Annotated in this window: 41 protein-coding genes and 1 riboswitch (1 of these 42 only partly in view); of the genes, 21 read left to right on the top strand and 20 right to left on the bottom strand. The window is 67.0% G+C overall.

Features of this window, described 5'->3' with window-relative positions; translation table 11 throughout:
- Positions 1 to 197 carry the 5' end (the start) of a TetR family transcriptional regulator gene (locus ACFXKN_RS05560; RefSeq protein ID WP_378950115.1) on the bottom strand. 424 nt of this gene lie to the left of the window's left edge, so only the first 197 of its 621 coding nucleotides appear in the window; it begins with the start codon at positions 195 to 197; its stop codon lies off the left edge, out of view.
- 101 nt (positions 198 to 298) lie between these two features.
- Here ACFXKN_RS05560 and ACFXKN_RS05555 point away from each other — a divergent pair, with 101 nt between their 5' ends.
- Positions 299 to 2,230, top strand: coding sequence for an acyl-CoA dehydrogenase (locus ACFXKN_RS05555; protein ID WP_378950113.1), 1,932 nt, complete (start codon positions 299 to 301; stop codon positions 2,228 to 2,230).
- A gap of 34 nt (positions 2,231 to 2,264) precedes the next feature.
- Here ACFXKN_RS05555 and ACFXKN_RS05550 read toward each other — a convergent pair whose 3' ends face one another.
- The 3 genes from ACFXKN_RS05550 to ACFXKN_RS05540 all read right to left on the bottom strand — a co-directional run bounded on the left by ACFXKN_RS05550 (position 2,265) and on the right by ACFXKN_RS05540 (position 5,262).
- Positions 2,265 to 2,825 carry a phosphatase PAP2 family protein gene (locus tag ACFXKN_RS05550; RefSeq protein ID WP_378950111.1) on the bottom strand — a complete coding sequence of 187 codons (561 nt, stop codon included), beginning with the start codon at positions 2,823 to 2,825 and terminating at the stop codon, positions 2,265 to 2,267.
- 64 nt (positions 2,826 to 2,889) lie between these two features.
- Complete coding sequence (locus ACFXKN_RS05545) at positions 2,890 to 3,768, bottom strand: nuclease-related domain-containing protein (protein WP_378950109.1); 879 nt, start codon at positions 3,766 to 3,768, stop codon at positions 2,890 to 2,892.
- A gap of 96 nt (positions 3,769 to 3,864) precedes the next feature.
- Complete coding sequence (locus tag ACFXKN_RS05540; protein ID WP_378950107.1) at positions 3,865 to 5,262, bottom strand: DUF2252 domain-containing protein; 1,398 nt, start codon at positions 5,260 to 5,262, stop codon at positions 3,865 to 3,867.
- Between the two features lie 121 nt (positions 5,263 to 5,383).
- On the opposite strand from ACFXKN_RS05540, the gene ACFXKN_RS05535 reads away from it, so the two are divergent.
- The 8 genes from ACFXKN_RS05535 (at position 5,384) to gcvP (ending at position 13,397) form a co-directional block, all read left to right on the top strand.
- Complete coding sequence (locus tag ACFXKN_RS05535; protein WP_378950105.1) at positions 5,384 to 6,019, top strand: CDP-alcohol phosphatidyltransferase family protein; 636 nt, start codon at positions 5,384 to 5,386, stop codon at positions 6,017 to 6,019.
- 42 nt (positions 6,020 to 6,061) lie between these two features.
- Complete coding sequence (gene gcvH, locus ACFXKN_RS05530) at positions 6,062 to 6,460, top strand: glycine cleavage system protein GcvH (protein ID WP_378950103.1); 399 nt, start codon at positions 6,062 to 6,064, stop codon at positions 6,458 to 6,460.
- 176 nt (positions 6,461 to 6,636) lie between these two features.
- Positions 6,637 to 7,122 (top strand): FHA domain-containing protein, encoded by a 486-nt coding sequence (locus ACFXKN_RS05525; RefSeq protein WP_056817657.1) that lies wholly within the window; start codon positions 6,637 to 6,639, stop codon positions 7,120 to 7,122.
- 70 nt (positions 7,123 to 7,192) lie between these two features.
- On the top strand, positions 7,193 to 7,981 hold the full coding sequence (locus ACFXKN_RS05520; protein ID WP_378950100.1) for a MerR family transcriptional regulator: 789 nt from the start codon (positions 7,193 to 7,195) through the stop codon (positions 7,979 to 7,981).
- A 159-nt stretch (positions 7,982 to 8,140) separates the two neighbouring features.
- A complete protein-coding gene (locus ACFXKN_RS05515; RefSeq protein WP_067446263.1) occupies positions 8,141 to 8,614 on the top strand; it encodes a bifunctional nuclease family protein in 474 nt (157 codons plus the stop codon).
- Between the two features lie 158 nt (positions 8,615 to 8,772).
- Complete coding sequence (locus tag ACFXKN_RS05510; protein WP_378950098.1) at positions 8,773 to 9,330, top strand: MerR family transcriptional regulator; 558 nt, start codon at positions 8,773 to 8,775, stop codon at positions 9,328 to 9,330.
- A gap of 158 nt (positions 9,331 to 9,488) precedes the next feature.
- Positions 9,489 to 10,235, top strand: a complete 747-nt coding sequence (locus ACFXKN_RS05505; RefSeq protein ID WP_378950096.1) for an MspA family porin — start codon at positions 9,489 to 9,491, stop codon at positions 10,233 to 10,235.
- A gap of 84 nt (positions 10,236 to 10,319) precedes the next feature.
- Positions 10,320 to 10,419: riboswitch (glycine riboswitch) on the top strand.
- 167 nt (positions 10,420 to 10,586) lie between these two features.
- The gene (gene gcvP / locus ACFXKN_RS05500) at positions 10,587 to 13,397 is read left to right on the top strand and encodes an aminomethyl-transferring glycine dehydrogenase (protein ID WP_378950094.1); all 2,811 of its coding nucleotides are present in this window, start codon (positions 10,587 to 10,589) and stop codon (positions 13,395 to 13,397) included.
- An 83-nt stretch (positions 13,398 to 13,480) separates the two neighbouring features.
- Here gcvP and ACFXKN_RS05495 read toward each other — a convergent pair whose 3' ends face one another.
- The 4 genes from ACFXKN_RS05495 to ACFXKN_RS05480 form a co-directional block, all read right to left on the bottom strand.
- Complete coding sequence (locus ACFXKN_RS05495; protein WP_378950091.1) at positions 13,481 to 14,341, bottom strand: ABC transporter permease; 861 nt, start codon at positions 14,339 to 14,341, stop codon at positions 13,481 to 13,483.
- On the bottom strand, positions 14,341 to 15,141 hold the full coding sequence (locus ACFXKN_RS05490; protein WP_378950088.1) for an ABC transporter permease: 801 nt from the start codon (positions 15,139 to 15,141) through the stop codon (positions 14,341 to 14,343). The genes ACFXKN_RS05495 and ACFXKN_RS05490 overlap by 1 nt, the downstream gene beginning before the upstream one ends.
- Positions 15,138 to 28,286: an amino acid adenylation domain-containing protein gene (locus ACFXKN_RS05485; protein WP_379432503.1), complete on the bottom strand. Its 13,149-nt coding sequence runs from the start codon at positions 28,284 to 28,286 to the stop codon at positions 15,138 to 15,140. The genes ACFXKN_RS05490 and ACFXKN_RS05485 overlap by 4 nt, the downstream gene beginning before the upstream one ends.
- An 864-nt stretch (positions 28,287 to 29,150) precedes the next feature.
- Complete coding sequence (locus ACFXKN_RS05480) at positions 29,151 to 29,741, bottom strand: TetR/AcrR family transcriptional regulator (RefSeq protein WP_379432502.1); 591 nt, start codon at positions 29,739 to 29,741, stop codon at positions 29,151 to 29,153.
- Positions 29,742 to 29,814: 73 nt separating this feature from the next.
- On the opposite strand from ACFXKN_RS05480, the gene ACFXKN_RS05475 reads away from it, so the two are divergent.
- The gene (locus ACFXKN_RS05475) at positions 29,815 to 30,729 is read left to right on the top strand and encodes an ATP-binding cassette domain-containing protein (protein WP_379432501.1); all 915 of its coding nucleotides are present in this window, start codon (positions 29,815 to 29,817) and stop codon (positions 30,727 to 30,729) included.
- Positions 30,713 to 31,570, top strand: a complete 858-nt coding sequence (locus tag ACFXKN_RS05470) for a virginiamycin B lyase (protein WP_379432500.1) — start codon at positions 30,713 to 30,715, stop codon at positions 31,568 to 31,570. The genes ACFXKN_RS05475 and ACFXKN_RS05470 overlap by 17 nt, the downstream gene beginning before the upstream one ends.
- Before the next feature lie 30 nt (positions 31,571 to 31,600).
- On the opposite strand, the gene ACFXKN_RS05465 is transcribed toward ACFXKN_RS05470, so the two are convergent.
- The 4 genes from ACFXKN_RS05465 to ACFXKN_RS05450 form a co-directional block, all read right to left on the bottom strand.
- Positions 31,601 to 33,268 (bottom strand): substrate-binding domain-containing protein, encoded by a 1,668-nt coding sequence (locus tag ACFXKN_RS05465; protein ID WP_379432499.1) that lies wholly within the window; start codon positions 33,266 to 33,268, stop codon positions 31,601 to 31,603.
- A 130-nt stretch (positions 33,269 to 33,398) separates the two neighbouring features.
- The gene (locus ACFXKN_RS05460; RefSeq protein ID WP_379432498.1) at positions 33,399 to 33,653 is read right to left on the bottom strand and encodes a WhiB family transcriptional regulator; all 255 of its coding nucleotides are present in this window, start codon (positions 33,651 to 33,653) and stop codon (positions 33,399 to 33,401) included.
- Positions 33,650 to 34,192, bottom strand: coding sequence for an HNH endonuclease (locus ACFXKN_RS05455; RefSeq protein WP_379432497.1), 543 nt, complete (start codon positions 34,190 to 34,192; stop codon positions 33,650 to 33,652). The genes ACFXKN_RS05460 and ACFXKN_RS05455 overlap by 4 nt, the downstream gene beginning before the upstream one ends.
- Positions 34,193 to 34,415: 223 nt before the next feature.
- Complete coding sequence (locus ACFXKN_RS05450; protein ID WP_379432496.1) at positions 34,416 to 35,648, bottom strand: MFS transporter; 1,233 nt, start codon at positions 35,646 to 35,648, stop codon at positions 34,416 to 34,418.
- An 84-nt stretch (positions 35,649 to 35,732) separates the two neighbouring features.
- On the opposite strand from ACFXKN_RS05450, the gene ACFXKN_RS05445 reads away from it, so the two are divergent.
- The gene (locus ACFXKN_RS05445) at positions 35,733 to 36,185 is read left to right on the top strand and encodes a winged helix-turn-helix transcriptional regulator (RefSeq protein WP_379432495.1); all 453 of its coding nucleotides are present in this window, start codon (positions 35,733 to 35,735) and stop codon (positions 36,183 to 36,185) included.
- A 58-nt stretch (positions 36,186 to 36,243) separates the two neighbouring features.
- Here the strand turns inward: ACFXKN_RS05445 and ACFXKN_RS05440 are convergent, their stop codons facing one another.
- From ACFXKN_RS05440 to ACFXKN_RS05420, 5 genes are read right to left on the bottom strand one after another with little or no spacing between them, the layout of a single operon-like run.
- Positions 36,244 to 37,797, bottom strand: a complete 1,554-nt coding sequence (locus ACFXKN_RS05440; protein ID WP_379432494.1) for a GMC family oxidoreductase — start codon at positions 37,795 to 37,797, stop codon at positions 36,244 to 36,246.
- Positions 37,794 to 39,308: an aldehyde dehydrogenase family protein gene (locus ACFXKN_RS05435; protein ID WP_379432493.1), complete on the bottom strand. Its 1,515-nt coding sequence runs from the start codon at positions 39,306 to 39,308 to the stop codon at positions 37,794 to 37,796. Before ACFXKN_RS05435 ends, ACFXKN_RS05440 begins: the two co-directional genes overlap by 4 nt.
- An 11-nt stretch (positions 39,309 to 39,319) precedes the next feature.
- Positions 39,320 to 41,464, bottom strand: a complete 2,145-nt coding sequence (betT, locus tag ACFXKN_RS05430) for a choline BCCT transporter BetT (protein WP_379432492.1) — start codon at positions 41,462 to 41,464, stop codon at positions 39,320 to 39,322.
- 42 nt (positions 41,465 to 41,506) lie between these two features.
- A complete protein-coding gene (locus ACFXKN_RS05425) occupies positions 41,507 to 42,796 on the bottom strand; it encodes an acyl-CoA dehydrogenase family protein (RefSeq protein ID WP_378950061.1) in 1,290 nt (429 codons plus the stop codon).
- A gap of 2 nt (positions 42,797 to 42,798) precedes the next feature.
- Positions 42,799 to 43,440 (bottom strand): TetR/AcrR family transcriptional regulator, encoded by a 642-nt coding sequence (locus ACFXKN_RS05420; protein WP_379432491.1) that lies wholly within the window; start codon positions 43,438 to 43,440, stop codon positions 42,799 to 42,801.
- A 234-nt stretch (positions 43,441 to 43,674) separates the two neighbouring features.
- Here ACFXKN_RS05420 and ACFXKN_RS05415 point away from each other — a divergent pair, with 234 nt between their 5' ends.
- Complete coding sequence (locus tag ACFXKN_RS05415) at positions 43,675 to 45,852, top strand: malate synthase G (protein WP_379432490.1); 2,178 nt, start codon at positions 43,675 to 43,677, stop codon at positions 45,850 to 45,852.
- A 167-nt stretch (positions 45,853 to 46,019) separates the two neighbouring features.
- Here ACFXKN_RS05415 and ACFXKN_RS05410 read toward each other — a convergent pair whose 3' ends face one another.
- The 3 genes from ACFXKN_RS05410 to ACFXKN_RS05400 all read right to left on the bottom strand — a co-directional run bounded on the left by ACFXKN_RS05410 (position 46,020) and on the right by ACFXKN_RS05400 (position 48,305).
- The gene (locus ACFXKN_RS05410) at positions 46,020 to 46,604 is read right to left on the bottom strand and encodes a TetR family transcriptional regulator (RefSeq protein ID WP_378950054.1); all 585 of its coding nucleotides are present in this window, start codon (positions 46,602 to 46,604) and stop codon (positions 46,020 to 46,022) included.
- A complete protein-coding gene (locus tag ACFXKN_RS05405; RefSeq protein ID WP_378950052.1) occupies positions 46,601 to 47,344 on the bottom strand; it encodes a nuclear transport factor 2 family protein in 744 nt (247 codons plus the stop codon). Before ACFXKN_RS05405 ends, ACFXKN_RS05410 begins: the two co-directional genes overlap by 4 nt.
- A 340-nt stretch (positions 47,345 to 47,684) precedes the next feature.
- Positions 47,685 to 48,305 (bottom strand): TetR/AcrR family transcriptional regulator, encoded by a 621-nt coding sequence (locus tag ACFXKN_RS05400; protein WP_378950050.1) that lies wholly within the window; start codon positions 48,303 to 48,305, stop codon positions 47,685 to 47,687.
- A gap of 97 nt (positions 48,306 to 48,402) precedes the next feature.
- Between ACFXKN_RS05400 and ACFXKN_RS05395 the strand changes: the two genes are divergently transcribed.
- The 8 genes from ACFXKN_RS05395 to fadD11 are packed head-to-tail and all read left to right on the top strand — an operon-like array spanning position 48,403 to position 57,508.
- A complete protein-coding gene (locus tag ACFXKN_RS05395; RefSeq protein WP_378950907.1) occupies positions 48,403 to 49,296 on the top strand; it encodes a metal-dependent hydrolase in 894 nt (297 codons plus the stop codon).
- A 38-nt stretch (positions 49,297 to 49,334) separates the two neighbouring features.
- Positions 49,335 to 50,369 (top strand): PDR/VanB family oxidoreductase, encoded by a 1,035-nt coding sequence (locus ACFXKN_RS05390; RefSeq protein ID WP_378950904.1) that lies wholly within the window; start codon positions 49,335 to 49,337, stop codon positions 50,367 to 50,369.
- 33 nt (positions 50,370 to 50,402) lie between these two features.
- Positions 50,403 to 50,912, top strand: coding sequence for an SRPBCC family protein (locus ACFXKN_RS05385; RefSeq protein WP_378950048.1), 510 nt, complete (start codon positions 50,403 to 50,405; stop codon positions 50,910 to 50,912).
- Positions 50,912 to 52,411 carry an aldehyde dehydrogenase family protein gene (locus ACFXKN_RS05380; protein ID WP_378950046.1) on the top strand — a complete coding sequence of 500 codons (1,500 nt, stop codon included), beginning with the start codon at positions 50,912 to 50,914 and terminating at the stop codon, positions 52,409 to 52,411. Before ACFXKN_RS05385 ends, ACFXKN_RS05380 begins: the two co-directional genes overlap by 1 nt.
- 5 nt (positions 52,412 to 52,416) lie before the next feature.
- Positions 52,417 to 53,877, top strand: a complete 1,461-nt coding sequence (locus ACFXKN_RS05375) for a flavin-containing monooxygenase (protein WP_378950044.1) — start codon at positions 52,417 to 52,419, stop codon at positions 53,875 to 53,877.
- Positions 53,877 to 54,761 carry a short-chain dehydrogenase/reductase gene (locus ACFXKN_RS05370; RefSeq protein WP_378950042.1) on the top strand — a complete coding sequence of 295 codons (885 nt, stop codon included), beginning with the start codon at positions 53,877 to 53,879 and terminating at the stop codon, positions 54,759 to 54,761. The genes ACFXKN_RS05375 and ACFXKN_RS05370 overlap by 1 nt, the downstream gene beginning before the upstream one ends.
- A gap of 20 nt (positions 54,762 to 54,781) precedes the next feature.
- A complete protein-coding gene (locus ACFXKN_RS05365) occupies positions 54,782 to 55,690 on the top strand; it encodes an alpha/beta hydrolase (RefSeq protein ID WP_378950040.1) in 909 nt (302 codons plus the stop codon).
- 18 nt (positions 55,691 to 55,708) lie between these two features.
- Complete coding sequence (gene fadD11 / locus ACFXKN_RS05360; protein WP_378950037.1) at positions 55,709 to 57,508, top strand: fatty acid--CoA ligase FadD11; 1,800 nt, start codon at positions 55,709 to 55,711, stop codon at positions 57,506 to 57,508.
- Positions 57,509 to 57,671: the final 163 nt, after the last annotated feature.

The raw sequence follows: 57,671 nt of genomic DNA, 5'->3' as shown, positions 1-57,671 counted from the left end.
CGGATGATCTCGAGCACACGATCGTCGCAGACCGCGCGCAGGCCGTCCTTGGAACCGAAGTGATGGTTCACCAGGCCGGGCGAGACGCCGGCTGCGGCGGCGATCGCCCGAACTCCGACACCGAAGCCCTGCTCACCGAACAATTCGATCGCGGCATCGCGAATCCTGGCTGCGGTAGTGAGATCGACTGAACGCATGTTCAATATATTAAACGCGCGTTCAATCGGTTGGCAAGACTTTGGCCCGAACCGAGTTTCGGGCCTGGGTGACTGTTCGTCGGCGGGCTAGTGTCGAAGCCATGGCTACCGGCACATCGACGACGGCAGAACATCTGCGCGCAGCGCTGGACGGACCGTGGCGCACGGTCAGGGAGCAGGCGCGCACGCAGCTCGCCGGCGAGGAATTCACCGACGACCCCGAACTCGACATCCACGCGGCCAGGGCTCGCGTGCTCGACCAGATGCGCGTCATCGCGACCATGGGCTATCCCGAGCGCGGCTTCCGGTCCGAGAACGGCGGCACCGGCGACCCAGGCGGTGCGGTCACCGGGCTCGAGATGCTGGCCTACACCGACCTGTCGCTCTGGGTGAAATCCGGTGTGCAGTGGGGGTTGTTCGGTGGCGCGGTGGAGAACCTGGGCACCGAACGACACCGCGACTTCATCAAGCGCCTGATCTCGCTCGATCTGCTCGGCTGCTTCGCGATGACCGAGTCGGGGCACGGCAGCGATGTCGCCGATCTGGAGACCACGGCCACCTACGATCCGGCCACCCAGGAATTCGTCATCAACACCCCGACGCCGTCGGCGCGCAAGGACTACATCGGTGGCGCCGCGGTTCATGCCCGGATGGCCGCGGTGTTCGCCCAGCTGATCGTCGGCGGCGAGAGTCAGGGCGTGCACTGTCTGCTGGTGCCGATCCGCGACGACCGCGGCGCGGACCTGCCCGGCGTGACCACCTACGACGACGGCCTCAAGGGCGGGCTGCCGGGGGTCGACAACGGCCGGATCGTCTTCGACCAGGTGCGGATCCCGCGCGAGAACCTGCTCAACCGCTACGCCGACGTCTCCCCGGAGGGCGCCTACAGCTCCGAGATCGAGAACCCGAGCCGCCGCTTCTTCACGACCCTCGGCACGCTGGTGCGTGGCCGGGTCAGCGTCGGTGGCGCGGGCGCCGCGGGCGCGCGGGTGGCACTGAGTATCGCCGTGCGGTACGCGCTGGCGCGCCGCCAGTTCGCCGACCCCGACACCGGCGAGGAAACCCTGCTGCTGGACTACCGCAGCCATCAGCGCAGGCTGCTGCCATTGGTGGCGAAGTCGTTCGCGCTGGCCTTCGCCCAGAACGACCTCGTTCGCCGGATGGATCTGATCCAGCGCGGGCAAGACACCGAACCGAGCTCACAGCGAGCGCTGGAGAAACGTGCCGCAGGTCTGAAGGTCGCCCAGACCCGCCACGCCACCCGGGCTATTCAGGAATGCCGCGAAGCCTGCGGCGGCGCGGGCTATCTCACCGAGAACCGCCTGGTCACGCTGAAGGCAGACACCGACGTGTTCACCACCTTCGAAGGCGACAATGTCGTCTTGACCCAGCTCGTGGCGAAGGAACTGCTCACGGCGTACTCCGACGAGGTCCGCGACCTCGACGCGCTCGGCTGGGTGCGTTTTGCCGCCACCATGGCCGGTGACGTGGTGCGGAAACGCTCCGGTGTGCGTCAGCTGATCCAGACCCTGCGCGACCGCAACGACGAGACCGTCGACGAGGGCGACCTGTCCAAACGCGATGTCCAGCTGCAGTTGTTCGCCGACCGCGAGGACTACCTGCTGCGCACCGCCGCGCACCGGCTGCGCGCCCGCGCCGCCGACACCGGCCCGTTCGAGGCATTCAACAACGCCCAGGACCACATCCTGGCCGCCGGCGCCGCGCACATCGACCGCCTCGTGCTCGAGGAGTTCGTCGACGGCATCGCCGCCATCGAGGACCCGGACGCGAAAGCCCTCGCTGAAACAGTCTGCGACCTCTATGTCTACGCCTCGCTGGAGGAGAACCTGGCCTGGTACATCATGCACCGGTTCATGTCGGTGGAGCGGGCCAAGGGTGTGCGGCGCGGGGTCAACGAACTGGTCGACCGCCTGCGTCCCGACGCGCTGACCCTGGTGGAGGCGATGGGCGTGCCCGAGACGATGCTGCGCGCCGAGATGCTGCACGACGCCAGCGTTTTCGACCGCCGATAGCGTGCGCGCCGCGCCTTGCCCGTCCAGCGGCGGGCTAGGCGCGGTTTCGGGTACGTAGCGCATCGGAGATCCAGCACAGGCCGATCGCCATCGCGGCCGCCGCCGCTGCCCCGCCGAGGACATCGGTGGGATGGTGGTATCCCAATTCGGCCATGCCGGGAGTGATCGCGATCAGTGCGAGCACGGTCAGCGTCGCCACTACGATCCGTGCCCGGAGGTCGGTCACCAGGCACGCGAAAGTTGTTGCGACAGCGACCATATGGACGGTGTGTCCGCTCGGATAGGCAAGATGGTCGTCCAGCCGGCGATCCCACAGCGGTTTCAGCAACCAGGTGTTGACCGCCAACGCGATCTCGGGAACCACCAGCATGGTCACGGCCCGCCACCACTGCCGCCGTAGCGCGAACCAGGCACACGCGGCCAAGAGCAGCGTCACAACCACCGGCGCGTTGCTCGGCGCGACGAGCACCTGCGCGAGGCCGGGGGAGACGGTGTCCTCGGACACCACGGAGTCCAGCTCGCTCGCTCCGCCGTGCGCGGGGAACGTCAACGGAATCGCCGCGGTGAGTGCGGCACCGGCGCCGATCGCCGTCACCCGGACAACGGTGGCAGTGCGACGTCGTTCGATCACGGACGCGACGACTGCCGCCCGGCCCCGCTCAAGCCGGACCGTAGGTGAGCACCGCCGTGACCAGGAACCACAGCACCCACACGATGGCCACGATCATGCCGAGGGCGAGGGTGATCCGCAGGAACGCCCGGCCGAAATCGAGATCGCCGCCGACCCGCGGATACAGCTTCCACGGGCTGTACCACGGCGCGACCATGCCCCGGGACTGCGCTTGGCGTTCGAGCTCGGCCTGCTCCTCGGCGTAGGCCTCCGCGGCCGCCTGGGTGGGCCCGCCGTGCCACAGCGTCACATCGATGGGGCCGAGGAAGCCCTCGTTGAGCAGGTCCTGTGGTGCGGGCAGGAACGGCAGGATGCCGAGGCCGCGGAACGCGATGGCGATGTCGTTGGCCGTCCAGAGATTGTGTTCCTTCTCGGCCAGCAATTCGAAGTACATCTCGAGGCGGTGCGGGTCGTCGGTGACGATCACATCGAAGCTCGGGTCGCTCCAACCCTGGTGCACGTCGATCTGGGCGCCGGGCATCGGCACGATCAGGCCGAGGCCGTGCACCGCGCGCTGGCCGAGCCCGCGGGCGGCGAGATAGTCCTGCAGGGCGAAGGTGTGCTCACGTGACCGCTCCAGCGGCGTCGACTTCTCCGAACCCGCGAACTGGGCGAGCTCCCCGGAGACCATCCACGGGCCGTTGAGCGGGATCTCCAGCACGCCGTCCTGCGGGGCGGTGAACGTCTCCGCCTCGATGATCACGCAACTGGTGGGGGTCCAGACCACCGCGTCGAACTGGTGTAGCCGATCCTGGTGGAACAGGCTGCAGTTGATCGTGGCGACGCCGTGCGGGCTCGACGGGTCCTTCCATGTTCGCAACCAGTCGATCAGTGCCGCCTCGGCATCGCTGCCTGCCGCATTCTGCACGCGCACGAGCATGGAGACCGCCCTTCGTTGGTCGTTGGCGCGGCACTCGGCACACGCGAACTGTGCCGAGAACCGTTGGCGTACATCGTAGCTGGGTCAATCCTGTTCGGCGTCGAACGTGCCCGCGGCGACGGCGGCGACGAGGTCGGCGTGATCGGCCTCGGTGCGGTCGGCGTAACGCACCGCGAAGCGTGCCACCGATTCCTCGAACCGGTCGTCATCGTCGTCATCGGTTTCCAGATAGCCGGCGAGCGCGCGCGGATCCAGCGAGCGGGCATGCGCGCGCGCCAGCAGCGCACCGGCGAGTCGACCGTAGTCGTCGAGATCGTCGGCCGACAGCGTCGCCGGGTCGATACTGCCCTTGAGATTGCGGAACTGGCGCACGATGAACGGCAGCGATTCGTCGAGCTCGATGGTTGTCCAACCGAGCAGGATGTCGGTCTCGGACTGCACGGTCCGCGCGCCGACCACGATCCGCTCGCCCTCGTGGCGGGGCGCGGTCGATGGCAGGAACGGGCTGAGTGCGGACGGCCGCGCCTGCTTGACCTGCAGTACCACCGCCTCACCGTCGTTACCGTGCAACAGCGCCACATAACTGTGCAGGCCGACGCTGCCGGTGCCGACGATGCGAAACGCCACATCGGAGACCGCGAACCGGGCCAGCAGATTGCGCCGGGACTCCCGGATGGTGCTCGCGTAGCGTTCCAGGCCGTCGATCACCGCTTCCGACACCTGCGCGTCAACGGGAGTCAGCACGGGCGGGTCGCTGACGAAACGATGCTTGCGGATATCGGTCTCGTGATCGTCGAGGTGCTCGGTCCACTTCGCCACCACTTTGGCGCTGGTGTTCTTGCGTGCCTTCTTCGCGGCCTTCTTGAAGTCGTCGAGCAGGTCCTCGGCTTTGGCGCTGGCCAGGATCGACTCGTCGGGCAACGCGGTCCACGACTGCATGAACGGCATATCGGCCAATTCGTCGACGGTGTGCCGGTAGGAACGGGCGGCATCGCGTGCCGCGCGCAGGCAATCGTCGGCGTCGACGCCGCCTTCTCGTCCGGCCAGCACGAGGCTGGCCGCCAGGCGCTCCAGATCCCACTCCCACGGGCCCATGACCGTCTCGTCGAAATCATTGATATCCATCACGATTTCGCCACGTTGAGTGCCGTAGAGGCCGAAGTTGGCGGCATGAGCGTCACCACAGATCTGCGCGGCCAGACCGCTGTCAGGTCCGGCGGCGAGGTCGGCCGCCATCAGGCCCGCGGCGCCGCGGAAGAAGGTGAACGGCGAGGCGATCATCCGGCCGATCCGCAGCGGAATCAGCCGCTCGATCCGGCCACGGTTGCTGGTATCGATGAACTCGCGCACCGTCGGCCGCTCGGAACTCTCCGCGGCACGGTCGCGCTCGCTGACAGGCACCCGTTGCCTGGCAGCCCGGCCACGCTCGCGGGCGTCCTCGGCGGAGACGTAGGAGCGCAGATCAATACCACTGTCGGACACGACTGCCCAGGTTAGCCGGTCGCAGCATGGTGAGCAGTGCCACGCTCGATACGCAGCGGAGTTGACGGCGTTTCGGCGTGGCCGGATGGCGCGAGCAGGGGTCGGTGCGGTAAGCAGGGGCGTGGCAACCGAATCAGGAACGCCGGGCACGCACGACACCGAATCCGGTGGCGTGTTCAGCGACCGCATCCTGACCGTGCCGAACGCGCTGAGCGTTGTGCGGCTGATCGGCATTCCCGTCTTCCTGTGGCTGCTGCTGGTCCGCCACGCCGACGGCTGGGCGTTCGCGCTGCTGATCGCCAGTGGCTTCACCGATTTCCTCGACGGCAAGCTCGCCAGGCTGCTCGATCAGTCCTCGCGGCTGGGCGCGATACTCGACCCGCTCGTCGACCGGCTGTACCTGGTGACCACCCTGGTGGCCTTCGTCGCGCGCGGTCTGCTGCCCTGGTGGCTCGCGGTGATCTTGATCGCACGCGATCTGGTACTCACCGCGACCCTTTCGGTGTACAAGCGGCGAGAGCTGCCCGCACCGGAGGTGATCTACCTGGGGAAAGCGGCGACCTTCGCGCTGATGGCGGCGCTGCCGTGGATGCTGACCGGGGAGATGGACTGGGCGGGGGCGAGTTTCGGGTGGGCCTTCGGCTGGGCGCTTCTGATCTGGGGTACCGCACTCTACGTCTGGACCGGGGTGCTCTACGCCGGGCTGGCGGTCGCGGTCGCGCGATCGATACCGCCTGTGCCGCACCGCGGGAGCTAGTCGATACTGTTGCGTGCAACGTCGACGATGAAAGGACGTCCTGTGACCCGGACCCCTGAGGAACTGCGCTACACCGAAGAGCACGAATGGGTGCGGCGGACCAGCCCCACGGCGGTCCGTGTCGGCATCACCGATTACGCCCAGTCACAGCTGGGTGACGTCGTGTTCGTCCAACTGCCCGACGTCGACAAGGATGTGACCATCGGCGAGAGCATCGCCGAGGTCGAGTCGACCAAGAGCGTGTCCGACATCTACGCTCCGCTCAGCGGCAAAGTCGTTGCGGTGAACGAGGATCTGGTGCAGTCACCGGAGACGCTCAACACCGATCCCTACGACGCGGGCTGGTTGTTCGAGCTCGCGTTCGACGACGAGGCAACCCTGGATTCCGCCCTCGGTGAACTGCTGGATGCAGCGGGTTACCAAGGAGTTATCGGGGGCTGACGCAGCCTTCACAGTTCTCCCTGCACGGGCACGCCCCGGCAGGGTACGGTCAAAGCCAAGCGGATACGTCGGGGAATCGACGCCGGGAACTTTCCTGGCGATGTGATCGCGCCGGTCGTGTCGCCGAATACAGCACCTGCTTGCATGGATAATCAGGTTCGAGGAGGAGAGAAACGGTGAGCGAGAACAGGGACCCGGGTTACGGGGAAACCGCGGCCGAGACGACGTCGGTCTTCCGCGCGGACTTCCTCAACGAGGTCGACGCGTCGCGCTCCGCAGAGCCGACCGGCGAACAGCCGGTTCAGGGCGTCGAGGGCCTGCCGGCCGGCGCGGCCCTCCTGGTGGTCAAGCGTGGCCCGAACGCGGGCTCGCGTTTCCTGCTGGATCAGCCGACCACTTCGGCCGGCCGCCATCCCGACAGTGACATCTTTCTCGACGACGTCACCGTCAGCCGTCGGCATGCCGAGTTCCGTCAGGACGACGACTCGTTCCAGGTCGTCGATGTGGGCAGCCTCAACGGCACCTACGTCAACCGGGAGCCGGTGGACTCCTCGGAGCTGCAGAACGGCGACGAGGTCCAGATCGGCAAGTTCCGGCTGGTCTTCCTGACCGGTCCGCGCGCGCAGGCGAACGAATCGGCGTCGGGCGCGGGGTCGCGGTGACCCCAACGGTACTGGTGCCCGCGAAGGGCACAGTGCTGTGACAGGGGCGGCGCAGTGGGCGCGCGGAGGAATGTCGATCGGCTCCGTACTCGACCTGCTGCGACCAGATTTTCCTGACATCACCATCTCCAAGATCCGGTTCCTCGAATCCGAGGGCCTGATCCGGCCGGAACGGACGCCGTCGGGATACCGGCGGTTCTCGGTTTCCGACTACGAACGGCTGCGTTTCGTACTGACCGCCCAACGCGATCAGTACCTGCCGTTGAAGGTGATCAAGGAGCAGTTGGAAGCGATCGACAGTGGTGCGGCGACGATGGGCGTGCGTGAAGCGCGCGCCCGCGCGCACTCCCACCACGGGTCCGCGGAAGCCGGGCACGGTGTGTCCGGCTCCGCGGATGCCGACGATGAGCCGGCGAGCCCGGCCGTGCCGCGCCGCCTCGGTATCGTTCCCGGTGAGATCAGGCCCGAGGAACTGCGCGTCGATGTCGGCGTGCGGCTCACCAGGACGGATCTGCTCGCCAAGGCCGATATCGACGATCGTTTCCTCGACGATCTGCTGCGCGCGGGACTCATCGTCCCCGGCGCCGGCGGATTCTTCGAGTCCGATGCGGTGACGCTCGCACACGCCGCGAAAGCGATGGCCGAATTCGGCTTGGAAGCCCGTCATCTGCGTGCCTTCAAACTGGCCGCCGACCGTGAGGCAGCGCTGATCGCACAGATCGCCGCGCCCATCGCGAAGAGTCGCGATGCCGACGCGCGCGCACGCGCGGAAGAGACCGTCCGCGAACTCGCGGCACTATCGCTGAACCTGCACGCCGCACTGGTGAAAGCCGCGGTACGCACGGCCCTCGGCGGCTGACACACCCGGCCGGGTGATCAGGTATCGCCCCGGCTACACACCGATTTCGGCTCGAACGTCTTCCTTCCGCGCCCCAGAATTCGCCTAGACTCGTTGATACGGCGAGCTGTGCAGCTGTCGTGCCGGCCGGCGGCCGAGTATGGGAGGCAGGACTTACTCATGAGCGAGATGCGTGTTATCGGCATCCGTGTGGAGCAGCCACAGAACCAGCCCGTGCTGCTGCTGCGGGAGGCTTCGGGGGAGCGGTATCTGCCGATCTGGATCGGGCAGGCCGAGGCCACCGCGATCGTGCTCGAGCAGGAGGGGGTCACGCCGATCCGTCCGCTCACTCACGATCTGATCAAGATTCTGATCACGGAGCTGGGACACACACTCAAGGAAGTGCGGATCGTGGATCTGCAGGAGGGCACCTTCTACGCCGACCTGGTCTTCGACGGCGACCTGCGGGTCTCGGCGCGACCTTCCGACTCGGTGGCGATCGCCTTGCGCGTGGGGTGCCCGATCTACGCCGAGGAACCGGTCCTCGCCGAGGCGGGACTGGTGATGCCCGACGAGCGGGAGGACGAGGTGGAGAAGTTCAAGGAGTTCCTCGAGTCGGTTTCGCCCGACGACTTCAAGGCGACCGACAGCTGATCACGATCTTCTAAACCTTAAGTAGAGGTCCAGGGAATCGCGGCGTTTGGTGCTTGGTGCGACTGCACCGCAGGTCCGACAATGGCAGGAGTAACCTCGAAAGTCGGGCAACATCCGTCGTGACTCCGACCCGAGAACGTCGGCAGAAGGAGCGATCAGTGGAAGAACAAACGCAGGATGTCGTACAGCCTGGCTTGTTCCCGGACGACTCGGTTCCGGATGATCTGGTCGGCTACCGGGTGCCGAGCGCCTGCCAGGTCGCCGGTATCACCTACCGTCAGCTCGATTATTGGGCCCGTACCGGGCTGGTCGTGCCATCGATTCGTGGTGCGGCGGGGTCGGGCAGTCAGCGGCTGTACTCGTTCAAGGACATCCTTGTCCTCAAGATCGTGAAGCGGCTGCTGGACGCGGGCATCTCTTTACAGAACATCCGGATCGCCGTCGATCACCTGCGCAGTCGTGGCGTCGGCGATCTCGCCGGGATCACCCTGTTCTCCGACGGAACCTCGGTGTACGAGTGCTCCTCGCCCGAGGAAGTGGTCGATTTACTGCAGGGCGGCCAGGGCGTCTTCGGCATCGCCGTGGGTGGCGCGATGCGGGAACTGACCGGCGCGATCGCGGATTTCCCCGCCGAGCGGGCCACCGCGATCACCGACCGTCCCGAGGACGAACTGTCCTTCCGCCGCAAGGTTCGGGAGAACCGCAAGACCGGGTAGTCACGAGCGCTGACCGCATCACCTGCTCGAACCGGTGTGGTGCCGGATGAACGAGGGAACAAGAAGCCGCATCGGTCGGGACACGCGCCCGCGCGACGCAGGGGAAACAGCCGTCGGATTCACTAGTGTCCGGGGTCATGTTGCGAATCATCTGGAGAGTGAGTTTCATCGCCTCAGCGCTGGCCATTCTGTCGCAGCCGACCGCACATGCCGATAGCGTCAATCTGCCACCGCACGAGAAGACTTTCGAGTCGGATATGGGCAGTTTCACCGTCGGCACCCACGATGAGGTCATCAATCGAATCGCGCCGTTGAACAGCGTCCCCACCAGCCGGGAAGCGTTGGTCTCCACCGTCGCGTACGGACGGCTCGACGGGCAGGCCGAGGGCGTGCTCAAGACCGGATACTCCGTCGGCTGTGCGGCCAAAATCGGTGCCGTGACCCCCGGCATCGATCCCACTACCGAATTCGGGCTCGAGGGGCCGCAGCAGAACTACGCGACGGAGCAGGCGCAGCGGCAGGCGACGGAGCAGGCGCAGTCGGAGACCGTCGAGCGGTCGAGTTCCGGCGAGTCGGTGCAGTCCCAGACGCAGGAATCCGGGCAATCACAGGAGTTCGAATCGGCCCAGGTGCAGGAGTTCAACGGCATCCTCCCGTCCATCCTGTTGGACCCGGGTCTGTTCCTGGAATTGGAACTGCAACCCGGCGACATCACCAACGTCGATATCGGGGAGGGCAAGCCGCTCATCCCGGGCGAGACCGTGCGGATCGTGACCCGCGACTTCCACATCAAAGTCGACAACTGCGTGGGCCCGGTCACCATCCGCCAATACACCTACGTGCAAACCAGAACACCCCAAGTCGACGACAGCGGAGCCGTGTTCGGCGACCCCACCAGCCTGTAGTGCGTGTGGGTGACGAGCGCTACACCCTGAGCGGGGTCGCGGTGGTGCTGCGGGGGTTTGTCTGCCATTAGACTGGACGGGCGTCGCCGCCGTGCGGGAGAGTCCTCGGTTCGCGAGAATCGGGGCGCCGAAGGAGCAGCACCTCCCCGTCAATCTCTCAGGCAACAGGGACCGCACGGTGATTCGACGCCTCTGGAAAGCGGTGGCATCCGGCTGCCCGCCCACGGGGAAAGGGACACGGTCTTACCCATTTCGGGGGACCGGGTTTCCGAATCTCTCAGGCGCACAGACAGAGGGGGAGGGCTGGTACCCGTCGACCACGAGGTCGACCCGCCCGACCTGGAGCTGCCCGTGACCCGTTCGTTCGCCGACCGCCACATCGGACCCGATTCCGACGAACTCGCCCGGATCCTCGCGACCATCGGCGTCGAGTCCATCGACGCACTCGCGACCACGGCGCTGCCCGCCACGATCCTCGACGAGTCCGGCCTCGGCGCACTGCCCGCGCCCGCCTCCGAGCACGAGGTGCTCGAGGAACTGGCCGCGCTGGCGCACGCGAACACCGTCGCCACCTCGATGATCGGCCTCGGCTACTACGACACCCTCACCCCGCCGGTGCTGGTGCGCAATCTGCTCGAGAACCCCGCCTGGTACACCGCCTACACCCCGTACCAGCCCGAGATCAGCCAGGGCAGGCTCGAGGCGCTGCTCAACTTCCAGACCATGGTGTCGGATCTGACCGGCATGGACGTCGCGAACGCCTCCATGCTCGACGAGGCCACCGCCGCGGCCGAGGCGATGACGCTGCTGCGCCGCGCGGGCAAGTCGAAGTCGAACCGGCTCCTGATCGACGCCGACCTGTTCCCGCAGACCAAGACCATCATCGGCACCAGGGCCGAGCCGCTCGGCATCGAGATCGTCGAGGCCGACCTGCCCACCAGTGTGCTGCCCGAGGGCGAGTTCTTCGGCGTGATCGTGCAGACGCCGGGCGCGTCGGGCCGCATCGTCGACTGGACCTCGCTGTTCGCCGCCGCCCACGAGCGTGGCGCGCTGGTCGCCGCGGGCGCCGATCTGCTCGCCATGACGCTGGCCACCCCGCCTGGCGACCAGGGCGCCGATGTCTGCTTCGGCACCACCCAGCGCTTCGGTGTGCCGATGGGCTTCGGTGGCCCGCACGCGGGTTACCTCGCCGTGCGTACCGCCTTCGCTCGTCAGCTGCCCGGCCGCCTGGTCGGTGTGTCCGTCGATGCCGACGGCGCGCCCGCGTATCGGCTGGCGCTGCAGACGCGTGAGCAGCACATCCGTCGGGAGAAGGCCACCTCCAATATCTGTACCGCCCAGGTGCTGCTGGCCATCGTCGCCGCGATGTATGCGAGCTACCACGGTGCCAACGGGCTGCGCGCCATCGCACGCCGGGTGCACGAGCACGCCGCCGCTGTCGCGACCGGTCTCGGTGGCGCCCTCGTGCACGGCGCCTTCTTCGACACGGTGCTCGCTCACGTGCCCGGTGGTGCGGAAGCCGTTGTCGCCAAGGCGAAGTCGAAGGGCATCAACCTGCGCCTGGTCGACGCGGACCATGTCGCGATCGCCTGCGACGAGGCCACCACCGACGCGCATGTCGCCGCCGTGGTCGAATCCTTCGGCACCGCACTGACTCCCGACGCGGGCACGGGCACCGAGCTCACCACGGTCGAGACGCGCACCTCGGACTACCTGACCCACCCGGCGTTCACCCGCCACCACACCGAGACCGCCATGCTGCGCTACCTGCGCGCGCTCTCGGACAAGGACATCGCCTTGGACCGCAGCATGATTCCGCTCGGTTCATGCACGATGAAGCTCAACGCCACCGCGGAGATGGAGCCGATCACCTGGCCCGGATTCGCCCGCTTGCACCCCTTCGCGCCCACCGAGGACACCCCGGGTATCCGCAAGCTGATCGGCAACCTCGAGCAGTGGCTGGCCGAGATCACCGGCTACGACGCGGTGAGCCTGCAGCCCAACGCCGGTAGCCAGGGCGAGTACGCGGGCCTGCTCGCGATCCGCCGCTACCACCTCGATCGTGGCGACGACCACCGCGACACCTGCCTGATTCCCTCCAGCGCGCACGGCACCAACGCGGCCTCGGCGGCGATGGTCGGCATGCGCGTCGAGGTGGTGAAGTGCCGCGCGAACGGTGACGTCGACCTCGACGACCTGCGCGCCAAGATCGCCGACCACGCCGACCGGCTGGCCTGCATCATGATCACCTACCCGTCCACCCACGGCGTCTACGAGCACGAGGTCGCCGAGCTGTGCGCGCTCGTGCACGATGCGGGTGGCCAGGTGTACGTCGACGGCGCGAACCTCAATGCCCTTGTCGGCCTTGCCCGTCCGGGCAGGTTCGGCGGCGATGTGAGCCACCTGAATCTGCACAAGACCTTCTGTATCCCGCACGGCGGCGGCGGTCCCGGCGTGGGCCCGGTCGCGGTCGGCGCGCACCTGGCGCAGTACCTGCCCGGTGACCCGCTGGAAGCCGGTTCGCACGCGGTGTCGGCGGCCAACTACGGCTCCGCTTCGATCCTGCCGATCACCTGGGCCTACATTCGCATGATGGGCGCCGAGGGCCTGCGCGCGGCGACCCTGACCGCGATCGCATCGGCCAACTACATCGCCCGCCGCCTCGACGCCTTCTTCCCGGTGCTCTACACCGGCGAGAACGGCATGGTCGCCCACGAGTGCATCCTGGATCTGCGCGAGATCACCAAGCAGACCGGCGTCACCGTCGACGACGTGGCCAAGCGGCTGGCCGACTACGGTTTCCACGCGCCGACGATGAGTTTCCCGGTCGCGGGCACCTTGATGGTGGAACCCACCGAGAGCGAGAACCTCGAGGAGATCGACGAGTTCATCGCCGCCATGATCGCCATCCGTGGCGAGATCGACCAGGTGGCCGCCGGGGTGTGGCCGGTGACCGACAACCCGCTGCGCGGCGCACCGCACACCGCGGCCAGCCTGGTCGCCGAGTGGGAGCACCCCTACAGCCGTGAGACCGCGGTGTATCCGCGCGGGGTCGGCCATGCCCGCCCGAAGGTGTGGCCGTCGGTGCGGCGCATCGACGGTGCGTTCGGTGACCGCAATCTGGTGTGTTCGTGCCCGCCCCTGGATGCCTACGAGGACTGAACCGCATCCCGGTAGAGCGGTCGCCGCAACACACTCGATGGAGAAGTTGCGGCGACCGCGTCGATTTCCGGGGTGATCACCGATCAGCGCCGGGACGCGCGCCGATAGCCACGGACGGCGGGGATGGCGAATACCGCGATCGCGCCCACCGTCCACAGGGCGATTCCGGTCAGCGGCCCCCGCACCTCACCACCGAGGGCCAAACCGCGCATCGTCTCGATCGCATAGGTCATCGGCTGGTGTTCGACCAGCGGTTGAGCCCACTGCGGATACGCGGCCAGCGGTACGAATCCCGTGCAGAAGAACATCAGCAGCGAACTGATCAGGGTCACGCCCTCCACCACCAGGGTGGTTTCGGCGGTGTGTACCGCGATAGCCGTAACGAATGTGGCGTACGCCGCGCCGAACAACACCGGCACGAGCAGCCAAGCCACCGCGGCGGGAATACCCTGCTGGAAACGGAACCCGAGCGCGAGACCCGTGCCCGCGATCACGAGCGTGGTGACCGCGATCCGCACGATTTCCGCGGCGATCCGCGCCGATAGCCCCGATGCGCGATGTACCGGCAGGACCCAGAGTCGAGCCAGCCAGCCGTTGTCACGATCGCGGCCGAGTGAGACAGCACCGGCGGTGGCTCCTGACATCGCCGCGACAAGTGTCACCATCGGCACCGAACCGTAGAGGGCATTGTTTCCCGCGAAGGCCGAGATCTGTCGGCCCAGGACGGTATTGAGAATCACGAGTAGCAAAGCAGGGAAGACCAGCGCCTGTAAGACCATGATCGGATCGCGGGACCAGCGCAGCAACAACTGCCGAGTTTGGACGAGCGTCTGCACGATCAGAGCGTGGATCGAATTCTCCCGCCGCAACCGCGAATGCGACGGTGACGGAAATCGCCGCGCCGATGTCAGTGCGGGTTCGGACTCGATACTCAGTGACGCCATCACGGCCTTCTCGCTATCAGAAACGTCGCCACCGGCACGAAGACCACGATCAATCCGACAGCCCAGGCCAGCGGTGGACCCATCACCGACCACGTGACCGCGGCGACACCGGCGGTGGTATCGCCGGCGAGAACGCGTAGCGCGGACGCGAACTGCGAGATCGGCTGATTTCGCACGAAGGGCTGAATCCACTGCGGGAATTGTTGTGCCGGCGCGAACCCGACGGAGAGCATGCCGAGAATCAATTGCGGGAGCGTGAGCGCCTGTGTGGTTGCCTCCGGACTCTTCGAGATCGTCCCGAGCACATCGGCTCCGAGCGAGAGCGCCGCACCGACGAGCATCGCGAACAGACAGAAACCGATCGCCGGAACAGGACCGCGGTCGAAGCGGAACCCGATCACGTATCCGCACACGATCGCGGCGATCAACGCGACGCCGCAGCGGAGCATATTGGCCGACATTCGTGCTGCCAGCGGCGTCGCGACGCCGATCGGCATGGTGGCGAACCTGCGATTGATCCCCCCTGTCGCGTCGGAGGCCGCCCGGAACGCGGCAGCGATCGAGGTGAACGCGATCGCCTGCAACACGATCATCGGCATGAGAAATTGCGCGTAGCTACTGAGTCCGTGCCCGAAGACCGTCATCACCAAGTTCAGCGGGACATAGAACCCGAGGGTGAACACCACCGGCGTGATGATCGACAACGCGATCTCGCCGTTGCGCAACGAGGGTGCGATCAATCGACGCGTCAGTACCCACCATTGCCCGAGCGTGGACCGTTCGGGATTGGTCGTAGTCACGATTTCTCAGGCACGATCGAGAGATAACTGTCGACCACCGTGGCGATCTCGGGAAGCACTTGCGGGGTGGTCATCGCGTCGTGGTCGGTATCGACCACGACATTGCGCAGGAAGCCGGTGACGAAGGGCCGCCAATTGCCGACGCCCCGGTCGGGGTCGTCGGCATCCCGAAGGGCGGTGAAGTACAGCAGGTTTCCGTCGAAGACCGGCGGCAGATAACCGGCGACCAGCCGAGCCGATCGATTGTAGGAGTCGGCCAGCCGCTCGATATGGATCGGTTCGACGAGCTGTCCACCGATCGAATTGTTGATCAGCGCAGCGGCCTCGGTGGCTGACATCTGTGCCGGGATCGACTCGAAGCCGAGGGTCGCGCCGAACTCGTGGACGAACTCGCCGGGCGTGAGTGGCGCGCCCGGATCGGCATCACGCACCGCGAGATCGGCGTCGAGCACCGCGAGTAGGGCAACGGATTCACCCTGCTGTTGCAGCCGTGCTGCCACGGCATGGGCGATGAAGCCGCCGAATGACCATCCGAGCACGTTGTATGGTCCGTGCGGTTGGCGGGCCCGGATCTCGCGCACATAGCGGTCGGCGTACGCGTCGATCGACTCGGGTGGGTCCCCGTCGCCGGTCAGCTCGGGGGACTGCAGCCCATAGATCGGTCTGCCGGGCGTCATGAGCTGGGACAGACCGGCATAGGACCAGGCCAGCCCCGAGGCCGGGTGAATGCAGAACAGCGGTGGCAGCTCACCCTCGGTGCGGATCGGCAGCTGTACGGCCAGTGGCGTGCCGGCGGAATCGACCGAACCCATGCCGGGCATGGCCGCCGCGGTGACGATCCGCCGCGCCAGCTGTTCGACCGTGCGTTCGGTGAACATCCACAGCACCGCCACGTCGGTGTCGAGTTCGCGTCGAAGCTGGTCCACGACGCGGGTGGCGAGCAGGGAATTACCGCCCAGTTGGTAGAAATCATCGTCCAACCCGACCTTGGGGGTATCCAGGACCTGGGCGAACGCGTCGGCGACACTTCTCTCGATCGGTGTCATCGGCGCCCGGAACGGTGTCGGCAGAAGTATCGGTTCGGGCAGTGCCCTGCGGTCCAGTTTTCCGGTGAGTGTCCGTGGAATCGCGTCGAGCACCGTGATCGACGCGGGCAGCATATGGACGGGCAGCCGGGTGGACAGGAACTTGCGCAGCTCTCCCAGATCGGGAGCGCGATCATCGGCGAGGACGACGTAGGCTGCCAGCACGGTGGTGCCGGGCTGGGCCTCGTGGCCGATGGTCACCGCGAAATCGACCCCGGCATGAGCGGTGAGGGCGGCGTCGACCTCGCCGAGTTCGATCCGGACCCCACGGACCTTCACCTGGAGGTCCGAGCGTCCGACGTACTCGAGTTCGCCGGCCGTCGTCCAGCGGACGAGGTCACCGGTCCGGTACATCCGTGCACCGTTGTCGAACGGATTCGCGACGAACCGCGTGCCGGTCAGGGCCGGTCGCCGGTGGTATCCCCGGGCGAGGCTGGGCCCGGCCAAGTACAGCTCACCTGTCACGCCGAGCGGGACCCGCCGGAGCCAACTGTCGAGAACGTGCACTGTGGTGCCACGCACCTCGGTTCCGATCGATACGGACTCGCCCGCTGCGATCGCATCGGTGCCGGTCGCCCAGATCGTGGACTCGGTCGGCCCGTACAGGTTCAGCATCTCCCGGCCGACAGACCACCTGGTGATGAGTTCCGATCCGACCGCTTCGCCTGCCACTGCGAGGACTCGCACGCATTCCAGGTCGACCGGGTCCATGGTCGCCAAGGCGGTGGGGGTGATCACCATGTGCGAGACCTGATGGCTGCTGATCAGGTTGGCGAGTTCGTCGCCGCCGAACACGGTGGGCGGCGATACCACCAGCTGGGCGCTGGATCCGAATGCCATCAACAGCTCGAATACCGCGGCGTCGAAACTGGGTGAGGCGCAATGCAACACGCGTGCCGAGGAGGTGAGGCCGAGCCGTTCTTGTTGGGCCAGGACCAGGTTCGCCAGACCGCGATGGGTGACGGCGACGCCCTTGGGGAGTCCGGTGGAGCCGGAGGTGTAGATCAGATACGCGGGGTGGTCGACGTGGAGAGGGCGCACTCGCTCCTCGTCGGTGACCGGTGCCGCCGACATCGACGCTGACCCATCGACCGATGCCGGGTCGTCGAGGATCAACCACTTCACCGACTCCGGCAGCGTCTCGTGCGTCGAGCTGACGGTCAGGCCGACGGTGGCCCCCGAGTCGGCCACCATGTGCGCGATCCGATCCGCGGGATAGGTCGGATCGGTCGGCATGAAGGCCGCGCCGGCCTTGGCGATCGCCCATACGGCCAGCACCGATTCCAGCGAACGCCGGATACCCACCGCGACAACGTCTTCCGGACCGATCTGATGGTGAATCAGCAGCCGGGCCAGCCGATTGGACCGCTCGTCGAGATCGCGGTAGGAAAGCTCGATCCCACTCGCGGACAGCGCGATCCCGTCGGGATCGGCCTGCGCGGCGGATGCCAGCAGCGACGCCAATGTTCTCGGTTCGATTCGGTTCGGCTTCGTGGCGGTCATCGCGGCCAGCTCCGGCTCGGACAGCACATCGAGCCGCGCATTCGGTAGGTCGGGAGTTGCGGCGAAGGCTTCCAGAACCCGGACCAGTCGTTGGGAGATCCGTTCGAGCGCAGGGCGATCGAAGGTCGCGGTCAGGCCCTTCACCTCGAGCCGGAGCCGTTCTCCGGGGATCGCCAGCAGGATCAACGGGTAATGCGTGTCGTCGGTGGCGTGCAGGTCGCTCACCCGCATTCCGGCGATGTCGGTGGTGTGCAGCAACTCCCGCTGCTCGATCGGGTAGGACTCGAAGACCGTCATGGTGTCGAAGAGTGTGCCGAGTTCGGCCGCCTGCTGAATATCGGCCAGACCGAGATGCTGGTGATCCAGCACCGCGGCGTGCTGCGCCTGCACGCGGCTGAGCAGTCCGGACAATGATTCAGTGGGATCGAGTCGCACCCGGACCGGCACGGTGTTGATGAACAGTCCGATCATCGATTCGACCCCGGTTACCTCGCCGGGCCTCCCCGACACCGTGGTCCCGAAGACGACATCGCGGCGGCCGGTCGATATCGACAGCAGGATCGCCCAGGCCGATTGCACGATCGTGTTCACCGTGATTCCGCGCTCCCGCGACAGGTCATTGATCGCCGCGGTGGCAGACGCGGGCAACTCGACTGACACAGTGACGGTCGGAGGTGTGGTGAGCGACTGTGTGTGTGCGTCGGCCGCCGGTGCGATCAGGGTCGATTCTTCCAGTCCGGCAAGAGCTTTCGACCATGCTTGCTGGGCCGCTGTGTGGTCGCGGCGGGCGAGCCAGGACAGGAACTCACGATAGGGCGGCGCCGGGGGCAACGCCGAGCCATCCCCATCGATGGCGTAGAGCGTCAGTAACTCCCGAATCAGCAGCGGCATCGACCATCCGTCGAGGACGAAATGGTGGGCGGTGATCACCAAGCGGCAGTGGTCGTCGGCGACCGTGATCAATCGAAAGCGAACCAAGGGTGGCGTGCCCATGTCGAACGGTGTGGTGCGGTCGATCCCGGCCAGTTCGGTCATGCGCTGCGTGGTCGCGCCATCCGATCGGTCGAGGACGTCCTCGGCAAAGGGCAGGGTCGCGTGTTCGAGCACGATCTGGACGGGGTCGTCATCACGTTCGACGACTGCGGTGCGCAGGTTCGGATGCCGATCGATCAGTGCCTGTCCCGCACGCCGGATTCGATCCGCTTGTACGTGTCCGCGCAAGTCGAGAGACATCTGCACGGTGTAGAAATCGATGCCGTGCGCGGCTAGACGGGAATGGAACAGCAGCCCCGTTTGTAGTGGGGTCAGCGACCAGACATCGGTGAGGGTCGGGAACTGGTGCTCCCACGCATCGATGTCTGTCTGGCTGGCCCGAACCAGGTCCAGATCCGACGGTGTCAGTCCACCGGCGGCGGGGCTCTCTGCGTGGGTGGCGAGGGCGATCATCGCCCGTGTCCAGTACCCGGCCAATTCCTGCACCGCCGCCCTGGTGAGCAGGCCGGTCGGATACGACAAGGTCGCGGTCAGTCGCGGCCCGGCCGGGCTGTCCTCGGTGCGTGCGTCGACGGCGAGCACGGCACCGGCGGGCATGTCGTCGTTGTGGGTGGCGCCCAGCGCATCAGGTCCGGCGATCGGAAGCCACGGTCCCTGGGGAACCGCCGCGTCGACGCGGCCCAGATAGTTGAAGCTGATCTGCGGGGCCGGGAACTCACGCAGGCTCGCTGCGGTAGCGGGATCGAGGTATCGCAGGAGCCCGAATCCCATACCGTGGTCGGGTATCGCGCGCAACTGTTCCTTGACTCGTTTGATCGTGATACCAGCGGCCGGACCGGCCGCGAACGCGTCGTCGATGTCGATACCGGACAGGTCGAAACGCACCGGGAAAACACTGGTGAACCAGCCGACGGTCCGCGAAAGGTCCGCGCCGACCACGTCTTCCTCCCGGCCGTGCCCCTCCAGCCCGATCAGTACCGAATCGGCGCGATTGCCGCGCCAACGCTGCACCGCGAGCGCCAACGCGGCCAGCATCGGATCGTGGACGCCGGCGCGATAGGTCGCCGGGATGGCGGACAGGAGCGATTCGGTTATCTGCGCCGATACCTGTACCTGCACCTCCTCGACCGTGGCGGCCACGTCGACGGCGGGATCGAGCGCGCGGGTTCCGAGCAGCGGATCCGGGCCCTCGAGGATGCGGCGCCACAGGTCGAGCTCACCCGTCCGCGTTGCGGCGGCCTCGACCAGACCATGTGTCCAGCGACGCCACGAGGTGCCGACCGGTGGCAGCGACGGACGTTCTCCGGCACTGATCTGTCCCCATGCCGCAACGAGATCCGGTACCAGCGTGCGCCAGGAGACACCGTCCACGACGAGGTGGTGCACGACCAGCAACAGGCGCGGCTCGCCGCCCGCGTCGGCGGTCGGGTCGAACCAGACAGCCTGCATCATCAGCCCGGCTTCCGGGAAGAGCCGATCGGCCGCTGCCGACATTTCTTGTGCGACAACGACATCGAAGTCCGTGTCGGCGCCCACGACGACGCGGTGGATCAGCGCCGATGCGGCGACCGACCCGGGCGGGGCCACGTGCAAGGACCAGCCGGTCGAATCGTGGACCAGTCGCGCCCGAAGCGCGTCGTGATGGTCGAAGATGGCCTGCAGCGTCGCCGCGATCGACTGGTGGTCGATCCCAGCAGGCAGGGTGAGCATCATCGTTTGACCGAACCGGTCGAAATCTCCGTTCGAGGATTCGATCAGCCACCGTGCGATCGGGGGCAATGCGACGGTGCCGATCCCGCCACCGGGAAGCTCGTCGACGAAATCGCGGCTCTGGGCGCCGCCGCGAGCGGAGACGATCTCGGCCAGTGCGGCAGCGGTGGGATTCTCGAAGACATCACGGGGGGACAGATACAGGCCCTCGGCTTTCGCGCGCGAAACCAGCTGGATCGACATGATGCTGTCGCCGCCGAGCCCGAAGAACGAGTCATCCGCGCCCACCGTCTCGACACCGAGGGTCTGGGCGAAGAACCCACACAGCTGTCGCTCTATCTCGGTGGCCGGCTCGCGTGTGTGCGTCCGCGCCCGGTCGAACGACGGCGCGGGCAGCGCCCGGCGATCGAGTTTGCCCACCGGCGTTCGCGGAACAGATGTCAGGAATTCGACGGCGGCCGGCACCATATAGCTGGGCAGTGAGCTGCGCAGGGCCGCTGTCAGATCATCGGCGTTGTGCTCGGCACCCGGTGCGGCCTGCACATAGGAGACCAACACCGTTGCCCCGGTGGGTCCTTCGCAGCCGATCGTCACCGCGAATTCGATCCCAGGGATCGCGATCAGGGCGGCATCGATTTCCCCCAACTCGACACGGAAGCCCCGGATCTTGACCTGGAAATCGGTGCGTCCGACATACTCGAGCTCGCCGACCGTCGTCCAGCGGACGAGGTCGCCGGTCCGGTACATCCGTGCACCGTTGTCGAACGGATTCGCGACGAACCTCGTGCCGGTCAGGGCCGGTCGCCGGTGGTATCCGCGGGCGAGGCTGGGTCCGGCCAGGTACAGCTCACCTGTTACGCCGAGCGGGACCGGCCGGAGCCAGCTGTCGAGAACCTGAATTGTGGTGCCGCGCACCGCGGTTCCGATCGCGACCGAGTCGCCCGCTGAAAGCGGGTCGGTGCCGGTCGCCCAGATGGTGGACTCGGTCGGTCCGTACAGGTTCATCAGCTCCCGGCCGACCGACCATCGGGTGATGAGTTCCGCTCCGGCCTCTTCGCCTGCCACGGCGAGAACTCGGACACTGTCCAGGCCGACCGGGTCCATGGTCGCCAAGGCGGTGGGGGTGATCACCATGTGCGAGACCTCATCGTCGGCGATCAGGTCCGCGAGTTCGTCGCCGCCGAACACGGTGGGCGGCACCACCACCAGCCGGGCGGCTGATCCGAATGCCATCAACAGCTCGAACACCGCGGCATCGAAACTGGGTGAGGCGCAATGCAACACCCGTGCCGAGGAGGTGAGGCCGAGCCGTTCTTGTTGGGCCTTGACCAGATTCGCCAGCCCGCGATGGGTGACGGCGACGCCCTTGGGGACTCCGGTGGAGCCGGAGGTGTAGATCAGATACGCGGGGTGGTCGACGCAGAGCTCGGACAACCGGTCCGCGTCGGTGAGCGGCCGGTCGGAAGCGGTGGCGATGCTCTCCGTCGTCGATGTCGCGTCGATGTCGAGCCACTGCGGCCCAGCGGGCAGATGGTCACGAATGTCGGTGGTGGTCACGCCGATCGCGGCGCCGGAGTCGGTGAGCATGAGTTCGATCCGCTCGGCCGGGTGCTTCGGGTCGATCGGCAAGAAGGCGGCGCCAGTCTTGGCCACCGCCCACACCGCGGTGACCGATTCGACCGAGCGGTGCAAAGCCAGGGCGACGCAGGACTCCGGTCGCGCACCCGCGTCGATCAGTACCCGTGCCAGGCGGTTGGACTGCTCATCCAGCTCGCGGTAGGTCACCGAGATTCCCGCGTATCGCAACGCAGTCGCGTTCGGGTCGCGCGCCGCGGCGTCGGCCAGGATCTCGGCCAGTGTTCGAGCCGAGATCGACTCCCGGCCTGCCACGGTGGTCAACTCCTGGAGAACAGCGGAGTCACAAGGCTGCACGGTGGCCACCCGCGACTGTGGGGCGGCGGCGATCTGTTCGAGGTAACGCACGACCTGCGCCAGTAGCTGGTCGGCCTGGTCGTGGTCGATCGCCGCGTCACGGAACAGCAGCTCGAGCGTGAGGGATTCGCCCGGCACGACCATCAGGTTGACGGGGTACGGTGCTGCGTCGGAGCTGTCCACCGCGAGGACCTTCAGCCCCGCGGCATCGAGCGCCTGGCTCAGCACCGAGTGATCGACCGGATAGGACTCGACCACGATCAAGGTATCGAACAACTCGGGCATATCGACCGCGTGGTGGATGTCGGGGAGCCCGATATGGTGATAGTCGAGCAACCGACTCTGCTCGAGTTGGATGCGCGTGAGCAACTGCGACAATTCTTCGGCCGGGTCGAGTCGGATGCGTACCGGCAGTGTGTTGATGAACAGCCCGAGCATGTGCTCCACGTCGGCTACCTGCGGCGGCCGCCCGGACACGACGCAGCCGAATACCACGTCTGTGCGACCGGTGAGCGTGGCTACGACCATGGCCCAGCACGCCTGCACGGCAGTGTTCAGCGTGACCCCGTGCCTGCGGATCGTGGTGGTCAGCGCCGCCGTCGCGCGGGCACCGAGCTCCGAACGGACCACGCTCGCAGCGGTTTCCGATTTCCAGTGCTCGGTGGTCGTCACCCTCGTGGCGGAATCGAGGTCGGCCAGCGTCTCTTGCCACGCGGCGATGGCCGAGGCCGTATCACCTTCGGACAGCCACGCCAGGTAGTCACGGTAGGTGTGGGCGGGCGCGGGCTGTGCTGTTCGCGCACCGTCCATGTACAGGTCGATGAGTTCTCGCACCAACAGTGGGGTCGACCAGCCATCGAGCAGAATGTGGTGGCCGGTCACCACGAGTCGGTGGCGGTCGGTATCGGTCCGGATCAGCTGAAACCGCAGCAGCGGTGGGTCGGCAGTGTCGAACCGCCTGGCGCGGTCCTCGGCGAGTAGTCGTTCGACGATGTCGTCGCGCGCGTTCCGTTCGCTGAGATCCAGCTCGTGCCAGCAGATCTCGACGTCGCCGACGACGAGCTGCCGCGGCCCGGACTCGGTGTGCTGGAAGGCGACCCGCAGGCTGTCGTGGCGGTCGAGCAGGGTTTGCGCGGCGGCGCGCAGCCGGTCGCGATCCAGCGGCCCGGCGATCGTCAGCACGGATTGGTCGATGTATTCGTCGGCGGTGTCGGCGGCGTAGGCCTCGTGGAAAAGGATTCCGGTTTGCATCGGCGACAGTGGCCAAACATCCGACAAGGTGGGGTACTGCTGTTCCCATCGGTCGATCTCGGGTTGTGTGGTCGCCACCAGCGCGAAATCCGACGGCGTATGCCCGCCGATATCCGGTGAGCCGGTGACCGCGACCAAACCCCGCAGCGCCGACAGCCACAGCTCCGCCAGTGCGCGGATTTCCTGATCGCTGAACAGGGCGGCGGGATAGGACCAGGTCGCGGCCAACTCGGTCCCCGCCGCAGTGTGCCGCACGCTGGTGTCGACAGCGATTTCCTGGCGCGAGCGCGCCTGTGGGTCGCGGGCCCGTGTGCAGGTCACCGGCTGCCAGCCGTCGTGCTGCCAGGCCTCGGTATTGCCCAGATAGGTGAAACTCAGCTGCGGTGCAGCGATCTCGGCGAGCTCTCCGGAGAGGTAGCGCAGCATCGAATAGCCGACGCCGTCGCCGAGCTGGCGCAGCTGTTCCTTGACCGTCTTGAGTACACCGCCGGCGCTGGGACCACCGGCGAACGCGTCGTCGAGGTCGATCCCGGTGAGGTCGAGACCCGCTGGATACGCGGCATCGAAACCGCCTACCGTGCGGTCGAGTTCAGCACCGGCCACCGCGTTGCGGCCGCTGCCGTTCACCATGACTCGAAGGGAATCGCCTGAGCCGCCGCACTCATGACGCCAGCGGGTGACCGCCATGGCCAGCGCGGCTAGTAGCGCGTGCTCGACATCGGCGTGGAACCGGTCGATCACCGTCCCCAGTAGCGCCGCCGTCACCGGTACCGGGACGAATACCTGCATGGCACCGGTTTCGGCCGAGTCGAACCGCGGTACCTCGGCCCGAGCGGCGAGGGATGGATCGGGGGTGGATATCACCTGCTGCCACATCGCTACCTCGCCGAGTCGGCGAGGGGTCTGCGCTTCGGCAGCCAGCGCCGGTACCCAGGCAGGCAACGACGTCACGGGAGCCTGGAGTTCCGGAGCTTCGCCGACCATGATCGACGAGCATGCGGCAGCCAGGTCGGCCACGACGATCGGCCAGGACGTTGCGTCGATCGCGAGCTGGTGCACCACCAGCCACAGCAGGCCGGTCTGTTCGTCGTCGGTGGGGTCGATCCACACGGCCTGCACCAGATGTCCGGCGGCGGGGTCCAGCCGATCGAGGGCGTAGCCGAGTTCGCGGTCGGCCACGGCCATAGGCTCATCGGGCGTGGTGACGTGCCGGACCAGGTCGTCGGCCGGGACCGCACCTGTCGGCCGTATGTCGATGAACCAATCGCCGGTGAGGCCGGAATCCGGCCCTGACGTGCGTGGTATCGCGCGGAGCATGTCGTGGCGATCGAGGACAGCCTGCAGGGCTGCCGTGAGGACCGATCGATCGACTCCGTGCGGGACCGTCAGGAGCAGCGCCTGGGCGTCGCGAGTGATCCCACCTGCGCGATCGAGCATCTCGTAGGCGATCGGTGTGCGGGTGAGTCCCACGTCGCCGGGCAGCGTCGACAACGCAGACCCGAGGTCGGTGGCGGCAGCAGCCAGCCCGGCCACGGTCTTGTGTTCGAAGACATCCTGAGCGCTGAACTCGAGTCCGAAGGCCCGTGCGCGCGCCACCAGTTGCACTGAGCTGATGCTGTCGCCGCCGAGCGCGAAGAAGCTCTCATCGGTGCCGACCGTGGCGACGCCGAGCAGCTCGGCGTACAACCGGGCGATGATGTGCTCGCGCGGCGTGGACGCTGCCCGGCCCGAACCGGCAGGAGCGGTGAGGTCTGGCTGCGGTAGAGCCTTCCGGTCGACTTTTCCGGTCGGGCTCATGGGTATCGCATCGAGGACTGTGATCGCCGAAGGCACCATGGTGGGCGGGAGAAGTTCCGCGGCGAATGCCTGCAGTGCCGTGGGATCGATGTCGGCGTCCGCGCTCGGCAGCACATAGGACACGAGAATCGTCGCGCCCGACGGTGTCGGCGTGCCGACGGTGACGGCGAAGTCGACGGCATCGTGGCTGGTCAGCACGGAATCGATCTCGCTGAGTTCGATCCGGACGCCGCGGATCTTGACCTGGAAGTCACTGCGGCCCAGATACTCCAGCGACAGTTCCCGCGCCGATCCCTCGGTTGCCCGGTCGTCGAGCCCGGACCAGCGCACCAGATCTCCGGTGCGGTACATCCGGGCACCCGAACCGAATGGATCGGCGACGAAACGGTCCGCGGTCAAGCCTGGCTGTCCCTGGTAGCCCCTGGCCACACCCGGGCCGGCCAGGTAGAGCTCGCCGACCGCCCCGACCGGGACGGGCACAAGCCTGCGATCGAGCACCACTGCCGACACTCCGCGGGCCGGGCCGCCGATCGTGATCGGCTGGTCGGCCCGCATCGACGCGCTGAAGGTGGCCGAGACCGTGGTCTCGGTGGGTCCGTAACTGTTGACGATCCGGACATGGGGTGCCCATCGGGATACCAGCTCCGGCGGGCAGACATCGCCGCCGACGACAACACAGGCGAGTTCTTCCAGCCCGGCCGGATCGACCGTTGCCAGCACCGCGGGCGTCACGTGCAGCCGATTGACCCGCTGTTCCCGTAGGAGGGCGGTGAGCTGTTCTCCCGCATAGGCATCCGGCGCTGCCACCACCACGGTCGCTGCCGACACGAAAGCTATCAGCAGCTCCTCGATCGAGGCGTCGAAGCTCGGTGAGGCGACCTGGGCAACCCGCGATCGGGTGGACAACGGCTCATCGCCGATCGCGCTGTGCACCAGGTTGATCAGACCGCGATGACCGACGATCACACCCTTGGGCTTGCCGGTCGACCCCGATGTGTAGATCAGGTAGGCGCTGTTGTCGACATGGAGCGGAGCGAGCCGGTCGGCATCGGTGATCGAGGACGCCGGTGTGGTCGCGTACCGGTGGTCGAGGGCCGGATCGTCGATCACCAGCCAGTCCATCTCGTCGGGCAAGGTGTCGCGCGCCGCGGTGACCGTGAGCCCGATTCGAGCGCCGCTGTCGGCGATCATGTGGCCGATCCGCTGGGTCGGGTACCGCGGGTCGATGGGAACGAACGCCGCACCGGTCTTGGCTACCGCCCAGATCGCCGTCACCGAATCGGCCGATCGCGGCATCGCCACCGCGACCGAGGTTTCCGGGCCGGCACCGGCACTGATCAGCATTCGGGCCAGCCGGTTCGACTGTTCATCGAGCTGGCGGTAGGTCATCCGCCGGTCGCCGGCGATCACGGCCACCCCGCCCGGGTTCGACCTGGGTCCCGCCGCCAGCAGGTCCGGCAGGAGCACCGGCTGCGATCCGGAAGGCCCGCGGGCGGGCACGATCGCGGCGTGTTCACCGGGTGACAACAGCGGCACCGACGATGCCGGGGTGTCGAGACCAGCGGTGACGAACTCGTGCAGGAACTCGATGAAACGGTGGTAGTGCCGACCGAGTTCGGCCTCGGTGTACAGGTTCGGGTTCGCCTGAAAGTCCAGGTGTGTGGTTTCCGTACCCCGGGCCGGATACAGGTTCACGAACAGATCCTCGATCAGCCCGGAGGTGAGCACATGCAAGTCGCCGACGACGCCGCCGAGATCGATGACCCGGTCCGAGGGCATGATGTTCACCGAGGGTCCGAACGACGCGGCGCGGTCGCTGCTGAAACCGAGATCCCGGAAGATATCCTCCTGGCGATACCGTTGCCGACGCAGCGCTCCGGTCAGTTCATGCTGAGCTGACCGTATCAACGCTCCGACGGTGGGATCGGTCCCGATGCCGAGCCGCAACGGCACGACGTTGGCGATCATGCCGCCGGACCGGCGCAGCGAGGCGTTGGTTCGTGCCGATACCGGCAGACTCAGGCTGACCGTATCCTCGCCGGTCATCCGCGCGAGATAGACACCGAACGCCGCGACGACCACGGGCGCTACCTGCGAATTCGCTGCTGCCGCGATGGCGTCCATGGCGGCCGCGGTCGCCGCGGTGAGGGCACCGCCGACTCGGACGGGATGCGAGTCCGCGTCGGCGGTGCGGCCGGACAGGCTCACCGGTGCCGGCGCGTCGGCAAGGTGGTCTCGCCAATACTCACGATCCGCGGCGAACCGCTCGGAGTCGCGGTATTCGGCATCTGCTCGCACGATCTCGCGCAGGTCGTCGGCGTTGCACGGAGGGGGCGGCTCGCCTGCCTTCCCGGCCGAGTACAGCGCAGCGACCCGCTGCATTATCGTCATCGCCGCGTATCCGTCCAAGGCGATGTGGTGGATCCGCGAATAGAAGTAGTAATGAGCCGTTCCGACCCGCAGGAGCGCCGAGTGCACCAGCCGGCCACTCACCATGTCCAGCGGGGCGGTGTACTCGCGAGTCATCCAGTCCCGCGCCGCCCGGATCGGGTCCTGGCAGTCACGGAAGTCGATCTGGGGCATCGTCTCGTCAAGGGTGTCGTCGATCATCTGGTACGGCACGCCGTTGGTCTCGGCCAACCGCAGAAACCCCGACCCGAACTCCCGTGCCGCGCGGCGGCTGCACACCGTCAACAGCTCGCCATCCACATCACCGACAAACTCCACATAGTGGGCGATCGAGATGGGTATTTCCTTACCGGCGATGTGCTGGGCAAACCAGATACCCCGCTGGGCCGCCGACAATCCGAACGCCGAGGTCGGCACGGTGGGAGTTTCGCGCCATTCTTCGGTTTTGTACGGTTGTTCGCTCACACGTATCCCCTGACTCGCGTTCGTGCCCGGTCAAAGCGCAGAACTCCTGTCAGCCTCAATCTGGTATCGATATGCACCAGACCGCAAGCCGGGCTGATCCGTGTCGATTGATTGCGCTATGTCACCCGGTGATTTCATCAGTGAACAGCCAAAAATGCGCTGAGCAGAATAGAGAAGGGAAGGGCTGGAGCTGTTCCCTGCTGAGGATTAAACATCTATTTCCGGCCGATACTAGCCAAGACGGGAAGGCGCGTCGACCCCGAAAATCGACGGCCACCCGAGCGCCCGGCACCCAGCTTCACATGGCTCGCCCAGATGGGTTGGGAGGGCTCATCTCATGACGGGGTGAAGTCTGTTAGTTCGACGAAACATCCATCGGACCTGCATAAATGTGCGGTGCGTAGGTTCGCCGACTACGACCGGCTGGACTCGGAGCGGCACTGCTCAGCGCTGTCGCCGTTGCCCCGAGCCTGTCGGGGTCAACTCGCCCAGCCGTCGAACTGGACCGAACCGTCATTTTATTTGTCACAGAATATCGGCAATCGAATATCAATTCGAATGCGCCGGGTTCAGCGTCGAAAATCACGGTACCGCGTGGGTACGGAAATGCGGCCTGCGCGGGCGGTTCGGTGGCTGGGATACAACGGGGGGTAGAGAAATGGGGCTGCGGTGCCGTATCCTCCACCATCAGCCATGGATCGACCGTATCGCGCCGCCCTGGTTCTTTGTCGTACCCTTTTCGCCCGCGCGGCCGCCCATTCCTCGGTCTGTGCGGCTAACCTGCGTTCCTCGTAGCGGCTAATTTGTTCTCTCCGGCGGGTGATGCCGGTTTGTGGGTAACGATTTCGCCAAGTGTCATCGACTTCAGGTATCGACTGGGATTATTGCGAGTGCGGCCGCGACATCTGCGGATCGGCGCGCCTGCTCGGCGGTGACCGGTTCGTGAGTGATGAACAGCCGGTGGAACAGCGGTGCGACGGCGAGCCGGATGATCTCGGCCGCGTCGATGTCCGGCTCGACCTCACCGCGCACGATCGCCCGCCGCACGATCGCCGCCGCTTCGTCGTGGCGGGCGGCGTAGAAGTCGCGCAGCGCGGCGGCGGCATCGGGATGCTGCATGCCCGCTGCGACAAAGGCTGTCGCCACGGCGCCGGCGTCGGGATCGGCGAAGCCCGAGCGAACCAGCTCGGTGAGCGCACGGAGATCGCCGGTGAGGGCGCCGGTATCCGGGATCGGCCACGACTGTTCCGCGGCGCGTTCGAGCGCGTCGGCGACGAGGCCCTCCGGGCCGCGCCAGCGCCGGTAGACGGTGGTCTTGTGGACCCCGGCCCGCTGGGCGACCGCATCCACGGTGAGGCCCTGATAGCCGTGCTCGGCGAGTTCGGCCGTGGTCGCGTCGAGAACAGCTTCCCTGACCCGGGCGCTACGTCCGCCAGGGCGTCGTTGCGGTTCCAAAAACTACTCCTGTTGCGTTAGCTGTCGCGGGTTTGTATGGTTAAAGCTACACGGGTAGTGATTGGAGCAATGTTTGACCACTCAACTGACCTTGCGCGGAGTATCGAAGTCCTATGCGGACCATCCCGTGCTCGACGCCATCTCAGCCGCGATCCGGCCCGGCGAAACAGTCGGTGCGGCAATCGAACTGGCGCTGGCCGAACTGCGCGACCTCGACAGTGGCATGCACGCCGCCGCACAGGCGCAGGACATGAACCGCTACGGCGAATTACTCGCCCGTTTCGAGGCGCGCGACGGCTACGCCGCCGACGCCAGGGTGGACGCGTCGATGCACGGACTCGGCGTGGCGGGCATCGGCCGGGACCGCCCGCTCGAGAGCCTGTCCGGCGGGGAACGCGCCCGGCTCGGGTTGGCATGTCTGCTCGCGGCCTCGCCGGAAGTGTTACTACTCGACGAACCGACCAACCACCTCGACGAAACCGCGCTGACCTGGCTGGAGAATCGCCTGCGCACCCATCAGGGCACGGTCGTGCTGGTCTCGCACGACCGGATCTTCCTCGACCGGGTGGTCACCGCGATCATCGAGGTCGCCGACGGTGCGCTGACCCGATTCGGTGGCGGCTACACCGGATTCCTGACCGAGAAGGCGGCCACGCGCATTCGCTGGGAACAGGCATACGCGCAGTGGCGCAGTGAGATCGGGCGCTTGGAGGAGTTTGCGACGAGCACTGCCAAGCAGGTCGCGCCGGGGCGCGCGATGACCGACAACAACAAAATGGCCTACGACCGCAATGCCGGGCGGGTGCAGAGTTCGGTCGCGTCGCGGGTGCGCAATACCGCCGAGCGGTTGCGCCGACTGCGCGAGGACCCGGTGCCGCGACCGCCCGAGCCGCTGCGGTTCCGCGGCCGATTCACGGCGGTGTCGCACGATCGGGCATTGCGCCGTCGTTTCCGGGGAATACAGAAGGGAATTGACGACGTTGCCTGAGATCGTGCGAGTGATCGACGTGCCGGGCGCGCCCTACGGGATCACTGTCGGGCCCGATGGGGCGCTGTGGTTCACGCTGGTCGCGCAGAGCGTGATCGGACGATTCGGGGATGGGCGCGTACAAACCCATCCGCTCGAACAATCCGACGGACAACCCACTGTGATCGTTGCCGATTCCGGTAATGCATTGTGGTTCACCGAGTTCCGGGGCGGCAGGCTCGGGCGCATCACCATCGACGGTGCGGTGACGAGCATGTCTGTGGACGGTCCCTACGGTGCGTGCGTCGGGCCGGACGGGGCGCTGTGGTTTACCGAGTTGCAGGCGGGTCGGGTCGGGCGGCTGGCCGCGGACGGCACCATCACCCGCGTCGAGGTCGACGGCATGCCCTCGATGATCACACCGGGGCCCGATGGTGCGCTGTGGCTCACCGTGAACCAGGGCAACGCGATCGCGCGCATCGGCAAGGACCTCGCGGCCCGAGTCCACCCGCTCCCGACGCCTGCGGCGGGTCCAGTGGGCATCACCGCAGGCCCCGATGACGCACTGTGGTTCACCGAGATCGGCGCCGGTGCCATCGGCCGCATCGACCTCGACGGCACCGTCACCGAATTCGCCCTCCCGGACACCGACGCTCGCCCGCACGCGATCGTGGCAGGCCCCGACGGTGCGCTGTGGTTCACCGAGTGGGCGAGCTGCCGTCTCGGCCGGATCACCACCGACGGCGAGATCACCCACCTCGACCTACCGGGCGCCGAACCGCACGGACTCACCGTCGACCTTGTCGGCGACCTCTGGGTGGCGATGGAATCCGGTGCGCTGGTGCAGGTTTCGCTGTCATGATGCCGATGTCGCACGCATGGCCATCCGAGCCTAGGGAGTGGTGAGTGCCTTGACTACCGCGGTGCCGAAGCCGAGGTCGTTGCTCGTCGGCATCCGTGTGTAGGTGCCGCCCGTTCGGTCGGCGAGGGTCTGCAGTGTTTGGGTGCCCTCGCCACCGACCACGACGACGTCGATGCGGATGGGCTTGCTCGCATCGGTAGCCGCGGTGATCTCGCTGACCAGCGTGGTGCCGGTCAACGTCGAATCGTCGTCGGGGCCGTCGGTGATCAGCAGGATCGAGTTCGTGCGCCCGGGGGAGTATCCGGCCACCGCGGCGCGGTAGGCGGCGAGCAGGGTCGGATACGCCTGGTCCGCGGTGAGCTGGCTCGGTTTCACGGAGGTGACCGCCGTGCCGACCGCGTTGCGTTGGGAGTTGGTGAGCAGGTCGGTGGCCACCTGCACCTTGTACGGGGTGGTGCCGTCGATGTTCTTACCGAACGTCCAGAGGCCGAGCCCGAAATCGGGCGGCATCACCTGCAGTGTCGAGGCGACGGCGGCGATCGCGTTCGACAGCCGGGTGGTCGATCCCTCCGCGGTGCCCATCGACGACGACACATCGAGCAGGACCGTGGCGTTCACGCCGAGGACCGGGTTGGCCAGCGTCGACTGCACCTTCTCCAGCGCCGCGCGCGGAGGATTCGCCGGTGCCGAGCCGATGGCGGGCCCGAAGCCCTCGGTGGCGAGTGCGCCCGCCTGCTCCGGTGCGCGCAGGAAGTCGATGAACCGCGACGCGATCAGATTCTGGGTCTTGTCGACCCATGGACCCGACAGCAGCGCCGCCGGATAGTCGGCCAGCGGCGCGGAGCCGACCGGGCGAAACGCGGTGAGGCCACCGGTGCCGAGTTGCTGCTGGGTCGCGGCGACCGCGTGCACTGTGTCGTCGGTCGGGTTCGCGGTGATCTCCGACATGGCGGTGATCAGGTCGGCCGGTGCCTGCGCGCCCGCGGCCAGTCCGGAGATCGCGGCGACGACCTGACCGGATCCGGCGGCCTGCTCGGTCAGCGGTTCGGTGCCGGAGACCGCGGCGCCGATCGACGCCGCGGCGGCGGTCGTCGCGTCACCCACGGGCAGGGCCATCTGCAACCCACCCCACCCGCTCAGACCGACTTCGTCGAGCGAGCCCTGCTGCAGTCTCGGCAGGTCGGCCCACGTGATCTGGTGTTGCTCGAGCGCCTGGCGCAGGGCATCGGGCACGGCCAGCACGATCGGGCTGGTGGCGATGGAGGCGGGCGTGCCCTCGATCAGACCGGGCACCCGAACCAGTTCGACAGTGCGGCTCGAATCGGCGATCCACAGGCCCGGCTTCGGACCGAGCGTCGGATCCCATGTCGCCATCTCGGCCAGGCCGCCTGCCAGGGCACTCGACGGGTGTGCCGACACCTTCACCTGGGCGCAGTGGTCGCGCACCCGGGGTTTGGTCGCGTTGAAGCGCTCGGCCGCGGTCCGCACCGGACCGGCGATCGCCGGGTCCACCGCGACATCGAGGGCCGCGGCCCCTTCGACGCACTCGGCAGCCGCCGCCACATCGGAGTTCTCGGCACGATCGCTGAGCTGGAACCATGCGAACACGGCGACGATCACCAGGACCAGTGCCGATACCGCGATAACCGGACCCTTGCTGATACTTCGAGATCTGGTCCCGTTGCGATGCGTACCCACGCGGCAAGTTTAAGGACATCGCGTCGTTCCGCAGCACAGTGCATGCCTCGACGCATCGCCGCAGGTCACAGCCACGTGGCTGGGCCCGAGTGCGGCCGGATGTCGGTGCCGGCACCCGGCCGAAGGGCGATCACGCTCGAATCACGCGGCCGCGGTCGTATTCGCGACCGCCCCACACCCCCGACTGACCCGTCTGCGCCGCGTACTCGGTGCACCCCGCGAGCAACGGGCAACCGGCGCAGATCCGGCGGGCGTAGTCGAAGTCCTGCGACGGGTACGGAAACCACGCCTCGTGGTTGGGGTCACCGCGGCAGGCGGCGCGATGCCACTGCCCCGAATCGGACAGGGTCAGCAGTTCGGTCAGTGCGAATTCGGTGGTGGTCACGGCGCGTACTCCTTCCAGATCCGGCGCTGCTTACGGGCGAGCGGGTCGGGAGCCTTGGGCTCCCACAGCAGCCGCATCCCCGCCTCTTCCGGGGTGCGGTCGGCCTTTCCTGCATTGCACGGTGCGCAACAGGCGACGAGATTGCTCCAGGTATTGGGTCCGCCCCGGCTGCGGGGGCGGATGTGGTCGACGGTGTGCGCCCAATCAGCGCAGTAGCCGCACCGGTGCTTGTCGCGGCGCAACACTCCGGACAGCGTGGCCCGGCTGTCATCACCGATCGGCGCCACGTGTGCCAGGTAGACATAGCGCACCAACCGGATCGTCTCCGGCAACCCGATCACCAGGTGTTGCGACCGGATCGGGAAGGGTGGCACCCGCTCGATCACGGTCTCCGCGGCGCCGCTGATCAGCAATGTCACGGCCCGATCGGCGGTGATCTCGTCGAGGGCCTCGTAGCTGGCATTCAGCACGAGCACCCTGGTGTGTATCCAGGTGTCGGCAGCGGGCACCGTCGGGTCGACGGCATGACGAATCATCATGGGAATCACCATGTTTCGAGAGAAGTGAAAATCAGGAGCAGAAGGGGCTCGGGCCGGTCAGGCCACAACCAGGAGACGGCCGGAGCCATCGATATCCAGGCGTATCGCGCTATGGACCGAATTTGCGCGGCGATAGGTCTTATCCGATTCTCGCTGTGGCGCTTGCTGTTTCACGGCCGTCTCCTCCTCTCGATGCTGCTTGTCGGTTCTCGCCCGATGCGAATCACCTGCGTGAAATCATGGTGACATACCGTGCCCGAAATGTCGGCTGATTTATTTTCGGCCGACGGCCGCGCATCCGGAGCTGGGCCGACCCCCACACGGCGAAACCGGCCAGGGCGTAGAGGGCACCTGTCAGGCAAGACGCCCACCATCCCCACGAGGTGTACGCCCAGGCCGTCGTGACCGCGCCGAGGGCCGAACCCAGCGAGTAGAAGGCCATGTAGGCGCCGATGACGCTGCCGGCGCGGTCGGGGTGTGCGGTGGTCAGCAGATGCTGGCTACTCACATGCACGGCTTGGACGGCGAAGTCGAGCACCACGACGCCGACGACGAGCAGCGCCAGCGTCGGCCCGGTCTGTGCGATGAGCAGCCAAGACGCGGCGAGCATCAGTAGCGACCACCCGCTGATCAGTTGGGCGTGACCGGCATCGGCCCACCTGCCCGCCCGGCCCGCGCCGAGGGCTCCCGCGAGTCCCGCCAATCCGAACAGTCCGATCTCGGTGGTGCCGAAGGACCAGGGTCGCGCACCGAGCGGGAGCGCGAGGCCGCTCCACAGCGATCCGAAGGAGGCGAAGAGGAAGAAGGTGATCAAGCCCCGGCTCAGGAACAGTCGATCCGAGGTCACGAGGCGTCCCATCGACCGCAGAATCTGTGTGTATCGATCACCGGATGTCCTGATGTCCGGGGCCAAGCACCCTCGGGTGACGACGGCGAGCCCCGCGCACAGCACGGCGAGCAGGACATAGACCGCGCGCCAGCCGAGCGTGTCACCCAGCAACCCCGCGACGACCCGGACCCCGAGGATGCCGATCACGACACCTGACGTGACAGCGCCGATATTGCGGCCGCGTACACCGGGCGCGGAGACGGCGGCGACGTAGGCGACTGTCACCTGTGTGACGACCGCGAACACCCCGGCGAGCGCAAGTCCGGCCACCGCGATAGCGCCGTTCGGCGCGGCGGCCGTGATCGCGGCCCCGACCGAAGTGAGCGCAAGCAGTCCACCGATGAGCCGACGTCGGTTCACGAGATCGCCGAGGGGCACCAGCAGAATCAGCCCGGCGAAGTATCCGATCTGCCCGGCGGCGATCAGGACACCCAACGACTCCGGCGACAACCCCAATTCGGGGCCCGCCACCGCCAGTACCGGCTGGATCGCGTACATCGTGGATACCGCCGCGGCGCACACCGTCGCCAGCACCAACCGCTGTGCTCGCGTGACTCCTGTCGCCATCAGACCTCCAAAGAGTAGCAAAATGAAACCAATTCACGGTAAGCAATAATGGTTTCGAATTGCAACTCATAAGGAGGTGGCCCCATGGCACCAGCGTCCGGCGCCGACCGCGAATGGACCGACCCCACCTGCCCGGTCGCACGTACCGTCGACCTGGTGGGTGACCGGTGGAGCCTGCTCATCGTGCGTGACGCCATGGCCGGACCTGCGTCGTTCACCGTATTCCGGCAGCGGCTCGGGATCGCGCGCAACATCCTCGCCGACCGCCTACGCCGACTCGTCGAGGACGGCATCCTCACCACCAGCGCAACCCCGGGTGGCAAACGGCACGTCTATGAGCTGACCGGCGCCGGCCGGGATCTGTTCACCACCATCGTCGCACTGCGGCAGTGGGGAGAAAATCATGCCTTCACTGCCGACGAGCCCCGCTCGACGCTCGTGGACCGCGACGGACGACCCCTCGCCGCCCTAGATCCTCGCGGTCAGGACGGAGCGTTGGTCACTGCCGCGACCACCGACGTGCGGCGAGTGGACTGAGACCTCGATCGGTAGGCGACGAGGTGGCGAGCTTCTGCGCGGACAGGGGTCGGCTGATTTATTCTCGGTCGGCGGCGACGAGTTCGGCGCAGCGTTCACCGACCAGCATGACGGTGATGTTCGGGTTCACCGTGGTGTGCGCGGGGAACACCGAGGCGTCGGCGACTCGCAGACCGTCGACGCCCTTGACCCGCAGCCGCGGGTCGAGCGGGCTCATCGGGTCGTCGACCGCGCCCATGCGGACCGTGCCCACCGGGTGGTAGACGGTGTTGTGGGTCCGGCGGATGTAGTCGGCCAGTTCGGCATCGGTCTGTACTTGCGGCCCCGGATACAACTCGCGCTTCACCCAGTCCGACAGCGGTGCCGCCGCGGCGATCTCGCGCGCCTTACGCAGGCCGGCGATCATCACCCGCAGGTCGTGGCCCTCGGGGTCGGTGAAGTAGCGCGGGTCGACGCGCGGCTTGTCGCGAAAGTCGCGCGAACGCAGCCGCACGGTGCCGCGGGAACGAGCGTGGGTGACGTTGGGGGTAAGGCAGAAGGTGTTCTCGGCGGTCGGGTATCCCTGCCGCAGCGTATGCATGTCGAACGGCACACTGCCGTAGTGCATCATCAGGTCCGGCCGGTCGAGTTCGTCGACGGTCGTGGTGAAGATGCCTGCTTCCCACCACTGCGTGGAGTGGCGCACCATCGGCCGCGTTGTCTCGAAACCGATCACCCCCTCCGGGTGGTCTTGCAGATGCGCGCCGACCCCGGGCGAGTCGGTGATGATCTCGATTCCGTTCTCGCGCAAGTGATCCGCGGGGCCGATGCCGGAAAGCATGAGCAGCTTCGGTGAGTCGATGGCACCGGCGCTCACGATCACCTCGCGGTGCGCGGTGATCCGGGTGGTGCGCCCGAACGCGTTGTCGGTCAGGTCGACCCCGACGGCGCGTCCACCGTCGATCACGATCTTCTTCACCCACGCGCCGGTGCGGATGGTGAGGCCGGACCGGTCCAGATTAGGGTGCAGATAGCTGACCGACGACGACGAGCGCGTGCCGTCCGGAAGGCTGTTGATCTGAAAGAAGTTGGCGCCGTTGATAACTGTGTTTCCGGCATTGAACTCGGCGCGAGGGATGCCGACGGCCTCGCAGGCGTCGAGCACGGCCACACCGCACGGATCGTTCGGCGGCACCGTCATGATGTGCACCGGACCCCGGCGGCCGTGGTGCTCGCCGGGGCCGTCGTTGGTCTCGATCCGCGAATACAGCCGATACACCGAATCGGCGCCCCAGCCGGTGGCGCCGTGGTCGCGTTCCCAGGAGTCCAGATCCTCGCGCGGCGCCCAGAACGCGATGCAGCTGTTGTGCGAGGAGCAGCCGCCGAGCACCTTGGCACGGGCGTGGCGCATCAACGAATTGCCGTTCTCCTGCGGCTCGATGGGGTAATCCCAGTCGTAGCCCGATTCGAGGAGTTCCATCCAGCGGTCGAGCCGCAGGATCGCCGGGTCGTCGACATCGGACGGTCCCGCCTCGAGCAGGCAGACCGTCACCGACGGATCCTCCGACAACCGGGCGGCGACGGCCGCGCCCGCGGAGCCCCCGCCGACGATCACGTAGTCGTATGCGCTCACCGTTGTTCCTCCCGGTCGGCGAACCAGCCGGTGACACCCGGCCGGAGATTCTCATAGACGTGCTTGGCTTCGCGATACTCGTGCAGCCCGGAGGGCCCGAGCTCGCGGCCGACGCCCGATCGGCCGAAACCACCCCACTCGGCCTGCGGCAGATACGGCCCGAAGTCGTTGACCCACACCGTGCCGTGGCGCAGCCGGGCGGCGACGCGGCGCGCGCGTGCGGCGTCACCGGACCACACCGCGCCCGCGAGACCGTACTCGGTGTCGTTGGCGATGGTGACGGCCTCGTCCTCGGTGGTGAAGGTCTCCACGGTGACAGTGGGCCCGAACGCTTCGTCGTGCACACACGCCATCGCGCGGGTGGCGCCGTCGATGACCGTCGGCAGGTAGAACCAGCCGTTGTCGAGATTCCCGGAGCCCTCGTCGCCGGTGGCGAACGCACCACCGGTGCGGATGACGGCACCCTCGGCGCGGGCCTGTTCGACATAGGCGTTCACCTTGTCGCGATGGGCCGCCGAGATCAGCGGCCCGGCCTCGGTGCCCTCGGCGAAGGGCAACCCGAGCCGGATCTGCTCGGCACGGCGCACCAACTCGTCGACGAAACGGTCGTGTGCCGATTCCTCGATCACCAGGCGCGCACCCGCCGAACACACCTGGCCGGAGTGCAGGAACGCCGCGTTCAGTGCGTTGTCCACGCTCGCGGCCAGCCGGTCGTCGGTGTCGCAGGCGTCGGCGAACACGACATTCGGGTTCTTGCCACCCAGTTCGAGTGCCACTTTCTTGACCGTGGCGGCCGCCTCACGAGCGATGATCTTGCCGGTGGCCAGCCCGCCGGTGAACGAGACCAGGTCGACATCGGGATGCTCCGACAGCGGCGCACCCGCGGTGGCGCCCGCTCCGAGCACCAGATTGCACACTCCGGGAGGCACACCGAGGTCGTCGAGCACCGACATCAGCAGAATCGCGGTGTGGGGGGTCAGCTCGGCCGGTTTGAGCACGAAGGTATTGCCTGCCGCCAACGCCGGGGCGACTTTCCAGGCCGCCTGCAACAGCGGGTAGTTCCACGGCGTGATCAACCCGCAGACGCCGACCGGTTCATAGACGATGCGGGAGTCGATGTCGGGGGAGCCCGCGTCGACGACACGGCCGGCGTCGTCGGCGGCGAGCTTGCCGAAATACCGGAAGCAGTGGGCGATGTCGGACATGTCGATGTCGGACTCGTAGGGTCGCTTGCCGGTGTCGAGGGTTTCCGCGCGTGCGAACTCGGCTCGCCTGGCGTCGATCGCGTCGGCGACGCGCAGTAGCAGGTCACCCCGTTCGGCGGCGCTGGTTCGGGGCCACGGCCCGTCGTCGAAGGCTCGGCGGGCCGCGGCGATCGCGGCTACGGTGTCGTCTCGGTCTGCCTCGGCGACGACGCCGACAAGGGAATTGTCTGCCGGACAACGGATATCGCGAGTATTCCCGGAAACAGACGGTCGCCAGGAGCCGTCGATATAGAGGGTGTCGCTCATGATGGATCCCTTCACAGATCGCTCTCGGTGTCGCCGGCTTCGGGCTCGTGGTGATCTGTCGCCGTCCGGCGCAGGTGCAGATAGCCGAGGTGGCGTTCGTACTGGTCGAGAATGTCGCCGATGACCTGTTCGCGGCTGTAGCCGTTGAGTGAGTAGCCCTGCGATCCCTCGGCCAGGTAGACCTCGCAGCGGAAGTACCGATCGCCGGACCGCTGCGCGAGCACGGCATAGGTCGGGGTCGGTGCGGACACCGGCCACACGCCGTATTCGAACCGGGGTTCGTTGGCCTGATCGACCACCAGGCGTGGCGACGGCAGCCCCTCGCCGGCCTGGGAATCGTCGATGGTCGCCGTCATGCCCATCCGGTCGAATTCCGCCGCGACATCGTGCATCGCTGGAACGACGGTGCCGGTGATGAGCTTGCGGCTCGCCGCTGCCCCCGGATAGTGGATGGTCGCCAGCAGCCTGCGTCGCCAACTGCTCGGTTCGGCCGGGCCACGGCCGGACGCGAAGGCCTTGGGCAGGGAGGTGCGGTAGCTGTCGAGCTTGTAGGACTCGTTGCGCACGGCGCGCAGCATCGCGATGCCGATCAGCGCCAGCACGAACGAGAAGGGCAACCCCATGATGATGGTGGCGTTCTGCAGGGTCTTGATGGATCCGCCCGCACCGGCGAACAACATCGACAGAGTCAGCAGACCGATCGCGGCTGACCAGAAGATGCGGGTGCTGCGCGCGCAATCAGCCATCGGGTCAGGCAGTTTCGAGGTGAAATTGCCCATGACCAGCGATCCAGAGTCGGCGCTCGTCACGTAGAAGAGCAGCCCGGTGATGGTCGCGATCCCGAGCAGCAGGGTCGCGCCGGGATACTGCTCGAGCAGGGAGTAGAAGCCGAGTTCGGCTCTGGCCGCGGTCTGCTCGGCAAAGGTCTTGTCGTCTCTGGCGACCTCGAGCGCGCTGTTGCCGAAGACCGAGATCCACAGCAGGGTGAAGCTGAACGGCACGACGAGGACACCGAAGATGAACTGGCGCAGCGTGCGTCCGCGTGAGATGCGCGCGAGGAACAGGCCGACGAACGGTGCCCACGCGACCCACCACGCCCAGAAGAACAGCGTCCAGCTGTCCAGCCAGCTCGACGGCGCGTTCGCCGTCTCCGGATTGCGTTCCCACGCGAAGGTGTCGAGAGTCCGGCCGGGCAGGGTCGAGAGATAGTCGCCCGCGTTCTGCGCCAGGCCGTTGAGCAGGAAGTCCGTGTTGCCCGCCACCAGGATGTAGACCAGCAGGGCAATCGCCATGATGACATTGAGCTCCGACAATCGCCGGATGCCCTTGTCGACGCCGGTGGTGGCCGAGATCGTGGTGATGGCGACCGACAGGGCGATCAGCCCGATCTGGGCGGCCTTGCCCTGGGAGATGCCGAACAGTTCGTGCAGGCCGTAGTTGAGCTGGACGATGCCGATGCCCAGCGAAGTGGCGATGCCGAAGATGGTGCCGAGTACCGCGGCTACATCGATCGCGTCGCCCCAGCGGCCGTGTACCCGCTTGCCGAAGATCGGATAGAGCGCGGCACGGATCGTCAGCGGCAGATTGTGCCGGAAGGCGAAGTAGGCCAGCGCGCCACCCATCAGCGCGTACATCGCCCAGCCGGTGATGCCGTAGTGGAAGATCGTCCAGGCGACCGCGTCGCGGGCGGTCTCGTTGGTTTCGGGCGGGCCGAGCGGAGGGTGCAGGTAGTTGTAGACGGGCTCGGCGACCGAGAAGAACATCAAGTCGATGCCGATCCCCGCTGCGAACAGCATCGATGTCCAGGAGAACAGGCTGTACTCCGGCCGTGATTCCTCCGGCCCCAGCCGGTAGTTGCCGTACCGGCTGGCGCCGAGGAAGACGACGAGGCCGAGAATGGCGGTGGCGAGCGCGAAGTACCACCAGCCGAACCAGGTGGAGATGAAGGTCTTGACCTCGCCGACGACGGTCTCGGCGCTCGCCGGTGCGGCCAGCGCCCAGATCCCGAAGGCGAGCACGGCGCCGGCCGCCAGCAGGAACACCGGCTTGTTGACCGAGCGCCGGTCGGCAACGGGGTGTACCGGGACCACGTCGTGCGCGGTCTCGGTAGGTGTTGGTTCAGTGCCGTTGTCCCCGGGTTTGCTGACACCGCCCATGCGAGGCAGGTTAGTTCGTGCTCACCCGCGGATCGGGGACCTTCAGTGGTTGCCGACCTCGTGTTCCAGCCTGCGCGCCACCAGATCGCGGGCTTGTTCGCGCAGGGCGGGCCGGTAGCCACTCGGATACACCGGATCCCCCGGCGCGTAGTTCTTGAGCACTTCCTTGGCGAGGGTGATCTTGTGGACCTCGGTCGGGCCGTCGGCGATGGCCATGACCTCGGCGTAGGTGGTCATGTCGAGGAAGGGGAGGTCGGTGCTCACGCCCATCGCGCCGTGCAGATGCAGTGCGCGGCGGGCGATGTCGTTCATGACGGTCGGCATGGCGATCTTGATGGCGGCGATGTCCTTGCGGACGGCGCGGTAGTCCGCGGCCTGGTCGATCCGCCAGGCGGTGCGCAGGACCAGCAGGCGGAACTGCTCCATCTGGATCCAGCTGTCGGCGATGCGTTCCTGGGTCATCTGGAAGCCGCCGACTACACCCTTGCGGGCCGGGCGCGACACCGCGCGCTCGCACATCATGTCGAAGGCTTTACGTACCAGCGCGACCGTGCGCATCGCGTGGTGCACCCGGCCGCCGCCGAGACGGGTCTGCGCGACGATGAACCCCGCGCCTTCCGCGCCGAGCAGATGATCGGCGGGCACCCGGACATCGGTGAATCGCAGGTGCGCTTCGTGTTCGCTGAACCCGGGCACGGTGAAGTTGCGCACCAGTTCCAGGCCCGGCGCATCGGCGGGCACGATGAACATCGACAACCGCTGGTGCGGTTCGGCTTCGGCGTCGGTCACCACCATCACGATGTGGAAGGTGGCGAACTCGGCGGCGGAGTTGAACCATTTCTCGCCGTTGATCACCCACTCGTCACCGTCGCGCACCGCGGTGGTGCGGAACGCGGTCGGATCCGAGCCGCCGGTGGGTTCGGTCATCGCGTAGCAGGAGCCGATCTCGCCGTCGAGCAACGGCTGCAGGTATTTCGCCTTCTGTTCCTCGGTGCCGAAGTGCGCCAGAATCTCAGCGTTGCCGGAATCCGGTGCCTGACAACCGAAGACGAGCGGCGCCCACATCGAGGTGCCGAGCACTTCGTTGAGCAGCGCCAGCTTCAGCTGGCCGAAACCGGGACCGCCGAGTTCGGGGCCGAGATGGCAGGCCCACAGGCCCTGATCCTTGACCTGCTGTTGCAGTGGCCGCATCAGCGCCCGGATCTCGGGGTCGGTCCGGTCATAGGGATTGGGGTAGAGCAGATCCAGGGGTTCGACCTCGGTGCGGACGAACTCCGCCACCCAGTCGAGCTTGCGCTGGTAGTCCGGATCGGTCTCGAAATCCCAAGCCATGGTCAGCCTTTCGTGGTGTCGCCCGTGGCGCGGAGCCCGGACAGGACGGTGTCGGTGAGGATGTCGGCGATCTCGGCGGGGGAGTGGGTGCCGCGCTCGCGGTACCAGTAGCCGAGGGAATTGAGCATGCCGAGCATGCCGTTGGTGACGATGTGGTCGGCGGTGCGCAGTTGCCCGGCCGCGTGGCCCGCGTCGATGACGTCTTGCCAGTGATGCTGCAGCCGATCGCGTAGCTGCTGCAGGACGACCGCGTGTTCGTGGGTCAGTGCGCCGGCATCACGCAGGTGCACGGCCACCGCGCGCCGATGCGTGACGATCAGTTCGACATGGCTGCGAATCAGCCGGCGCAGGGTCTCGACGGGGTCGGCGTCGACCTCGACGATGCGTTCGGCATCGGCGAGCAGCAGCCGGGTGTAGTCGCGCAGGATCGCCCACAGCAGGTCTTCCTTCGACCCGATGTGGTAGTACAGCGCACCCCGCTGGACGTCGGCTCTCGCGCCGATCTCGGCGACGCCGGTGGCGTGGAAACCGCGTTCGGCGAACAGCTCGAGCGCCGCGTGGTGGATCCGCTCACGCGTGTCCGCGCGCTCGGTGGCGCGGGGACGGCCGCGACGACGCACAGGGGATGACGGTTCGGTTGTCACGGCGCCTCCGTTCGGTCCGCCTCGCGACTTAATGTTCCGATCAGTACATTAATTGTCCGCGCACCTACAATCAAGGGGCGATCCGCCGCGCCCATGTCGTCGACCTCGGCGGCTCGGCGTGGCGGAATGGACGGAGCCCGCAGGGCGTTCGAACCCACGCGAGGTGTCACCGCTACCCACGGGTAACATGACATCGACTATTCCCACCCGGTTTTCACCAAAGTGAGGCATCAGATGACAGAGCGGATTCAGGTCGGCGGGCTCCAGGTGGCGAGCGTTCTCCACGATTTCATCGAGAACGAGGCGCTCCCCGGTACCGGCGTAGATTCCGCCGCGTTCTGGGCCGGTGCCGAGCAGATCATCAACGACCTCGCCCCGCGTAACCGCGCTCTGCTCGCTGAGCGCGACGAGTTCCAGGGCAAGCTCGATGCTTGGCACGGCGAGAACCAGGGCACCGGCTACGACAAGGCCGCCTACAAGCAGTTCCTGACCGAGATCGGTTACCTGCGGCCCGAGCCGGCGCCGTTCCAGATCGGCACCGGCAACGTCGACGCCGAGATCGCCACCACCGCGGGCCCGCAGCTCGTGGTGCCGGTGATGAACGCGCGCTTCGCGATCAACGCCGCCAACGCGCGCTGGGGTTCGCTCTACGACGCGCTCTACGGCACCGACGCCATCCCCGAGGCCAACGGCGCCGAGAAGGGCAGCGGCTACAACCGCGTGCGCGGCGACAAGGTCATCGAGTGGGGCCGTAACTTCCTCGACGACGCCGTGACCCTGATCACCGGCTCGCACCTCGGTTCGGCCTACTACAAGATCGTCGACGGCGAGCTCGAGATCGGCCTGGAAGACGGCACCGACATCGGCCTGGCCGACCCGTCGCAGCTGCTGGGCTACCTCGGTGACCCCGAGGCCCCGACCTCGATCCTGCTCAAGCACAACGGTCTGCACATCGAGATCCAGGTCGACGCCACCTCGCCGATCGGCTCCACCGACACCGCCGGTGTCAAGGACATCGTCCTGGAGTCCGCGCTCACCACGATCATGGACTTCGAGGACTCGGTCGCCGCGGTCGACGCCGACGACAAGGTCGTCTGTTACCGCAACTGGCTCGGCCTGATGAAGGGCGACCTGGCCGAGGAAGTCTCCAAGGGCGGCAAGACCTTCACCCGCACCATGAACCCCGACCGCGTGTTCACCGCGCTCGACGGCTCCGAGCTGGTGCTGCACGGTCGTTCGCTGCTGTTCGTGCGCAACGTGGGCCACCTGATGACCTCCGACGCGATCATCGACGCCCACGGCAACGAGGTGCCCGAGGGCATCCTCGACGGCCTGATCACCTCGCTGATCGCCGTGCACTCGCTCAACGGCACCGCCTCGCGCGCCAACACCCGCACCGGCTCGGTCTACATCGTGAAGCCGAAGATGCACGGCCCCGACGAGGCCGCGTTCACCAACGAGCTGTTCGGCCGGATCGAGGACGTCCTCGGCCTGACCCGCAACACCCTCAAGGTCGGCATCATGGACGAGGAACGCCGCACCACGGTCAACCTCGCCGGCTCGATCGAGGCCGCCAAGGACCGCGTGGTGTTCATCAACACCGGCTTCCTCGACCGCACCGGCGACGAGATCCACACCTCCATGGAGGCCGGGCCGATGGTCCGCAAGGCCGAGATGAAGGCCCAGACCTGGATCACCTCCTACGAGGACTGGAACGTCGACACCGGCCTGGCCAAGGGTCTGCCCGGCAAGGCGCAGATCGGCAAGGGCATGTGGGCCATGCCCGACCTGATGGCAGGCATGCTCGAGCAGAAGATCGTGCACCCGAAGTCCGGCGCCAACACCGCCTGGGTGCCCTCGCCGACCGCCGCGACCCTGCACGCCACCCACTACCACCTGGTGGACGTGTTCAAGCAGCAGTCGCAGATCGCCAAGGGCGGCCCGCGTGCCACCGTGGACCAGATCCTCGAGATCCCCCTGGCTCAGTCCACCGACTGGACCGAGGAGGAGAAGCGTCAGGAGCTGGACAACAACTCCCAGGGCATCCTGGGCTACGTGGTCCGCTGGATCGATCACGGTGTCGGCTGCTCCAAGGTGCCCGACATCAACGACATCGGCCTGATGGAAGACCGTGCCACCCTGCGCATCTCGAGCCAGCTGGTCGCCAACTGGCTGCGCCACGGCATCGTCTCCGAAGCCGACGTGATCGCCAGCCTCGAGCGGATGGCCCCGGTCGTCGACCGCCAGAACGCGAACGACAAGACCTACCGCCCGCTGGCCCCGAACTTCGACGACAACATCGCGTTCCAGGCCGCCAAGGAACTGGTCCTGGAAGGCACCACGCAGCCCAACGGCTACACCGAGCCGATCCTGCACCGCCGCCGCCGCGAGTTCAAGGCCGCGCAGAAGTAGTGCTTGAAAAGTAGCTCGTAGCAGCTCTTTTCGTTGGAGGCCCCGCGTCGGAGACATCCGAGGCGGGGCCTCTGCCGTCCCCGGAGATCACCGTGGATACCGGCTCGTCAGGGAACCGCGGGGTTCACGGGTGGGCGGATACTCCCGATGGGGTGCCTGTGTGCCGGTCAGTCTGCGACGATCATCCGAACGACGGTGGCACGGAAGAGGTCTCTGATCTGTTCCAGATCTGCGAAATCCGGCAACGTCGGTGGCAGCAAGATGTACGAGTGCGATAGCCGGGTGATCAGATCGGTGCAGACCTCCGGCGAGGCCGTCAGGCGGTAACCGGCCTCGGTCAGCTTCTTCAATTCACCGACCATGAACGCTCGACCGAAGGCGAGAATCGGCTCGGCCTGCGTCGTCAGTTGCGGCAGGACGGTCTCGGGATCCGTTTCGACGAGACGCCGCAGCACGACGTTGTGTGGAGCGACCTCGCAGAACCGGACGAAGGTCTCCACCAGCCGGTCGACCGGATCGTCGACGGCGTCGAGCCGTACCGCGAGGTCGCTGAGGAAGCGCGCGACCTCGCGGGCCATCAGGGTGTCGAACAGTTCTGCCCGACCTGGAAACCGCCGGAACACGGTCGCTTTCGACACCCCGGACTCGCGGACGACGTCGGCGATCGTCGTCCGCCGTAGCCCGTGGCGTGTCAACAGCGCGAAGGCGGCGTCGAGGATGCGGTCGACGTACGGGTCGGCCGGTGCCGTCATAGCTTCGGGACCCGGCCCCGCAACCGCTGGGCCAGGCCGGGGAGCCGCGCGGCTTGCATGATCGCCTTGAACTGCCAACTGTCGTCGCGGGGCGCGATGCCCGCTGTCTGTGCCATATCCATGAAGTCCCACAGTGTTTCGCCGAAATACATCAGGCCGTCAGGGGTGAAATGATAGCGGTCGACCGCGCACGCCTGCACGAAGGTGCCCATACCTTGCAACGCCGGCGCCGTGTCGTCGTAGGGATAGAGCCGCAGCGTGCCGTCGAAGAAGCCGCTGCCCATGTACCGGACGACCAGGCGGGTTTCGCCGTCGGGCGTGACGTCGATGTACATCTGATCGGGGAACGGGTCGTATCGCCAGTTCGAGATCGCATCGAAGAACGACATGTTGTATTCGACGAACTCGTCGAGACCGACCATCGTCCGCCCGAACGTCGTCGGATCCACATACCGCAGATCGTGGGTGTAGATCTCGTGGTTGCGGCTCATGTCCTGGGTCAGCCAACTCCACGTGTACTTCGCCGCCCATTCGTAGAGCCACGCGACGTCGATGCCGTGACCGGCGAGGAACTCGATGCGGCGTTCGAGCTCGATGAACCAGTTGCGGTGCATCCGGCTCAGTTCGTCTTCGGGGACGACGCGGGTGCGCGCACCACGATTCGACGGCAGGAACTCCGGTAGCGGCTGCCGCAATCGGGGCTTGTCCAATTCCTGAAGAACGAGGTCGAAGTCGAACATCGGCAATCCTTCGGTTGATACCAAGAGAGTAGATTGGTCTCAGAGTATCTCAGCGCGTGGGGGAGCGCGTGGTTTCGGGCGCTACCTTCTGGAACGACTCACTGACCTCAGCGGGCGTCCTCGACCCAGGCGGGCCCGGAGACGACTCGGCCCCCGCACCGAACTTCGGTGCGGGGGCCGAGAGCAATTGCGTATCAGGGCATTACGCAGGGCGAGTCGTACTCGATCTTCTCCAGCGTTGGCGCCTTGTAGTTGGCCTCCACGGTGGCGGGCCGGAACCTCGGCTTCGCGCGGCACCGGGCACCTGAGTGCCGGAATTCCGGGGGCATCGCCGTAGCGGTCAGTGTGTGATGATCGGCACGAGGTGCGTTCGGGCGAAGTCGCGGAGTTCTTGGTCGGTGCTCAGTGGAAGCACGCCGGACGGCGCCAGAATCATCGAGTGCACCACCCGGCAGAGGACTTCCGTGCGAGCGCTGAGGTTCGGGGGTTCGACGAGCTGTCCGGCGGCGATCGCCTCGAGCAGGATGGATTCGGTGGTCGCGATCGACAACGCGATGGTGGTAGCGCTGTCGTTGGTGAGGCGGGGTAGCACTCGTTCGGGTTCGAGCAGCAGCAGGCGGTTGACCAGCGGGTGTTCGCGCCAGCGGCGGACGACGGTCACCAGGATGTCGGCTACCAGGTCGTCGAGGTTGTCATGCTGTTTCGGCAGGCTGGTCAGGTCCGTCAGCACGCGCGTGACCTCGCGGGCGAAGACGGCGCCGACCACGTCGTCGCGCGACCCGATCCGCCGATAGACCGTGGCCCGGTCGACCCTGGCCTGGCGGGCGATGTCCTCGATCGTCGTCTTCTTGACCCCGACGTGCCCGAACTGGACCAGTGCCGCGTCGAGGATGCGGGACTCCACGGAGTCGGAATCGTCGGATTCGGGAGCACTTGTCGAGGTCACGTGGGCCGTGGTCATGCCGTCAACGGTAGCAACCAGGCGGTTGATGCAACAGAGCGACGCTTTTTGTTGCCGCAACATTGCAATTGAATATGTTGCATCGTATCGTTGTGACATGGCTCATGCAGTTGACGCAACGAGGCGTCATCACCGCGAGGAAGCGCACGCGATCAACGCGCGGGACGTGCACTTCGACTTCGGTGATGTGCCGATGCACTACATCCCGGGCGAGGTCTTCGCGACCCATGTCATCAATGTCATGCACCTGGTGCTGCCGGAAGGCGAGCGCGCGATGGCGCAAGCGCTGGCCGAGTCGCTGCCCTACATCGATGACCGGCGGCTGCGCGAGGAGGTGCAGGGTTTCGTCGGTCAGGAGACGATGCACGCCAGCAGTCACGCCGGTGCGCGCGATCATCTGCAGTCGATCGGCCTCGATGTCGAGGCGATGGTCAAGACCTTCGCCTGGTTCGTCGATCGCATCCTCGGTGACCACGGCCTGACCGGTCGGGCGAAGGAGGAATGGCTCAAGGAGCGCCTGGCGCTGTTCGCCGGGATGGAGCACTACACCGCGGTCATCGGCCAGTGGTTGCTGGAGAACGACAAGTTCGAGGACCTCGGGATGGATCCGACCATGCTGGATCTGATCCGCTGGCACGGCGCCGAGGAAGTCGAGCACCGCAGCGTGGTCTATGACGCCTACATGTACGTCGACGGCAGCTATGCGCGCAAGGCGCGCACGGCGGTGGCCGCCAGTGCGACGCTGTTGGCTACCTTCCTGGTGTCGTCGGCCTATCTGTATGCCAAAGATCCCGCCCCGCGGAAGGGTGCGTTCTGGCCGATGCAGCTGGTTCGGGCGACCGCCCGTGGCGTCGTGCCGAACTTCGGTATTTTCATCAGCGAGATCCCGCGGTACCTGCGGCCGGGCTTCCATCCGTCCCAGCTGGGGCCGATGGATCGCGCGCTGCGCTACCTGGCTCATTCACCCGCGGCCCGCGCGGCCGAGCAGTGACGGCGGCGGTGAGTTCGCAGGCGCACACGCCACCCGTCATGCTGCGTGCGCTGGGCGCGCTGGCCGACGGCTACCTGCAGCTGTTCGTAGCCGGTCGGGCCGCGCCGTTGATTTCCAAGCCGAATCCGGTGCGCCACAGTGGATTCGAGATCCCGCTGATGGTCGCGCAGGTCCAATCCGTTGCCGAGGACGTGGTCGGTCTGACCTTGACCTCGCCTGCCGGTGAACTCCTCCCGCCCTGGCGGCCGGGTTCGCACCTCGACGTCGTGCTGCCCTCGGGCAAGCAGCGTCAGTACTCCCTGTGTGGTGACCCCGAAGACCGTCGCCGGTACCGGATCGCGGTGCGTCGCATCGCCGACGGCGAAGGGGGATCCGTCGAGGTACACGAGCAGCTGGCGGTGGGGGACACGATTCGTATTCGTGGTCCCCGCAACGCCTTCGACTTCATCACCGCGCCCTCCTACCTCTTCGTGGCCGGCGGCATCGGGATCACCCCCATCCTGCCCATGGTCGTGGCAGCGGCCCGGGCCGGAGCACGCTGGCAGCTGATCTACCTCGGGCGGTCGCGCGCGACCATGCCGTTCCTGGCGGAATTGGCCGCCATGCCGGGCGGCCGGATCGACATCCGTCCCGATGACGAGTTCGGCACGCCCGATATCGCCGAACTGCTCACCCGCGCCGAACCCGGCGCGTCGGTGTACGTCTGCGGCCCGCCACCTGTGCTGGCGGCGGCCCAGCGTCACGCCTTCCGGATCAACCCGACGGGATCGCTGCACACCGAACGCTTCTCGGCGCTGCCGGTGGTCGACGGCAAAGAATTCGACGTGACTCTGGCGCGTTCCGGGACGACCGTGCGCGTCGGTGCCGAGGAAACCGCGCTCGCGGCCATCGCCCGGGTGCACCCGGATGTCGTGTACTCGTGCCGGCAGGGGTTCTGCGGTACGTGCAAGGTCGCGGTGCTGGCCGGTGCGGTAGAGCATCGCGACCGCAAGCTCCTGGACTCCGAGCGCAGCAGCCAGATGCTGACCTGCGTGTCCCGCGCCGCGGGCGAATCACTCGTGCTCGACCTCTGAACAGAGCAACCACTCCTCGAAAGGACGACGTCCATGGGGCGCACCTTCCCGCTGACCGAATCGAACGATGCCTTCCTGGCGAACGCATCCCGACGGTATGTCCATATCGTGAACATTCCCGCGGCACCCGAACAGGTGTGGGCGGCGCTGAGTGCCGATGACGCGCTCGTGTCGTGGTCGCGCGTGGTCACCGGCATGCGGTGGTGCTCACCGCGGCCGCACGGTGTCGGCTCCACCCGCATCGTCACCCTTGCCGGTGCGGTGGCGCTGACCGAACGCTTCTACCGCTGGGACGAGGGAAAGCGGATGACGTTCACCGTCGACGCGGCATCCATTCCAGGTCTGCGCCGCTTCGCCGAGGACATCGTCGTCGAACCCACCGGTGCGGGCACTCGCTTGACGTGGACGTTCGCGCTGGAGGGCGACGCAGCGCTGCGGCCGCTGCTGTGGGCGGGCGGACCACTCAATAGACAGGTCACCGGGTCGATCGCCCGGGGTATCACCCGCCGGGTGCTCGACCTCGCGCAAAAGGAGTCCCGCTGATGGCGGCACCGACGAAAACCCAGCCCGCGCAGCGCGAGTCGAGCTTCGAGGTGATCTCGCCCGCGACCGGTGCCGTGGTCGGCAGCTATCCGGTGCACACCGCGGCCGAGGTCGAGGCCACGGTCGCCGCCGCCCGCCCGGCGGCGGACTGGTGGGCCGGCATCGGCTTCGCCGAGCGGGCGCGACGGCTCGACGCCTGGCGCGGCGAGATCGTCCGCGGGCGAGACGAACTCGCGCAGATCATCCATGACGAGATGGGCAAGCCGCTCTCCGACGCCCGGCTCGAGATCGTCATGGCGCTCGAACACCTCGCGTGGGCCGCGGGCAATGCGCGCCGGGTACTCGGACCGCGCTCGGTGCGGCCCGGGCTGCTGACTGTCAATCAGGAGTGCACTCTGGAGTACCGCCCGTTCGGGGTGGTCGGGGTGATCGGGCCGTGGAACTACCCGGTATTCACCCCGTTGAGCTCGGTGTCCTTCGCGCTCGCGGCAGGCAACGCGGTGGTGTTCAAGCCGAGCGAGTACACCCCAGGGGTAGGGCACTGGCTCGCTGAGCGGCTCGCCGCGGTGGTTCCGGAACAGCCGGTGTTCCAGGTGATCACGGGCCTGGGGGAGACCGGTGCGGCGCTGTGCCGGTCCGGTGTCGGCAAGATCGGTTTCACCGGGTCCACCGCCACCGGCAAGCGGGTCATGGCCGCCTGTGCGGAGACCTTGACGCCGGTGCTGATGGAGCTCGGTGGCAAGGACGCGCTCATCGTCGACGCCGACGCCGACCTGGACGCCGCCGCCGACGCCGCGGTGTGGGGCGGAATGTCGAACGCGGGCCAGACCTGCCTCGGCGTGGAGCGCGTCTACGTGCACACCGACGTCTACGACGAGTTCCTGACGAAACTCGTTGCTTGCGCACAGGATCTGCACGCGGGAGCCGATACGGCCAAGGTCGGGCCGATCACCATGCCCAAGCAGATCGCGATCATCCGTCACCACATCGAGGACGCGCTGTCGCGCGGAGCGCGGGCGCTGCTGGGGGGCGCCGGCGCGATCGAGGGGCAGTACGTGCAGCCGACCATTCTGGTCGATGTTCCCGAGGATGCCGCGGCCGTCACCGAGGAGACCTTCGGCCCGACCCTCACGGTGGCGCGGGTGCGGGATATGGACGAGGCCGTGGAACGTGCCAACGCCGGCGCGTACGGCCTGGGCGGCACGGTCTTCTCCCGCCGCAACGGCAGGCAGATCGCCGATCGCCTTCGCGCGGGCGGCACCTCGATCAATGCCTATATCGCACATGCCACGATCGCGCGACTGCCGTTGGGCGGCGTCGGTGATTCCGGCTTCGGCCGGGTGCACGGTCCCGATGGCCTGAAGGAATTCACCTATGCCAAATCCACCACCCGGCAACGATTCCCGTTGCCGTTGGCGCTGACCACGTTCACCCGCGGCGACACCACTGACGCCATCGTCGATCGGCTGGTCACCCTGCTACATGGAAGGAATCGGTAAAGAAGATGACAGCAACCGAACACCGTCACATCGTCGTGATCGGTGCCGGATTCGGCGGTATCGGCCTCGCGATCAAATTGCGCGAGGACGGATTCGACGATCTCGTGATCCTCGAGCGCGCCGCCGACCTGGGCGGGACCTGGCAGGCCAACACATACCCGGGCTCCGCGTGTGACGTGCCGTCGCATCTGTACAGCTACTCCTTCGCACCCAATCCCGACTGGTCGCGGACCTACGGACAACAAGCCGAGATCCTCGACTACATCCGGGACGTGGCGACGAAGTTCGATGTCGTCGGGCACATCCGGCTCAACACCGAACTGCTCGATGCTCGCTGGGACGAGGCCGATTCGCGGTGGCATCTCGACACCTCGGGTGGCAAGCTCACCGCGGATTACCTGATCTCGGCGACCGGCATCTTCGCCGAGGCGAAGTACCCGGACCTTCCTGGCCTCGGCACCTTCCAGGGCAAGGCTTTCCATTCGCTGCACTGGGATCACGAGCACGACCTCACCGGGGAGCGGGTGGCGGTGATCGGCACCGGTGCCTCCGCGGTGCAGTTCGTGCCGGAAATTCAGCCGAAGGTGGCCGCGCTCACGGTGTTCCAGCGTTCCGCGCCGTGGATCGTGCCGCGGATGGATCGCCACACCTCCGGCGTCGAGCGGTTCGTGCTGCGCAAGGTGCCCCTCGCGGGCAAGGCGATCCGGAGTGCCTGGTACGCGGCGATCGAATCGTTCGGCCTGGTCGGTTTCGTCGACAATCGGTTCCGCCACCCCTACGAAATGCTGGGCCGGTGGCAGCTGCGGCGCCAGGTGCGCGATCCCGAGTTGCGCGAGAAGCTGACGCCGGACTACATGCTCGGTTGCAAGCGGGCGATCTTTTCCGACGCGTACCTTCCTGCCCTCGATCAGGACAACGTCGAGGTGGTGGCCGACGGGATCGCCGAGGTACGCCCGCATTCCGTCCTCACCCGAGCCGGAGTCGAGATCCCGGTCGACACGATCATCTACGGCACCGGCTTCAAGTCGGCACCCTCGGCCTACGATCGCATTGTCGGCGCCGACGCGGTGTCCGTCGGTGAGATCATGCGCAAGCACCGCCGAACCTACCTCGGTACCGCCATCGCGGGCTTCCCGAACTTCTTCCTGACCCTCGGCCCGTTCGGTGCGGTGGGTAACCAGTCGGCGATCTTCATGATCGAATCGCAGGTCGCCTACATCGTCGATGCGCTGAAGACCTTGCGCGACAAGGGTGCTCACCGGGTGGAAGTGCGTCAGCAGACGCAGGACGAGTTCATCGAGGAGATGCATCGGCGTAGCGCGAACACGGTCTGGCTCACCGGCGGTTGTGACAGCTACTACACCACACCGGACGGGCTCAACGCCGGCCTCTACCCGAGCTGGAGTTTCGAGTACCGAGCGCGCACCAGCGCGTTCGATTCCGAGTCGTACGAGGTGAGCGCGTAGTGGACATCGCAGCATTCAACCCACTCGGCCTGCTCTCGCGCCGTTCCTATGACCTTCGGGACAAGACCGTGCTGATCACCGGCGCCGGGCAGGGCATCGGACTGGAGCTGGCCGGGATCGCCCACGCCCGCGGCGCGTTCGTCGCCATCGTGGATGTGGACGAAGCCGCTGCCGAGGCAGCCGCGGGAGCACTCGGTGCGCGTGCGCTGGCGATTACGGCCGACGTCCGCGACCGTGCGGCGATGGCCGCGCTCACCCAGCGGGTCGTCGACACCTTCGGTCACCTCGACGTCGTCGTCGCCAATGCCGGGGTCACCCCGGCACCGGCGACCGTGCGTTCGATGGACCCGCGCGATTTCGATCGCGTGATGGCCGTCAACCTCGACGGCTGTTTCAACACCGTGCATCCGGCGCTCGATCACATCGTCGCAGCGCACGGGCATGTGGTGGTCGTGTCGTCGTGTGCGTCGTTCGCGCCGGGTATGGCCGGATCGCCGTACATGATGAGCAAGGCCGCGGTCGAGCAGTTCGGTCGCGCGCTGCGGGTGGAACTGAGTGCGGTAGGCGCGAGCGCCGGCGTGGCGTACTTCGGCGTCGTCGACACCGGGCTGACCCACGCGACGCTCGACGACGACGACATCGGCCGCGAACTCGGCGAGATGCTGCCCTGGCCACTGAATGTCAGGATCAGCGCGGCCCACGCCGCGACCGTCATCGCCGACGGCATCGAGCGGCGCGCAGCCCGGACCATCGCGCCCAGCGGATGGGAGCCGTACGCGCTGCTGCGCGGCGCGGTGAACGTGGTGCTCGACGCCCAGCTCGCAGGCAGTGGGAAAGTCAGGGATCTGCTCGCGCGCGTCGAGGACCGGGCCGTCGGCCGGTGACCGCGCCCGAACGAGGATCGTTGCGTACCCGCGCTGCCAGGCTGGTCGCGCAACGAACGGTACGTCCACTGGCCGCCGCGATCCCCGTCAACACCACGACTGTGCCGTTCGCCCGGTTGGCGATCGATGCGGCGATGCGCGTCGTCGGGCCGAGTCCGACCGGAACGGTGGTGGATCGCATCGATGACGGAGCAGTACGCGGCGAGCTGGTCACCGGGCCGAAGGTGACCCGCACCGACGCGGTCGTGCTGTACGTTCACGGCGGCGGCTTCGTCGCCGGGTCGGCAGCGGCGTATCGCGGTGTGGCGTCTCGGCTCTCGACGGCGGCCAGGATGCCGGTGTTCGTCGTGGACTACCGCCTGGCCCCCGAGTACCCGAGCCCCTGCGCCCAGCAGGATGTGGCGCAGGCCTACCGGTGGTTGCTCCGGCGCGGAGTCGATCCGGACCGGATCGTGCTCGCCGGCGATTCGGCGGGCGGCTTCCTCAGTGCCGACTTCGCCATCACCAACGCGGGCCAGGGGCTGCCCAACCCGGCTGGGTTGGTGCTGTTCTCCCCGATAGCCGATCTCAGCCTGGAGATCGCGCAGAGCGGGGGTGCGAACCGCGACGGCGTGATCTCATTCCCCTTGTCGGTCAAAGCGGTCGCCCAGTTCACCAGTGAACGTCTCGAACTGTGCCCCGAGCGGGGAATGCGACTGCCGCCGACCTTGATCCAGACCGGCAGCGCGGAGTACTTCGCCGCCGACGCGGTCGAACTGGCCGATCGTTTCCGTGCCGCGAACGTCGCCTGTGAACTTCAGGTCTGGCCCGATCAGATGCATGTTTTCCAAGTCATGCCCGCGCTGGCACCGGAGGCGCGCTTCGCCTTCGATGCGGCGGGCCGATTCATCACTTCGATCATCGACTCCGAAACCGCCGCTGCGGTCTGAACAACGGAAGACTCACACATGTCGACACCACGTTTCGAAACCCTCTGTGCCGCATTCCAGCACAACGCGACCATCGATCCCGACGCGATCGCGTTGCGTACTCCCGGTGACGCCACGACCATGACCTGGCGCGACTACGCGGCCGGTGTTCGTGCCACCGCGGCCGGCCTGGCCGCACTCGGGGTCCGCCGCGGCGACACCGTCGCGCTGATGATGAGCAATCGCATCGAGTTCTACCCACTCGAAGTGGGTGCGCAACACGTGGGCGCGACGTCGTTCTCCGTCTACAACACTCTCGCCGCCGACCAGCTCGCGCATGTGCTGGGCAATGCCGGCGCCCGGGTGGTCATCTGTGAGGCGCAGTACGTGCAGCGGCTGCGCGACAGCGGCGTGGCGCTCGACCACATCGTCTGCATCGACGACGCCGTCGAAGGAACCGTTCCGGTGGCGGACATGATCGCGGCGGGCAGCCCCGACTTCGATTTCGATGCCTCGTGGCGAGCGGTCACGGCCGACGATGTGGCGACCCTGATCTACACCTCGGGTACCACCGGCAACCCGAAGGGTGTCGAGACGACGCACGCGAACCTGATGTTCCAGGCCTACGGGCTCGGCGATGTGCTGGGCTTCGAGTTCGGCGATTCGATCACCTCGTTCATGCCGAGCGCGCACATCGCCGACCGGCTGACCGCGCTCTACCTCCAGGAGGTATTCGGCATCCAGGTCACCTCGGTGTCGGACCCCAAGCAGATCGCCGGCGCGCTGGCCGACCTGCGGCCGACCATCTGGGGTGCGGTGCCGCGAGTGTGGGAGAAGCTCAAGGCCGCCATCGAATTCGTGGTCGCCAACGAACCGGACCAGACCCGCAAGCAGGGCATGCAGTGGGCACTGTCGGTGGCTGCCAAGCGCAGCGAGTACCAGCTGGCCGGGCAGCCGGTGCCCGACGAGGTCGCCGCCGAATGGGCCAAGGCCGACGAGTTGGTGCTGTCCAAGTTGCGGGCCAAGCTCGGCTTCGACCGCGTCCGCTTCGCCCTCTCCGGTGCCGCGCCGATTCCGCCGCAGACGCTCGGGTTCTTCGCCGGGCTCGGCGTGCCGATCTCGGAGATCTGGGGGATGTCCGAACTGTCGTGCATCTGTACGGTGAGTCACCCGCGCGACACCCGCCTCGGGACGGTCGGGCGGCTGCTGGCGGGCATGGAATCCCGCATCGCTGACGACGGTGAGCTCTTCGTCCGCGGCCCGCTGGTAATGCAGGGTTATCGCGGCGAGCCGGAGAAGACCGCCGAAGCCATCGACGCCGACGGCTGGCTGAGCACCGGCGACGTGGTGACCGTCGACGAGGACGGCTACTACCGGGTGGTCGACCGGAAGAAGGAGCTGATCATCAACGCGTCGGGCAAGAACATGTCCCCGACCACGATCGAGCACGCGATCAAAGCATCGACGCCGCTGATCGGTGCCATGGCCACTCTCGGCGACGGGCAGCCGTTCAACACCGCGCTGATCGTCCTCGACGCCGAGAGTGCCGAACCGTATGCGGCTCAGCACAATCTGCCCGATGCCTCGGCCGCGGCGCTGGCCGTGAACTCCGAGGTGATCAAACAGATCGCCGCGGGTGTGGCCGCGGGGAACGAGAAGCTCTCACGGGTCGAGCAGGTCAAGCGATTCCGGATCCTCCCGGTGTTCTGGGAGGCCGGTGGTGACGAGGTGACGCTGACCATGAAGCTCAAGCGGAAGGTGATCGCCGAGAAGTACGCGGCCGAGATCGCCGAACTCTACGCGGACGACCCCGTTGCCGAGGTCATCGAACCTGCCTGATCGGTAGGCAGTGACGTAGCAGTCCTTGTGGCGGGGCCTCGGGTGTTTGGCCGCCCCCAACTAATCCGACACCCCACCCGCGAGGCCCGGGCTCCCCATAGAGTGCGCGGTTAACCTACGAACGGGCACCCCCCCGATCCCGGGTATATTCACGCCGACGAGT

Origin of the sequence: Nocardia sp. NPDC059195 (genome assembly GCF_042754695.1) — a bacterium.
GTDB lineage: Bacteria > Actinomycetota > Actinomycetes > Mycobacteriales > Mycobacteriaceae > Nocardia.
This window is presented reverse-complemented; position numbering and strand designations above follow the sequence as displayed.

Excerpts from the sequence above, each read along its gene's own strand:
- ACFXKN_RS05555 (WP_378950113.1), top strand. The coding sequence starts at position 299 with ATGGCTACCGGCACATCGACGACGGCAGAACATCTGCGCGCAGCGCTG.
- ACFXKN_RS05520 (WP_378950100.1), top strand. The coding sequence starts at position 7,193 with ATGTCGATCGGCTCCGTACTCGACCTGCTGCGACCAGATTTTCCTGAC.
- ACFXKN_RS05515 (WP_067446263.1), top strand. The coding sequence starts at position 8,141 with ATGAGCGAGATGCGTGTTATCGGCATCCGTGTGGAGCAGCCACAGAAC.
- ACFXKN_RS05495 (WP_378950091.1), bottom strand. The coding sequence starts at position 14,341 with ATGGCGTCACTGAGTATCGAGTCCGAACCCGCACTGACATCGGCGCGG.
- ACFXKN_RS05455 (WP_379432497.1), bottom strand. The coding sequence starts at position 34,192 with ATGATGATTCGTCATGCCGTCGACCCGACGGTGCCCGCTGCCGACACC.
- ACFXKN_RS05450 (WP_379432496.1), bottom strand. The coding sequence starts at position 35,648 with ATGGCGACAGGAGTCACGCGAGCACAGCGGTTGGTGCTGGCGACGGTG.
- ACFXKN_RS05445 (WP_379432495.1), top strand. The coding sequence starts at position 35,733 with ATGGCACCAGCGTCCGGCGCCGACCGCGAATGGACCGACCCCACCTGC.
- ACFXKN_RS05435 (WP_379432493.1), bottom strand. The coding sequence starts at position 39,308 with ATGAGCGACACCCTCTATATCGACGGCTCCTGGCGACCGTCTGTTTCC.
- betT (WP_379432492.1), bottom strand. The coding sequence starts at position 41,464 with ATGGGCGGTGTCAGCAAACCCGGGGACAACGGCACTGAACCAACACCT.
- ACFXKN_RS05425 (WP_378950061.1), bottom strand. The coding sequence starts at position 42,796 with ATGGCTTGGGATTTCGAGACCGATCCGGACTACCAGCGCAAGCTCGAC.
- ACFXKN_RS05415 (WP_379432490.1), top strand. The coding sequence starts at position 43,675 with ATGACAGAGCGGATTCAGGTCGGCGGGCTCCAGGTGGCGAGCGTTCTC.
- ACFXKN_RS05410 (WP_378950054.1), bottom strand. The coding sequence starts at position 46,604 with ATGACGGCACCGGCCGACCCGTACGTCGACCGCATCCTCGACGCCGCC.
- ACFXKN_RS05405 (WP_378950052.1), bottom strand. The coding sequence starts at position 47,344 with ATGTTCGACTTCGACCTCGTTCTTCAGGAATTGGACAAGCCCCGATTG.
- ACFXKN_RS05400 (WP_378950050.1), bottom strand. The coding sequence starts at position 48,305 with ATGACCACGGCCCACGTGACCTCGACAAGTGCTCCCGAATCCGACGAT.
- ACFXKN_RS05395 (WP_378950907.1), top strand. The coding sequence starts at position 48,403 with ATGGCTCATGCAGTTGACGCAACGAGGCGTCATCACCGCGAGGAAGCG.
- ACFXKN_RS05390 (WP_378950904.1), top strand. The coding sequence starts at position 49,335 with ATGCTGCGTGCGCTGGGCGCGCTGGCCGACGGCTACCTGCAGCTGTTC.
- ACFXKN_RS05385 (WP_378950048.1), top strand. The coding sequence starts at position 50,403 with ATGGGGCGCACCTTCCCGCTGACCGAATCGAACGATGCCTTCCTGGCG.
- ACFXKN_RS05380 (WP_378950046.1), top strand. The coding sequence starts at position 50,912 with ATGGCGGCACCGACGAAAACCCAGCCCGCGCAGCGCGAGTCGAGCTTC.
- ACFXKN_RS05375 (WP_378950044.1), top strand. The coding sequence starts at position 52,417 with ATGACAGCAACCGAACACCGTCACATCGTCGTGATCGGTGCCGGATTC.
- fadD11 (WP_378950037.1), top strand. The coding sequence starts at position 55,709 with ATGTCGACACCACGTTTCGAAACCCTCTGTGCCGCATTCCAGCACAAC.